Here is a 57046-nt window from a genome sequence, read left to right as displayed (position 1 = left end):
TCGTTGATGTCGCGGATCAGGGCGTACTCGATGGACAGACGGCGCCCGGAGGTGTCCGCGTATCCCCAGCCCGCGTCGAGCACCTCGCGCACCTTCCACCGCGTGTTCACGGGGACGAGGGTGTCGCGCAGCTCGTCGTCGGGGGCATGCAGGGAGATCGCGAGCCGGCACTTGAAGCCCTCGTCGGCGAACCGGTTGATCGCGGGAACGAGACCGACCGTCGAGACGGTGATACCGCGCTGCGACAGCCCCAGCCCGTCCGGCTCGGGGTCGGTGAGGGCCCGGATCGCCCCGACGACGCGCTTGTAGTTGGCGAGCGGCTCGCCCATCCCCATGAAGACGATGTTGCTCAGCCGCGCCGGCCCCCCCGGGATCTCGCCGTCACGCAGCGCCCGCATGCCGTCGACGATCTGGTGCACGATCTCGCCGGTCGACAGGTTCCGGTCGAGACCGGCCTGTCCGGTGGCGCAGAACGGGCAGTTCATCCCGCAGCCGGCCTGCGAGCTGATGCACATGGTCACCCGGTCCGGGTAGCGCATCAGGACGGACTCGACGAGCGTGCCGTCGAACAGCCGCCACAGGGTCTTGCGGGTGGTGTCCTGGTCGGTCGACAGATGCCGGACGACGGTCATCAGCTCGGGAAGCAGCGCTTCCTGGAGCTTGCCGCGCGAGGCGGCCGGGATGTCGGTCCACTCGGCGGGGTCGTGCGCGTACCGGGCGAAGTAGTGCTGCGAGAGCTGCTTGGCACGAAACGGCTTCTCACCGATCGCGGCAACCGCCTCTTTGCGCTCGGCGGGCGTGAGATCGGCAAGGTGCCGCGGCGGCTTCTTGGCTCCGCGCGGCGCGACAAAGGTGAGTTCTCCGGGCTTCGGCATAACCCTTCCAGTGTCGCAGATCATCTGCGGGGCCCCAGGCCAGAGAGGGGTGGGGGCGGTCACCCCTGGGCGGCCCCTGTCAGCTTCTGTCGACCTCGCACGGCCCAGGGACGGCCCAGGAATGATCTTGGACGGGGCCTCTGACCGGCCACGGGCGGGAGAAGGAGAGGAGTCGCGGGCGGTCGCCGGGCATCAACACCCACGACCACCCCCGCCTCCACCGACGATCAACGATTGATCGGAATCTCGTAGACGATCTCGCAGTGAGCGACGGGCACCACGATGTCCGCCGTCTCGACGGGCCGTCCGTCGTCGCTGTAGTACGTCCGCCGGATGTGAGTGACCAGCGCGGCCTTCTGGATGCCGAGCAGTGACGCCTCCTCAGCGGTCGCCGTCCGAGGCTCCGGCTGCTCCACGGCGTGGCTGATGGTGACACCGATCGCGGCCATGCGCTTCACGACACCGGCCCCGGCATGCGGGCCTCCCTCGGGGAGGACGACGAGCGTGCCCGCGGTGAGGTCGTACGGCTCCCAGCTCGTCGAGAGCTGCACCGGCTTGCCGTCCGCCAGGAACTCGTACGTGGTCCGGACGCACAGCTCACCCTCGGCGATCCCGAGCCGCGCGGCGACGTCTGCGGGCGCCGGCACCTTGGCGTCGGTCCGGCTCTCCCAGTCTCCCGCCCTGCCGATGTCCCTCATGTCGGCTCGGAACGGTGACCCGTCGCGCCGCTCCCGCGCCGCCGACCGGACCACCCGCACCCGCTGCCGGGGCTCGGCGACATACGTACCCGATCCGGCGCGCCCCTCCAACAACCCCTGGGAGATCAGCAGCTCCTGCGCCCGGCGCACCACGTTCTCGCCCACGCCGCACTCCTGGCCGATCTGGGCGCGGGAGGGCAGACGGTCACCCGGCTCCCATACGTGCTCCGCGATCCGGCGCCGGAGTTCGTCGGCGATGCGGAGATAGGGCGGCTGCTCAGGCATATGGAAAATCTAGTCCACTAGCCCTAATCTAGTTAACTAGCTTCACTGAAAGTGATCGCTGGTGACGGAGGCTGTCCTGTGCCCGCTTCGGGAGTTAGCGCGGCGGCCATCGCCGCCCGGCTGTCCGCCCTCGGGCTTCCCACGCGAGTGGAGGAACACCGTCGTCACTCGTCGGTCGAGGCGGAGGTGCCGGACGGGCTCTCCGCCGCGTCATGGCGGGAGGTCCTGGACGTGGTGGCCGAGGCCGATCGGTTCGGGCTCCTCGCCACCAGCTTGAACGGCCGCACCCTCTGGGCGGTCGTACGCAGAACGGTCCCCGCGACGGGCGATGTCCGGGGACCGGGCCATCAGCGATAGGAGCTGACCAGCGTGCTCAACCGCATCCGCCGCGCCGCATCCCTCACCAGGGCGCGTCACTCCGCAAAGGGCAGGCACCGCCGCCCCTTACCGGCCGTCCAAGCACCGGCCGCTTTTACTGCCCCCGTTGAAGCATTGACGGCCATCGAGGGCCGGAGCTCCAACGACGGGGACCACCGCCACCTGCTCGCGGCTGAAGACGCCGCACTCGTCTGCCCGTACGTGCTGGCCTGGGAGAAGCGCGCTCGCACGCGCACGGTGGTCGTCGCTCCCCACCTGCCGATCCATGCATGGCCGGCTCTCGCGGGGGTCCACTGATGCCCTCGATGTCCTCAAGGCCGTCTCGCCGACATCTCCACATCGCGGACGCTCCGGCCGTTCCCTACCGCTCGACCGCCTGCCGCATCGGCACGCACCCCGCCTGCGCGGAGTTCTCCCCGGCTTCGACCCCGGCCGACCTTCCCGTGATCTACGAAGTGTGCGACTGCCCATGCCACCCGGCAGCCGACCGAACACCTCTCTCGGAGGTGGAGCGATGAGCGCATGGGCTCCCGGCAGCGCACTGGTCGGCAGTGTCGAGGTCACCGCGGCCACCGTGCAGCGCGGCGACGTCATCCAACTCAGTGGTCGTGCCAGCCGGGTGAGAGACCTCTTCCATCTCCCCCAAGGTGCCAAGCAACTGGTCTTCGAGTCGGGCGAGCTGCTGACCATCCACGCACGCACCCGGCTCCTCGCCGTGCGGTCGCTGAGAAGGCGGTGACCAGGTCCGTGCCCCCTCGCCCTCACGACATCGCCGACAACCTCCGGCAACAGATCACGACCGGCCGCATGAAGCCTGGTGAACGCCTCCCGTCCGAAGCCGACTTGGCCGACCGGTACAAGGTCAGCACCCTGACCCTGCGGAGCGCCCTCGCCGCACTCCAGGGGGAAGGCCTCGTCGAGAAGATCCACGGCAAGGGCAACTTCGTCCGCCGCCCCCTTCGCAAGATCATGTACGTCGGCGGCTGGGGAACCCTGGACCCGTGGACCGCTGCCGAAGCAGCCCTGCGTGTCACCGTTCGCACCACCACAGTTCAAGCACACGGACATCTCACAGCCTTGCTCAACGTGCCCATGGGCAGTCCCGTCGTCGAGGTCTCATGCCTCAGCTTCGAGGAATCGTCACCGCACGGGCTGGCCCGCATCTACATCCCGCGCGACCTGGTGCCGGCCGGAGCGCTCGACGACGAATCCGCGCACGGAGAAGAGGTCAAGAGATTCGCCGTTCTCGGTCCTGCGCCGACCGCCATCCGGGAGACGGTGTGCGCCCGTCCAGCGACACCGGACGAGGCATCGGCCCTTCGGATCGGCTCCACCGGGCCAGTCCTCGCCATCACACGCACCGCGACCGACTCCGCTGGACGTGTTGTCGAGGCCGCGCTGCTGGCCTTCCCAGGTGACCGCATCGACGCGGTCTTCACCACCCACCACGTCCTCGACGAGAGGCAGACGCAAGGATGACGGCACAAGACGAACTGCGGCTCCTCCCGTGGTCGGGCCCCGGCGGAAACCCCTGCTACCTGAGCACCGACGACCGGGACGGCTTCATGTCCCGCCTGGCGGACAACATCGAATCGGTCCAACTCGGCACGGCCGCCGAGCTGCTGGAGCGAGCCTCCGAAACGCTCGACGACCAGGACGTGGTCTCGGAAGACCTGCAACGGCTGGTTCAGGAACTGAACCGTTCCTTGCGCGATGTACTCCGCGTTGCGATCAGTCGCGGTCTCCTCTTGGCGGCGAGCGAACCACACCAAGCCTGAAGAAGCGCGCTGAAACAGCGCCTACCGATAACAGCCTTTCGTCCTACGGCGGGGAGGGGAACCCTGACACCAACCCGGGTTCCCCTCCCCGCCGTACCTTGCCTGCTCTGCCTCACCCGACGCCGGGGCCGGCGTCCTCCCATGCGCTTTCGCAATGGGCCGTGGCGGGGACCTACTCCAGGCCTTGATGCCGTCGCTCTGCCTCCTGGTCCTCCCGCCGGGCGTCAGCTTCGTACGACTCCGCAAGCCCTTTGAGCAACTTCCTGGTTCGCGGCCACTCGCGTGCGCGTTCGGCCTGCTCGCGGAAGGACCGGGCCAGCTCCGACTCTTGAACTCCGCCATCAAGGAGTCCCCGGCTGGTCACACCTCGTCTGTTGTAGATACCAATACTGAGACCCCGTTCGAGATCGCCGCTATTGATCTCTTCAAGTAGGTCTCGGACAGCTTCCGGAATCTGCAAGTCGTCCTGATCTCGCGGGGCGAAAGCAAGTACCTGACCGATCTGCACATCACCTACCCTGGCACGATCCCTGGCAGCCAGTTCTGTCCGTGCCGTCATGACCCAAGTGCGCAGCGCAACTGGGTCGAGGGTCCCGTCGGCCGTAAGCCCTGGACACGTACGCAAAGTGTGAAGGGCTCTGTAGGCGTGGTTCGCGATATTGCGTCCGTTCTCCTGCTCGACGGCATCTGCCGTGTCCTCCTCGACAGTGGCGCTGGGGCGGAAGGACCACGTCACCAAATCCGCGAACGCCTCAGGGTCCTCAACCAGCGTCTTGTGGAGGGTTGGAGCCTTCGCGTCGAACCCGAGCGCAGGCAAGAGTTGCCACTCCAGACTGAGGATGCGTTGACGCCCGACCTGCTCGTGATGCCGGGCCAGCAGCGCAAATAGCTCCTGGAAACGTGAACCGAGTCGCCCGATCTCAGGATCGCTCAACCTACCTGCGATGAGGTCTTCAATCCCGGTGACGACGACCTCGGCGGCCTCCGCACTGTCCCCTTCCCTGTCGTACAGGAGGATCAGGTCCAGCGCCGCTGCGGGACGACCTGCACCCAACAGCGATCGGGCCGCATCAAGCGCTCGCGGGAAATTGGAGCCGAGCCCGAAGTAGGAGAAATCACGCCAATAGTGTCCTGCTACTTCCGGACTGAGTTCAGCGAGCTTTGACCACGCGGTGGCTGGATCTGGGGTGAGCCGCAGGATCACTGCCTGAACATGCGGAGCCTCTGTGAGAGAAAGAAGCCTGTCGCGGAGATCATTCCCCTGGGCCCACATACGCCGACGCAGGTACCCAGCCGCGACCTCCTTGGCTGGTGAGGCGCCCTCCTCAAGCCAGGACAGCAGCTCTTGGTCATGGTCCTCGGAGTGCTCTGCCAGAGCGATGCCCACCAGGTCGGCGAACTCGGTTGCGGAGGCTAGCTCGACGAGAGCCTCCAGCGCTCCGTTCGCGACTGTCTCCCCGACCGCTGCGGCCCGCCGGGCGAGGAGTTCCGCGTCATAGGCAGCGAAGTTGTCACGGCGCCTGATGTCGCCAAGCGTGATCCAGCCGGATTGGAACAACCACGCGTACCGCTTCACCGGATTCCGAGGCTCCAGCGCTTCGCACGCGGCTTGGAGGGGGCGAAGCTCGTCCGCGGGAAGGGCCCACGCGGCGTCCGCATACTCCTGGTGCCGGGAAACCTGATCGCGCAGTGCGCGGTGGAGAACCGCACGCTGATCGTCATCTTCCAGATCGTCGGCCAGTTCGGTCAGCCGATGCGCGACCTCAGCGCGGTGTTTGGGAGGGAGAACGTCGATTTTGCCGATCAGGTCGGCATACAGCTCGGGGGCAGCGTTGAGTTCATCCAGGAGCAGGTCGACTACGGCAGTGGTAACACTCCATCGATCATGCGGGATAACGACGGTGTCCCTCTTCCAGTCACGGAAACGCGGACCAGGATGGCTCATCTGAATTGCGTGGCTGCCAGGAATGAGCTGGAGGAGCAACTTGCGGCCGAGTGCCGGCTGCCTCCGCACCTGGCGTCGGATCACTCTGATGCGGTCCTCGGCGTGGGCGGTCGTGTTGGGAGCCCACGCGCTGAGAATCCCCACCAGACTCGCGAGGGGACGATTCGAGAGCCGGCCGCCCGGGTCCACAACAGCCAGCGCGGTCAATACGTCGACTGCGTCATCAAGGTGCTCCGGAGACCATGCCAGGATCTCCAAAGACCACAGAAACTCTGTATGAGGAGAGCTGGATCCAAGTCCCAAGTTGTCAGACTGGTTGTCGGTGAACATGGCAACGTGCAGAGGCCTGGTGCCACTAAGGCCCTCATACATCGCCTCTATGAACTCCTCCGGAGCGGCCTCAGCCAGCAAGGTGAGCACATCGCCCAGGGAACGCCACAAGCTATACGTGTCATCAGCGTTGGCCTGCTTCAAGAGATCACGAACCAGCAGCCGTGCCCATCGATCCCCCGTGACACCTTCGGGGCCTCGTAGATCCGCGCCGAGGGTGCCCAGGAGGGCGAGCGACTGGGTGAGCCCTGTGCGAAGGGTGTGTGAGAAGCACCGTCTCACGCCCATCACCCCGGCCCTCCACCGCTCGTCAGGGTCTAGGTCGAGAGTCGGGTTCGTCTCAGTCAGTACCTCCAAGACTGCCGTTCGGAAGAATTGGAGATCGTCGCTGGTGAGGGATGCACCAAGCAAGGTCCAGGCATCCTCGGCAGCAAGCACGTGCCAGATCCCGTCCTGGTGGCCGAGGAAAGGGATGTCGGACGCGGCAGCGAGCTCCCGGGCCCGCTCCTGCAACTCTTCGTATTCAAGTCCCGAGCACCGTCCAACCACACGGCGGTCTTCCCGATTGTCCCCGTTCCAGGCATTCAGCAGGAGCAGCCGTCGGCGAACCACATCGAGCGTCGAGGCCCGTTCCGGTGTGAATGGCTCCGGGTGGTGAGCCAGGGCTCGCCGCAACGCAAGCAGGCTACGGCGACCGAGCGCGCCGAGCCGAGCCGCACGCTCGCTCGGCGTGCCGTTGGAAAGCAGCAGGGACTCAATGACTTGGCTGTGGAGCCTGGGCACCTTCACGTTGCACGGGGCGCCAGGCATCGCCGCCCACACGAGTTGGTGAGGATGCTGCTGTGGAATGTCCCGTGCAAGCGCCGGGTCTGCGAGGACCAAGATCAAGGGCTGGCGCTGCGTGACCAGTTGCTCGATACCGTTCTTGTCGGAAAGGAATAGGACCCGCGCCCCCATCTGAGTGGCCCCCAGGATGCCTTCCTGCTCTAGGGCAGCGGCTACGAAAGCGCAGACTTCGTCGGGGCGCAGATCGCCGCCTAGCGTGATCACCGACCGCCCGGTAGCGAGTAGGGCGATGAAGTCGGCGGCTGCCTTCTCTCTTCCTGCCAGCACTACGGTCCGGTCCAGTGGGATGCGCGTCGACCGAAGCCAACTGTCAGTCCACCACGATTCCAGAGACCGCACACCCGGCTGTGCTTTCCCCAGTTGGGCCGCAAGCCATGCCGTGGTGGCGGGCGCTTCTTCCAGCCAGAGGTCGATCCCGTCTAGGTTGTACCCACGTACCTCCCGCCACCGACCGTCCTCGGTGTGGCGCGCGGCCCAGGTCCGAGCATCTCTCCATGCGTCGAGGACGACTTCCACGTAGGTGACGTCTTGGGTCGCGAGCCCGTTCGGCCCCGTGACCCTCTTCTCATAGTCCCCCTCGGCCTTGCTGTTGCCGCCGCCAACAGACAATTCCCACACCGAGGTTCCCTCGGGCACGAACTTCGACGGTCCCGACGCCGTGACGATGCCGTCGAAACCTCCGACCGCGGTGCCGGAGCCTCCCGGCATGTCCAAGGACTCCAACCCGCTTGCGGTTTCGGCTATCAAGCGCCTGATCAGCAGCGGGAGCACGGTATCGAAGCCCGCGTCACCACGTGCCTTGCGAAGATCGTCACGATCAATTGGCGGCCATGCAGTCATATCCCGACAGTACTGCCACCCACTGACACTCCCTTCGGGTTCAATTCCGTGGACGCCACCATCGTCCGCCTCGCGCACATCTAGCGGTTCGATCCACACCCGCTTCGGACGCTGCCGGCCACTGATGCCACGGCCGGACAGGGTTACTGTTGTACGCCTCCGTCTGGCGTCGTTGATGTCAGCCGTGGATGTTAGAAGCCTTCCCCAACTCCCATTCGATACGTCGTCGACGCCGCCCGTTGGCTGGTCCATCCGATGGTCTACGAACTGATGGGCAGCTCTCGTGCTCGCTCGCGGGCTTGGGCCCTCATCTCCTTCAGGCGACCGTGAAACGCGTTGTGGCGGTTCTGGTCGAGGTTCAGCGGGAGATCGAGTCGGGAGATGAGCTGCGACTTAAGGTCCCACGGTTCGCTGTGCTCGATCCAGCACACTCGCGCGTTGTCCGCCATCCACGGGCTGAGGGTGGCTTCGCCGACCTTGCCGAAGGTCATCCGCTTGCCGCTGCCCACGCGGCGCAGCTCGAGTCCGAGCAGGCAGCCGAGGGTGAGCCGCAGGGTCGATCCGGCCGCGTTGCCCCGGTAGTGGTAACGCACCCGTTTTCGCAGGTTCTGAGTGCTGATCCGGTTCGCCATGTACAGCGGGGCTATCCCGACGTAGAGCAGGCGTTCAGCGTCCAGGGCCGAGTGAGGCGGCTACTTGAAGTGCCACCCGTAGACCCCTGCCACTGCTGGGACAGGGCTCGGACGCACCAGGGCCTCCTGTGCCGACCACAACCGATCAGGACTGACGAGAGCGGTAGCTTCCACGAACCCTCCAATCTTGCCGTGGGTGATCACGCACGCTACTGGGCGACGCTGACAGTACGAGCCCTTCAGCTCATGCTTGCGCTTCCCCTCGCTCCGTCTTCCTGTAGACCGCGCCGCACCGGAAGCAGAGACCAACTTCCTCGGTCTTGTCCGCGGCGGTGGTCACCCACATGATCATGTGCTCGCTTCCACAGTCGGGACAGTCCACAGCGCCAAGGGATTCGTCCTGGCCGAGAACATCCATCCAGTAGAGGATGACGGCGTCCACTGGCTCCAGGAACGCCAGACAGAAATGGCAGGTCACGAGATCCCCACCGCCGATGACCAGCGCCCATTGCCTACACTGGGGGCAGATCACGGTGCGGTCTTCACGGCCGCTGAGTATGCCTGTCAGCTCCTGCATCCGGTTCTTCACGAGAGCTTCGATGTCCCGAAGTTTCTCCCGGACGGCCTCCATAGTCTCCTCGACCAACTGTGCTTCGGAGGACAGGACCGGGTGCAGGTGAAGAGGGACGAAGTCAAGGAGGAAGCTCAGAACTCGGGCGGCACGAGCCTCGACTGCGTACGCGTTCGCCGTGTGGCCGTAGTGGGTCAGTGCGTTCCTGGTCTCGGCAAGGTCCTTGATTGCCTCACGTTGGTCCGAGGTGATCGGCACGCCGGCGATGCTGACGAGGCGGTCCAAGGCGGCGTCCATGGTGCAGCTGTCGAACTTGCCCTGTTCGAAGGCCGCGCGCGTGGCGTTGCCGGGGTTCTTGAAAACGAGACTCCAGTGTTCGCGTACGAGCCGTGCTTTGAGGAGGACCTCGGCGGCCGCTTGAAGGTGGAGCACAGCGTACTTGAGATCTCGATCGCTGAGAGGACGGTCAGGTGCGAGCAGCTCGGACACCTTCGTCGTCGGTGGCGGTGTCAGGCCGAACGCGTCGAACAGCACGCTAGCCCTGCCACTCAGGTACAGGACAGCACTGCTGAGGTAGTCCATTCCGTTGCGGACCGGCGTGAAGTCCATATCGGGACGCCGGTTGCGCCTCTGCGATCTCTGCTCATTCGATTGGTCGCCCACTGATTCCCCCTGGGTTGCCGTTCTCAGGCTCGCTAAGAGTACGGACACAAATTGGAAAGTTCCCCGACTGGCTCACTACCGGTCGAGCGGCTGGAGTCGCCGTCCTCATGGCCCAGTCGCTGCACCAGAGATCTGGCACGCCAACCCTCGACGACCTGGCGCACGACACGTTGGGCGCCCTCGTCTTGTCACGTTCGCCAATCGCCTCATGGACCGCCGCGAACGGCTATCCCGCATGTGAGGCGCGGGTCCGGTCCACCACCCGCTCGATCTTCGCGAGATGGGCTGCAACGATTGGCATTGCCTTCTCGTATCACTGGGGTCCACGGTCCTGGGCTCAGCCGATCAACACCGACCGATCGGGTCAAGGCCAACAGCAAGCCATCAGTTTGGGAAGCGCAGGGCGTCCAGGGCTTGATACGGTCCTGACCTGCGGCAGCGCGACGCAGACGCATGGGCACGCGTCATTCGTCGTCGCACCGCTCCACGACCAGGCCTACGGAGCCATCTTCGAGCCCGTTGTTCTCCTCCAGATGGAGATGAGCGCCGTCCGGTACGCCGTCCTGGGCGAGCGTGAAGAGGTGGCCAGCCAGGGTCTTCGACCCGGCAGCGTTTGCCTCGATGACGATCTCGCTGCCCAGGTTGCGGACCTCGATGCGCGAGCCTTCCTCCCACGTGAAAACTCTGGTGGTTCCGTCGGTCACCGCACTCAGGTGAGTGGTCATCGATGGAGCAGCGCTGGGTTCAGGGGCCATACCCCAAGCATCGCGTACCCCGGGCCGGCCGCGACGGCGAGAACGTTACAGCGCGGCATGCGTGATGACCTCTTCGTCCCGAACTATCGGCGGAGGGGTCATTGAGGTCCGGTGGGCTGGCCAGTGGGCCATCGGCGGTTGTTGGCAGTCGGCTGCGGTCGTGGTGGTTGCTGTACTTCGCTGCTGTACTGCACCAGCTCCGCTGGCCTTGTGCACGTTCGTTCGCGGAAGCGCCCAGCCGGAGGTAGCCACCCCTCAGAGATGGTCCTACAGACGGGCCATGGGCACGAGCACGCCCGACCTAAGTGTTAGAAGGGTGACTTGCGCTCAATGAACGGCTCCCTTCGTTGGCGACGCAGGGTCTCCAACATCTTCCGTTCCCGGAGCCGCGACCACCTCGGCTCAGTGGCAATGAAATCGACGCGCGCAGCGAGCGCTGGCGTGAGTGTGCTGACAAGGTCGATGTCCAATGCTTGGGTGCCTTGACTACGGAGCACAGTGAGCTGGGCATCCGCGTTCGTCGGGCTCACGAGGACGCGGGTCTCCCACAAGCACCCGACCCCCTTTGCCTGGAAGGTGTCGTGCAAAAGTGCTGGCCCTCCAAGGGCCCACTGGACAGTTGCCATGCACCAGACGTGTTCCCCGATGCGGTAGGCCTTCAACTCGATCACGCGGTTGAGGGCAGCAGTCGGGGCTTCGACCCAGCCCAGTGCCCGCACAGGCTCCGTCGTCACCAACGTGCCCTCGTCCTCGACAAAGAAGCCCATGGTGCCCTCGAAGGTGGGGCCATGGAACCCACTCTGCGGTAGTCCCAGTCGACGTCCGGCCTCAGCTTCGATCGCGCCGAGGCTTTCCGGGTCCGAAAGAACCGAACGCACCGCATCCTTGTCAACATCGTCTGTGCGCTGCGTGAACTTTTCCATGACCTCGTACCAGTTCGTGAGGAGCACGAACCGGTCTTCCAAGCCTGCGAGGTCCATGTTCATCGGGTACGGAAACGCAGTTCCGTCGCCGAAGTCCTTCGTGTTCTCGCTGACGAAGTACACCATTTCGTCAGGGTGCTCCCGCGCGTACTCCACGGCGGTGAGCCAGATCGCGGCGTCCCGACCGCCGATCTTCTGTCCGTTGTCGTCCATCCGCTTGCACGGGGGCAGGACGTTCGCCTCCCGGACCAAGGCCTTCTTGAGCACGGCCTCGCTCGTCGGGATCACATTCACGACATCGAGGTACTTCTGGCGCCAGTGATCTTGGATACGAGCCAGGTCCATCGGCGGCAGCGCCGGAATGGGCCAGGGGGTGTCAGCCTTGAGGCTCTGCAAGACCTGTTCGGCCTTCTCGTACTTCTCACGGTGCGGCTGTGCCCGCTGAGCGGTCAACTCCTCCAGCACGACCCACGGTACGGCCACTTGGTCGACGCCGGACGTCCTGATGACTTTGAGGAGGTCCGCGGTGACCGTCTCGGTCCCCTTCCACAGGATGTTCGTGTCCAGAATGATCAAGGGGGAGGGCTCCATCTCCTCGGTGCTGCGCAATAGAGCAAGGGTTCCAGGAAGCGGGCGTAGACGTGGAGGTTTTCGATCGACACTCGGCGCGGCGCAGAAGGAAACTGGACACCCCCACGGGGGTGGCTCCGCATGACCCTGATCGGTCGGAGCGACGAAGCCAGGGGTCGCCACCACGGCGGCAGCCGTCACTGTGCCCTCTCACGGTCGGGGACGCCTCTTGCAGGAGGAGCCGTTGCGCGCGATCGTCTCCGACAGCTGCTTTAGTAGAGAGGCCGCGAAAGAGGTCGGTTGACCTGGGGCTTCGCTACCTGGCTAGGCGGCTGGAAACTCGACGGTGGGGCAACCACGTTGACCGTGACTGCCCCCTGGATCTGGCACGGTAGTGGCACGAACCTCAGCCAGCGACAGTCAGCCACGACGGCGGGTGCGTCGACCGAGCACGCACGCGTATGCCTCGCTGCACCCTCACCGGCCTCAGCCACGCTATTGGGATTTGTCGTCTACCAGAGCAAGCGACCACTGCCAACCCGTGGCGGATAGCCCGAGCCCTCAACTTGCCCGATTTGCGCGTGATGTCAACCTGTGATCCATTTGTATGGAGGGGGTTAGGCCGAGGGGTGGTGGCAATGGCTCGGTGCGTTGCACTCGTGATAGGCGTCGGGGACGTAGAGGGATTCCGGGTCCTTCCAGATGCTCGAGAAGACGCTCGGAACTTCGCCAAGTGGGCCTCGTCACAAGGCTTCAGGGTGATCCGGAAGATCGACGATCACGCCGAAGTCACGATCCACGATCTACGCAACATCGCCAATGATCTGCACGAGGAAGCTACGACGACCCGTCAGATATACAAGCTCTTCTTCTACTTCGCGGGTCACGGCGTCTGTGATGGAGACAGCGACGTTCTTCTGCTGACGCGGGCGAAGTCCGACGGGCATGAAGCGATTAACTTGTCGAGGACCATGAACTGTTCCCGAGCGTGCAAGATCCCTCACGTAGGGTTCTTCATTGACGCTTGTCGGATCTTGCCCGATGTCTACGCGCACGGCCTCCCCCTCTTCCCTGGCCGCATGTCTCAGGACAAGGTGTACCTAGACGAGTTCTATGCTGCGTACCCGGGGAGGCCGGCACATGCCCTGCGACCTGACGAAGACCCAGCCTCTGCGGGCTATGGGGTCTATACGGACTGCCTCCTTGACGCGCTATGGGGTCGGGCGGTGGAGGCCATCCGGCCTACTCCAGGTGGAGAGCACCCCCGAGCTGTCGTCGCCGAAAGCCTTGAAGACTATCTGGGCAGGGAAGTGCAGCGACGGGCAGGGCAACATCACATCGTTCAGGTCCCTCAGACTGAGGCTCGATCTCGCTGGCAGCCGCACGTGATTTCCTGGATACCGGGGGACTCTGCCTCCGATGAACCTGCTGGCGAGGGCGATGCGGAGCGTAGTGACGATTCCGATCGACGTGAGAACGATGCATCTCATCACGAGCCACCAGAAATGACATCCGAGATTGCGGCTAACCGATCAGCCATTGCCGCTGCTGTGGACTCGATGGCCCATGGGATGACCATTTATCTTGACGGTGCCCAAGCTGAAAGCGCGGAGGTGAGTCGGGCTGGAATAGTCGACCAATTTCGTTCTGGTCAAAGTGGATGGCATATCCGTGCTGAGCACAGTAAGCCTGGACCCGTCATGCTTCACTTGGACAAGTCCTGGCAGAAGCGAAGCATGTGGCCGGCCCTCATGGTGCTTCCGGGATATTTCACACAAGTGCGAGTCGGGCTACGCGGGGTCGAGCAGCTCTCATTCCTTAAACTTGACTCAGATAACCAGGCCGACGTTCTGGCATGGGCCGTTGCCTATGCGCGTTGGGGTGGTCTCATATCCAAGAACCCGAGAGCTGTTGACATTCTGTACAAAACTTGCAACCCCACCTTGGCCGTGTTGATGGCGCACGCGTTCCACAGGCAAGGTGCAATCGACGAAATAGGGAGACTGCTCGGCCATCTACGAGAGAAGCGAATGCCCATTCCGTTCGATGTGGCATTGCTTGGCGAAGGCAGATTTCCCCATGAAAGAGATGTCTTCCCAAACTATCCTTGGACGGCTAGGGGATGGAATGTCCTTGCGGACACAAAGTATGGAGGGTTCGAAAAGGCGGTAAGGCCATACTTGGCTCCCGAATTTTGGACCACTCTTCTTGACCCACCTCGAAAGCTAGTAGAGCAAATGGTTCATCACGACTGCTGAGTGGGGGCACCTACCCGCGAGGACTAGGAGGACGTTGTGCGACTCGTTTTCGTACACGGACGCGCTCAAGGAAAGTCGAGTAGCGAGGAAATAAAGGAGAGCTGGCTACGGGCTCTGCGTCGCGGATGTCGACGTGCTGGCGTTAGTCTTCCTGACCCTCTCGACGTCTACGCTCCTTTCTATGCAAAAGAGTTGGACGAAGATACGGCGGCTGGTCCCCAGCAGGCCGTCGTACGTGGAAGCGAAGCCGCTCCCGATCCTTTCGAAAGGGAACTCGTTCTAGATATTGCGCGGAGAGCAGGAATCACTAATGCCGAGATTACCGTCGAGCTTAATGCGCCGGTAGTCACACGTGCTCCGGAGAACTGGCAGTGGGTGCAAGCGGCGGGTCGTTTGATCTGCCGCAGGGTTCCGTTCATAACAGCCTCTTTCATTCGCCAGTTCACTGCGGATGTGCATGCGTATCTAATGTTCCCGGATACGCGCGAAATGGTAAATTCTCTGGTCTCCGAAGCGCTTGGCGACGGCCCGACGGTAGTCGTGAGTCATTCACTAGGCACCATCGTCGCTTACTGTATCCTTCTGGAGAGTGAGTGCAACGTGCCTCTATTTGTTACATTGGGCTCGCCGCTGGGCATCCCAACGGTCAAGGATGCACTCCCCCAGTTGACCAAACCCCCAAGCGTCGATCAATGGTTTAATGCGTCGGACCGTCGTGACCCGATTGCGCTTTTTCAGCGACTGGATCGGGATAGTTTTCCAGCCAAGATTGAAAATATCGACGATGTCAAGAATCCCAAGAGTAATCCACATGGGATTCTTGGATATCTCAGGGATCAGTTTGTAAGTGAGAAGGTGGCAAACTCGCTGACCATTTGAGGGGGCGTACGCTCGCGGCTTAGATGTAATCGTGGAGCCGCCTTTCACTTGAGATGTACCCCTCTCTGGCTTCGGCGGCTGATGGCTCTGGGCGCGGTACGGACGTCGGGCGGGCTGGAGCGGGGCGGAGACAGGAGCGCAGGCCCGGCCGGGGGCCGGGCCGCGCGCGGGGAGCGGAGCGAGCCGCCTTGATGAAGTAGAGAAAGTTCTATCCCGCGGGGATGAGGCGCTTCCCGGCGTGGCTCCGCACCTGGGGTCCATTGCCGTTCAACGCGTCCAAGACTCCGATCGCGAAGACCTCGGACATGCGCTCTTGGACCTCGTCGAGCGTGAGTGATGCAACGGCGGTGGACTCGCTGGAAGTGCGCTCGGTACCGCCGATGCTCGCGGCAGAAGACCAGGTTCGCAACTCGCAGCGTCATGTTCTCGTAGACACCGGTGAGTTCACCGACAACCCAGATTCCGGGGTCTCCTCGAAGACCTCGCGCGCGCTACGCCTGCCGGGAGTGGAAGCCCGCCCTTGCGACGGCCGGCCTCATCCCGACTCCCGAATCCGGGGAGCCGCACGTCTCCGCCCGACAGCACGGGATGCATGCCCTTCGCCACTTCTACGCCTCGGTCCTCCTGGACGCGGGCGAGAGCATCAAGGCCGTGAGCGAGTACCTCGGGCACGCGGACGCGGCAATGACGCTGCGGGTCTATGCCCACCTGATGCCCAGCAGCAGCGAGCGAGCCCGCCGGGCCCTGGACGACGTCTTCGGCACGGCCCAGGAGCCCTGACGGCCCATGGACGGCCCACCGGGTACAAGACAGCCCCCGCTGGCGACAACATCGCTGGTGGGGGCTTCTTCGCGGCCGGATCACATCAGTTCTCCGGGCTTAGGCGTGGCGTTACCAGTCGCAGATCATTTGGCACCCCCTAGGTCCGCTGGCCTAAGTCTTGTCCCGTAAATGATCTACGGTGCGCTGTCTGACCTGCTCGTCTTCTGGATCACCCGGCGAGGGCGAGGTTGTGCAGGCGGGCAATGCCGAGCATGGCATGGTGGACGCCGTCGCCTTTGAGGCGGCAGTCGCGCAGGATCTTCCAAACCTTCATGCGGGCGAAGGCGTGTTCGACGCGGGCGCGGACTTTGCGGTGAGAGGCGTTGTGTTCCTCTTTCCAGACCGGTAGTTCGCTCTGGCCTTTCTCCCGGCGGTGTGGGATGACCAGGCCGGTGCCCCGGTAGCCGCCGTCCGCGATGACGATGGTCGTACCGACGGCGGCTTTCGCCCCGGACAGTTCCCATGCCTTGCAGTCGTTGCGGTTGCCGGGCAGGGGCCGGCCGACAGCGACGACCAGGCGGTTATCAGCGTCGATGACCACCTGGTGGTTGGTGGGGTACCGGTAGTTTTTCGACTGCTCGGCGATGCTGTGGTCACGCGTGGGCACCAGGGTTCCGTCCACGATCAGCACGGTGTCCTTGCGGAACCGCTTGCGCTGTTGGAGCGTGAGCAACGGCCCGAGATGGTCGATGATGCGGTCCGCCGCCGACTTGATACCCCGAACTGCGGTGCCAGCTGACGCAGCGTGAGGTTGGTGCGCCAGTATGCGGCGACCAGCAGGACCCGGTCCTCCAGCGGCAGGCACCACGGCCGGCCCTTGCGCGCCGGATCCGCACCCTCACGCCGCAGGGCGGTGATCAGCTTGCTGAGCTGACGAGGGCTTATCCCGGAGAACGGGGTTGTCCAGGAGGGCTCTGACGCCGTGACCACACCAGCCACATGAAGATCATCTCATCCATGGTCTACAGGCCGGAGAAGGTTTTCACCTGCGCCCAGTGCCCAAGAGCGCCTGGCTCTCCGAGCGGATCCAGCACTGCTCGGCCAACATCTCGTCCGCGTCACCGCGGGCGAGAAAGGCCGCCCATAACTCGGTGCCTTGCCTCCCAAGGCGTTCTATGCGCGCGGCCTCGCGGGACTGAAGGGCGTCCAGCGCCTCGATCACAGCTGCAGGCTGTTCCCCGTAAGCGGCACAGAGCGTATGAAGGCGGCCCTGCAGGGTGCTGGAGCCGGTGACCGATGCTCGTCGCTGCTGTTCCACGGGCCGCAGTGGGACGGCGTACCAGGCGAGTTGGGCCAAGTCGTCAATGGCATGCCCCGGTGCTGCGAAGTCCCAGTCGATGAAGCCTATGAGCTGGCCACCGTCCCAGATCGAGTTCCACGGTCCGAGGTCTCCGTGTCGGATCACCATGCCTGGCCGCCACTCTTCTTCCTGGCCCTGCCAGTGGGCATCGGCTGGCGGCCGGAAGGTCCGGACGGCATCGTGGTATTCCCGCAGCCAGCGGCCCAGCTCAGCAACACCGCGTGAGGAGCGCAAAGCCTCCGGCCAGGGTGTGAACGCGGGCTCGCCAAAGAGCATCGACAGCACCTCGTCGGTGCCGTCAGTGCCCAACGCACGGGGAGCCCGGCTGAATCCCACCGCTTCCAGATGCCTCAGGAGGGCATGTACGGCAGGTGTCCACGCGCCTGTCGGCCTTCGGATCGTCGCGCCGATCCGTCGCACTGTCGTGACACTGCCGCAGTCCGTGGAACCGTCCTCAATCACTCGGCCAGCGTAGTCCGGCTACCGCAGCAGGCGCCTTGAATATCAGCGCGCCGGACCCGCGCCCCACGTCCGGCTGACAACAGGTGCGGTCGTGACACCAGTTACGGGACAGCTCTTAGGCAACCCGTCACCCTCCGCCATCCCCGTCCCCCTTGGTCACCCATGCAGGCCCCGGAGACGCCCCGGCGACCACCGTGCGCGCCCTGCGCCCTGCGCCCTCAAAGATCGATGCGCACCCTCACCACTTCATCAGCAGCCTCTCCATAGCGCAGCACGACGTGCGCCGGCCGAAACGGGAGCGCACGCAGGTCGGGCTCCATGACCCGGTACAAGGCCTCCGCGTCAGGCCCGTAGGCGAAGATCACGACCTCCCCGCCACCGAACTCGTTGCCGTCGACGTCACCGACACCCGCGGCTCGGACCGCGTCCGCCATCGTCCGCTCGGCCTCACGGACCACCGCCCGCTGGTCAGCATCGCCGAACCCACCACCACCCAGGCGAAACCGAGCGATCACGGAGTGCTCCGGAGGTGTCGCCGGCGCATCACTCACCATTCACGCCACTCATCTGTGATCTCGGCACGCGCGATACCGCGCCGCGCCGCCAGAGCCGCCACGTCGACGCCGTGCTCGGTCAGCGTCTCGTCGATGTACTCGCACAGCTGCTCGCGCTCACCGGTGTCGTACCCGGCGCCGCCGGAGTGACTGCCGTCATCGATCGCGTTGAGACGCAGGACGACATGCTTGATGGTGTCGAAGACCTGGTCGTCGGACGGCTCCGCCAGAGCGCCCAAGTCCGTCTCGAAAGCCTGAAGGGCTTCGTCGGTGGCCCGCAGAAGCGACTCCGGGTAGACCTCCGCCATGCCGGCGCACTCCGGGTCCAATGTTCCGGCCGCCAGCTCACGGGCCTCCTCGGCCAAGCCGGCACGCCAATTCTCAGGTGGTCTGATCGCCATGCCGGGACTTTATCCACGACCACTGACAGGACCTCAGGGCATGACGTCCGGCTGTGGTGGGGGTCCTGGGAGCCCTGGCGAGGGGCCGAGAGCCGAGACGAACAGCGGGCTGGGTGGTTGCGAGGCAGGCCGACGTACGACCAGGGCCTGGCCCGTGCGCTGTTCACTTTCGCGGTCGAGGACGGGGACACGCCCCCGGCATGACACTCGTGGTCAGCACTGACCAGCCGCATCCCAGCAACTGGATCGGTCGCGAGGCGTGCACTGCCGTCCGGTGTCGCCGCGACTCTTCGGCTCGCCCTGCGCGAGGGTTGGAATCCGACGCGACGGCCTGGCCGGGTGAGCCGGCGTGGCCGTACAACCATTTCCCCAGGTGGGGGGTCTTGTGCTCGCCCGGGCTCCGAGCGTGCAGCTCCGGTCCACTTGTCCCCTCTGGAGAACCATGCACATCCGTACGGCCGCGGCCGCCACCGCGGGCAGCCTGGTGCTGCTCGCCCTCCTCGCGCCCACCGCGCAGGCCGACACCCACAAGGGCGACCTCGCCTTCACGTCGGTGTCCTTCAGCAAGACCACCGTCAACGTCGGCGTCAGCGAGGTCCAGAAGCTGACGGCCTCCGCCACGCTCAAGGACAACTCCGGTATCAGGACCGTCATGGGCTTCAAGCTGGTGAGCCCCGACAACCGGATCCAGTACGCGAAGTCCTCGACGTGCACACGTCCCACGTCGACGACCATGAAGTGCACCTGGTCGTACGGCCTGGACCCGCACACCGACGACTACTTCGACCTCCGCAACAGCTCGGCCGGCACCTGGCACCTCGACATGGAGGCCGGCGCCTACGACGGTGACTTCTACACGCTCGACAGCAGCGTCACGATGAAGGTCAAGCGGTTCGCCAAGCTGGCGACGACCCAGGCGACGCCCGAACCGGTCGCCAAGGGCAAGACGCTGACGGTGACCGGCGCGCTGACCCGGGCCGACTGGAACACCAACACCTACGTCGGCTTCGCCGGCCAGAAGGTCGCCCTCCAGTTCAAGAAGTCCGGTTCCTCGACGTACATCACCGTCAAGACGGTGACCACCGACAGCACCGGCAAGCTGAAGACGACGACCACCGCGAACGCCGCCGGAACCTGGCGCTGGCACTTCGCCGGAACGGGCACGACCAGCTCCGCGACGGCCGCGGGCGACGGCGTCGCACTGAAGTAGACCTCGAGCAGGGCGCGCTGCTCGGCGATCCGGCCGCCGTCCGCTTCCGGGACACCGGCGGCGGAGGGCGGCCTGCGGGCAGTATGGCCTTATGACAAAACTGTCCGCACGGCCTGTCCCTCACGCCTCCTCCGGATCCGTGCTGTCGCTGTGGTCGCAGGACTCGGTGTTGTCGATCGGTTCGGTGGGGTCGGTGCTGTCCGTCGGCTCCGTCGGCTCCGCCCTGTCCATCGGCTCGATCGGGAGCGCCCTGTCCGTGGGCTCGATCGGGTCCGCCCTGTCGCTGATCTCGACCGGGTCCTGGCTGAGTACGGGATCGCTGTTCTCCGCGCAGTCCCGGTGGTCGGTGCTGTCCTGGCGTTCCTCCCACGCCCTCATGGCCGCGGGAGCGGCAGGCGCCGCGACCGGAGGCGTCCTGTTGCTGACCCGGCTGCTCCGCACGGTCGAGACCGGCACCGACTAGCCCGCCGATGGCCCTCCGCCGCGGTCGTGCCGGAGGGCCATCGGCGGTCGGTCGCGTCACCCGCCGATCCCGTAGCGGTCGGCCCTCGCTACGCGCCCGGCGGGCGGAACGACACCTCTCGTCGGGCGGCCTCGTCGATCTCGGCGAGGGTGAGGAGAGGCGTGGCCCGGGTGTGCAGGGCGCCGCTGGCCTTGACACTGAGACTGACGGCGGCCATGGAGACCGTGTCGGGGAAGTCGAGGATGCACACGAAGTCGTCCTCCCCGAAAGAGAAGTACATGGCCTCGACGGTGCCGCCCAGGCCGGCGACGACCTGCTCGACGGCGGCACCGCGGCCGCTGGCCCCCTCCTTGAGCACACCCCGCGCACCCTCGGGCGTATAGCTGGCCTGGATGAGGAACTTCGCCATGGGGACTCCCTGCCCGTGGTGTGTCCGGTACGTTCCGGCACGCGTACACGTACGCGCAAGGCCTTCCCGCCGTCGCGCCGGGCACCGACCGACAAGCCTCCGGATTCACCCGTACGGCGAAGAGCCCTGCACCCGCGACGCCGGGTGTCCCAGGTCAACCCCCGGATGCCTCCAGGCGCCCCGCGGCGGCGAAGAGCCGCCCGGGGCGGGGGCAAGGTCCCGTCCCGGGCGGCGTCGCTCTCGTGTCAGGCGAACTGACCCGGCCGGTAGTCGCCGGCCGGCTGCTGGATCATGACGTTGCCGCGGTTGAAGGCGTTGATGAGCGCGATGCAGCAGACCAGGGCGGCGAGCTGCTCCTCGTCGTAGTACTTGGCGGCGTTCGCCCAGCACTCGTCCGTGACCCCGCCCGCCGCGTCGGCGATGCGGGTGCCCTGCTCGGTCAGCTCCAGGGCGGCCCGCTCGGCGTCGGTGAACACGGTCGCCTCCCTCCAGGCCGCGACCAGATTGAGACGTACGGAGGTCTCGCCCGCGGCTTCCGCGTCCTTGCTGTGCATGTCGGTGCAGAATCCACAGCCGTTGATCTGGCTGGCGCGGAGCTTCACCAGTTCCTGCGTCGCGAGCGGCAGCGTCGACTCCGCGAGCGGCCTGCCCGCGGCGACGATGTGCTTCATGAACTTGGCCGCGACCGGGCTGGAGTAGAGGTTCAGACGGGCTTCCATGGCGTGCTCCCTGTGTCGTCCTTCGTGGTTACACCTGGTTGACGGAGCGGCTCGGCGCGATGTGACCGGTCTGAATGTGACCTGCGTCTCCCTCGGGCGCCGGATGCGGACCGGTGTGGACCGGGTGCTGTCATGACCCGGCCCCAAGGGCCTAGAATCGAATATCTGTACGAATAAGTGCCGGCTCGCCCGCTCGCAGGCCTTCCGGACGATCACCGAAGACGGCGTCACGGCCTGCCCGTACCGCCGACCCGACACGGATCTGGGTGTCCTGTGAACCACGAGCACATACCGCCGAAGGACGAGCACCAGCGGGAGCGGGGACAGGGCGGCGACGCGCCCGTCCTCGTCGGCCGCCCCGCGGCCACCGGCGGGCGCCGCGTGACGATCCACGGCCGGAGCGCCGGCATCGCCCACAGCGACGCCGACGTCGTCGAGTTCCTGCGCCGCGCGGGCCTGCCCGACGCCTGGGAGCTCCTGGACGACCCCCGCTGGGTGGGCTGGCAGGGCGGCCGGCCCCGTACATACGACACCACCCCTCCGGGTCACGGCGATCACGGCGAGGTGATCGGATGACCGAAGGGGTGGTGTCGTCGAGGTGCGTCGCGCTGACGTTCGTACGTCGTCGGCGCGTGCGGAAAAACGATCAGCCGGATCCGACGAAGAGGACGAGCAGCAGCCAGACGACCGGAGCCGTCGGGAGCAGCGAGTCCAGCCGGTCCATGATGCCGCCGTGTCCCGGGAGCAAGGTGCCCATGTCCTTGATGCCGAGGTCCCGCTTGATCATCGACTCGCCGAGGTCGCCCAGCGTGGCACTGGCCGCGACCGCGAGGCCGAGGATCAGACCCTGCCACCAGGTGCCGTCGTCGATCAGGTACTGCATGCACAGCGCGCCCGCCGCCATCGCGAACGTGACCGCTCCGAACAGGCCTTCGCGGGTCTTTCCGGGGCTGATCCGCGGAGCCAGCTTGTGCTTGCCGAAGCGCCAGCCGATGGCGTACGCACCGGTGTCGCTGACGACCGTGAGGAGCAGGAACGTCAGCACGCGGCGCGGGCCGTCGTCGGCCGTGAGCATCATGGCCACGAAGGTCGCCAGGAACGGCACGTAGAAGGCCGCGAAGACCCCCGCCGTGACGTCCTTGAGGTATCCCTCGGGCGGTTCCGTCATCCGCCAGACCAGGACGGCCAGCGCGGTGAGGGCCATGGCCACCCAGGCACCCTCGGCACCACGCACATAGCCGGAGACGACCATGGCGGCGCCGCCGAGCGCGAGCGGGACAAGGGGCGCCTTGATGCCCTTCTGCTCCTGCAGCCGTGAGGTGAGCTCCCAGAGCCCGACCACCACGGCGACCGCCACCACGCCGACGAAGACGGCCTTGACGACGAACAACGACGCGACGATGACCGCGCCGAGCCCGACGCCCACTCCTATGGCCGCGCCCAGGTCGCGTCCCGCACTCTTCTTCTGCGGTGCGGCGGCGGGCTCGGGTGCGGTGCTGGGCATGGGCTCCTGCGGGCTCTGCGGGTCGTGCGACGGATCCCCGAAGGGCGCCGCCGACTGCGTGTCGTTGCGGACCGAGGGGCCGCTCAGCCGAGCGGCCCCCCTGTCGTCATCCTGGTCTCCGCCATGAGCGGGTACGTCGGGCGCGGTGGGCATGGGCCGAGTGTGCTGCGCGTCATGCGCATCGTACGTGGGACCCGCCGGGGCCGCCCCCTGGACAGGCCCCTGCTCGGACGGCCCCCAGTACCCGGCTTGTGGCGGCGCCCCCCAGGAAGAGTCGTTCATCAGACTTCGAGAAGTTCCGCTTCCTTGTGCTTCAGGAGCTCGTCCACCTGGGCGACGTACTTCGCCGTGGTGTCGTCGAGTTCCTTCTCCGCACGGCGGACCTCGTCCTCGCCGGACTCCTTGTCCTTGACGAGCTTGTCGAGAGCGTCCTTGGCCTTGCGGCGCACGGCGCGGATCGAGACCTTGGCGTCCTCGCCCTTGGTCCGCGCGACCTTGATGTAGTCCTTACGACGCTCTTCCGTCAGCTCGGGGAACGTCACCCGGATGATGTTGCCGTCGTTGCTGGGGTTGACGCCCAGGTCGGAGTCGCGGATCGCCTGCTCGATGTTGCGCAGCGCGCTCTTGTCGAACGGGGTCACCACGGCCATGCGCGGCTCCGGAACGGAGAACGAGGCCAGCTGGTTGATCGGCGTCAGCGCGCCGTAGTAGTCGGCCACGATCTTGTTGAACATCGCCGGGTGCGCACGGCCGGTGCGGATCGCGGCGAAGTCCTCCTTGGCGACAACGACGGCCTTCTCCATCTTCTCCTCGGCCTCGAGGAGGGTCTCTTCGATCACCACTTGCTCCTGCGTGTCTTGAAGTAGGCCCGGCTGCTGTTTCCTCGTCGGTTCGGCGGCCGGCTGCGTCGCGTCTTGTTCCTGCACGGTTCCGGACCGGCAGGACATTGTCCATCCCCCGGTCGGGGTCCGTCCGGGACCGGAAGGCGGATCCGGTCCCGATCGTTCCCTGTCAGGCTCGGCCGCTCTGGTCGCCCACGAGTGTGCCGATCTTCTCACCCTTGACGGCCCGCGCGATATTGCCCTCCGCCAGGAGTTCGAAGACCAGGATCGGCAGCTTGTTGTCCCGGCACAGCGTGATGGCGGTCATGTCGGCGACCTTGAGGTCCCGGGTGATGACCTCGCCGTAGCTGAGCGCATCGAACTTGACGGCCTCGGGGTTGGTCTTCGGGTCGGAGTCGTAGACACCGTCCACGCCGTTCTTGCCCATGAGGAGCGCCTCGGCGTCGATCTCCAGGGCGCGCTGGGCGGCGGTGGTGTCGGTCGAGAAGTACGGCATGCCCATACCGGCGCCGAAGATGACCACGCGGCCCTTCTCCAGGTGGCGCACACCGCGCAGCGGGATGTACGGCTCCGCGACCTGGCCCATGGTGATGGCGGTCTGGACGCGGCTGTCGATGCCCTCCTTCTCCAGGAAGTCCTGGAGGGCGAGGCAGTTCATGACGGTGCCGAGCATGCCCATGTAGTCGGAGCGCGCCCGGTCCATGCCGCGCTGCTGGAGTTCGGCCCCGCGGAAGAAGTTGCCGCCGCCGATGACGACGGCGATCTGGGCACCGCCGCGCACGACGGCCGCGATCTCGCGGGCGATCTTGTGCACCACGTCGGGGTCGACGCCCAGTCCCCCGCCACCGGCGAACGCCTCGCCGGAAAGCTTCAGCAGGAAGCGGCCCGCGCCCTTGCCGTCGTCGCTCTTCTCGCCGTTTCCGGCCTGGGTGGTGGTCATGGAGATCTCCTCATGGTGCACATACGAAGAAGGCCATTGCCGGTGGGGTGTGTTTGCATCCCATGCTCGGCAATGGCCTCCTCGTCAGATCTGCTGTCGTCCGGCACACACGCGTGAGTGCCGGCGTACGCGGACGACTGCTGTCGACCCTATCGGGGTCGCGCGTCGATCGCTGTACGGACTCAGATGCCGACCTTGATGCGCGAGAAGCGCTTCAGGGTGACACCGGCCTCGTCCAGAACCTTCTGGACGGACTTCTTGTTGTCGAGCGCGTACGGCTGACCGAGGAGGGTGGCCTCCTTGAAGAAGCCGTTGACGCGACCCTCGACGATCTTGGGGAGGGCGGCCTCGGGCTTGCCCTCGGCGCGGGTGGTCTCCTCGGCGACGCGACGCTCGGTCTCGACGACCTCGGCCGGAACGTCCTCACGGGAGAGGTACTTCGGCGCGAAGGCGGCGATGTGCTGCGCGATGCCCTTGGCGAGGTCGGCGTCGGCCTTGTCCAGCTCGACCAGAACACCGATCTGCGGGGGCAGGTCGGGCATGGTGCGGTGCATGTACGAGGACACGAACGCGCCGGAGAACTGGGCGAAGCGGTCGAGGACGATCTTCTCGCCCAGGTTGGCGTTGGCCTCGTCGACGAACGCCTGAACCGTCTTGCCGGGCTCGATCTCGGAGCCGAGCAGCGCCTCGATGTCGGCCGGCGACGTCTTGACGACGTGCTGGGCGATCTCGTTGGCGACGGCCTGGAACTTCTCACCCTTGGCGACGAAGTCCGTCTCGCACTTCAGCTCGACCAGGACACCGGAGGTGTTGTCGTCGGCGATGATGGAGACCACGGCGCCGTTCTCGGCGGAGCGGCCCTCGCGCTTGGCGACGCCCTTCTGGCCCTTGATCCGCAGCGCCTCGACGGCCTTGTCGACGTTGCCGTCGGCCTCGTCCAGCGCCTTCTTGCAGTCCATCATGCCGGCGCCGGTGAGCTCGCGGAGCTTCTTGACGTCAGCGGCGGTGTAGTTCGCCATGATTCCTGGAGTCTCTCTCGAAGTCTGAAGATCTACGGGCGGAACGGCGGGGGCTTCGTGCGCCCCCGCCGTTCACAGACCCGAAGGGGTGAGGGGTCAGGCCTGCTCGGCGTCCGCGGCGGGGGCCTCGGCCGGAGCCTCGGCGGCGGCCTCGGCCGGAGCCTCGGCCTGCTCGGCGTCGGCGACCTTCTCCGTCTCGGCGGAGGTCTGGACCTCGGCGTCGTCGGCCTTCTTCTCGCCCTCGAGCAGGTCGCGCTCCCACGCGGCGAGCGGCTCGCCCGCGGCCTTGTCGCCCGCGGCCTTGCCGGCGCCGGAGCGGGCGATGAGGCCCTCGGCGACGGCGTCGGCGATCACGCGGGTGAGCAGGGTGACGGAGCGGATCGCGTCGTCGTTGCCCGGGATCTTGTAGTCGACCTCGTCGGGGTCACAGTTGGTGTCGAGGATGGCGACGACCGGGATGTTGAGCTTCCGGGCCTCGCCGACCGCGATGTGCTCCTTCTTGGTGTCCACGATCCAGACGGCGCTGGGCACCTTCTGCATCTCGCGGATACCACCGAGGGTCTTCTCCAGCTTGGCCTTCTCGCGCGAGAGCACGAGAAGCTCCTTCTTGGTGAGACCCGAGGCCGCGACGTCCTCGAAGTCGATCTGCTCGAGCTCCTTGAGGCGCTGCAGACGCTTGTAGACGGTGGAGAAGTTGGTGAGCATGCCGCCCAGCCAGCGCTGGTTGACGTAGGGCATGCCGACGCGGGTGGCCTGCTCGGCGATGGCCTCCTGCGCCTGCTTCTTCGTGCCGACGAACATGACCGTGCCGCCGTGGGCGACGGTCTCCTTGACGAACTCGTAGGCGCGGTCGATGTACGACAGCGACTGGAGCAGGTCGATGATGTAGATGCCGTTGCGCTCGGTGAAGATGAAGCGCTTCATCTTCGGGTTCCAGCGACGGGTCTGGTGACCGAAGTGGACGCCGCTTTCCAGCAGCTCCCGCATCGTGACGACGGCCATGGCCGTTCTCCTCGGTTTTCTCGGTTGTGCCGCGTGTGCCGGACGGCACTCGCGCCTGACGCCCGCGACGCGCCTTGCCACAGAGGACCGAGAGGCGCTGACACCGGTGGTGACCAGATGTCGGGGCGTGCGAAGTCGACCCGATGACCCGGGTCGCCATCAGAAGTGTACGGGACCCTGGAGGGACCGGGTGACGCCGCTGTCCACAACCGGCCGGTACTCCACAGATCCCGGCCATGATCCGCTCGATGCGGGACGGTTCCCGCATGCGAGTGAATCGATGTGCGCGCAAGTGGCGGGGATTCCTGCTGAGCCTGGTCCTGACCGTGCTCGGCGTCGGAGCCATGGCCCCGACGGCTCCGGCCCACGGGACCGGTCCGCCCCGGCCGGCACCGGCGCCCGGGCACGGCTCGGCGCGGTCCGCGGCGGCTGACGAGGCCGGCAAGGCGTCGGGCGGTGCGGGCTCACCGCCTGTCGCCGACCCTTCCGTGCCTGCGGTCGCGACCGCCTGGCCGTTCGGGGGCCGGCCGTTCGTCCTGCGGGGCTGGGAGCCGCCGGCGACCGCCTACTCCCGCGGGCATCGGGGCGTCGACCTCGCGGCGGCGCCGGGCACACCGGTCCTGGCGGTCGCGCCCGGCCGGGTGTCCTTCGCGGGCCGGGTCGGGGGCCGCGGGGTCGTCTCGGTGGAGCTGGCGGACACGGGGACGCCTCCGCTGCGGACGACGTACGGCCCGGTGCGGGCCTCTGTGCACAAGGGCGACGAGGTCGCCGCGGGCGAGACCGTCGGCACCCTGGAGGCGGGAGGCGTGCACTGCGGGCCGGCGGCCTGTCTGAGTGGGGTGGGGGTGGGCGCGGGGGGAGGAGAGAGGGAAGCGCAGAACCCGGGAGGGGTGGTTCGGGAGGGCGGTGGGGTCAGCCCGTGGGGTCAGCCCCGGACGCCTCGCAGGGCCATCGTCACGGCCGCCTCCGTGATCGCGGAGGGGTCCTCGGCGGCGCCCAGCTCGATGCGGCGCACGGCGGCGTCGACCACGCCCTGGAGGAGCATCGCGGCCAGCCGCGGCTCGGCGTGACCCATCGCTGCGAGCGCCTCACCGATCATCGTGACCAGCCCGCCGTGCGCGGCCCTGATCTTCTCCCGGGCTCCCGCGTCGAGTTCGCCGGCGGAGATGGCGACGACCGCCCGGTGTCTCCGGTCCCCGACCAGGGCGAGCTGACTGCGCACATAGGCCTCGACCGTGGCCTCGGGGCCGTCCGCCGCGGCCATCGCGTCCGAGACCTCGGCCGCCCAGACGGGGAAGTCGACCTCGCACAGTTCCTCGACGACGGCCGCTCTGGACCGGAAGTACTCGTAGACGGAGGAACGCGCGAGCCCCGTGCGCTCGGCCAGCGCGGGGAAGGTCAGCGCGTCCGTGCCGCCCTCGGACAACAGGGACCGCGCCGCGTCCAGCAGGGCGGCTCGCTGCATCGACCGGTGCTCGGCCACGGAGGCCGCTCGAATCCTTGGCACGTCAACCACTGTACGGACGCGGCGCCGCGGACGGGAACCACTCCGGAGAGCCGGCCACCGTGGCGTCCACCGCACCGGCACCCGCCGGTGTCCGGCGCAGCGCTCCCCCACCAGGCCGGCCCGGTCGCCCGCCCACGGCCAGGACCTGCGACGGCAAGGCGGGGACACCCCCGGCATCGGCGCACCGGGCTGCCGCAGCCGCGCACGCGCGTCTCAGCGGCCGAAACTGGCCAGCTTGGCGCGCAGCTGGAGCACCGACTTGGTGTGGATCTGGCTCACCCGGCTCTCGGTCACCCCGAGCACATTGCCGATCTCCGCGAGGGTGAGGCCTTCGTAGTAGTACAGCGTGACCACGGTCTTCTCCCGGTCGGGCAGCGTGTTGATCGCCCGGGCCAGCAGTCTGCGCAGCTCACGGTCCTCGGCCACCTCGACCGGGTTGTCGGCGGCCGTGTCCTCCAGCGTGTCCAGCAGGCTCAGGTCGCCGCCCTCGCCGCCGACGTGCAGCAGCTCCTCCAGCGCGACCACGTTGGCCAGCGACAACTGGCTGAACACCGCGTGCAGTTCGTCCACGCCGATGCCCATCTCGGCAGCCACCTCGCCCTCCGAGGGGGTCCGCCGCAGCCGCGCCTCCAGCGTCGCGTAGGCGCGCTCGACATTGCGCGCCTTCTGCCGCACCGACCGCGGGATCCAGTCCAGCGCCCGCAGTTCGTCGATCATCGCGCCGCGGATGCGGGTGATCGCGTACGTCTCGAACTTGATCTCGCGTTCGATGTCGAACTTCTCGATCGCGTCGATCAGTCCGAACACCCCGGACGAGACGAAGTCGGCCTGCTCGACGTTGGCGGGCAGACCCACGCTGACGCGGCCCGCGACGTACTTCACCAGCGGTGAGTAGTGCAGGATCAGCTGCTCCCGCAGCCGCTCGTCACCGGTCGACTTGTACGACCGCCACAGCTCGTCGAGCGTCGAGGGCGCGGGCGGGCGCACGCTGCCGCCGTCGCGGGCGGCTGGCGGGATCGCCGTCCGGTCGGTCCCGGAGGTGTGCTGGGGCATTCGTCGCCTTGTGCCGTTCTGCCGTGAACTGGGATTACCTGGGCGTCCTGTCGGCGTCGTGCCGAGATCGCGTGCGTGCTTCGGATTCCTGCGAGCGTAGCGTGACTAGGCTGTCGCAGTGCGCGAAGGACGGGGCTGTCACCCGCAAGCGAACCCTTCCCCCGGGACGTCTCCCGGAGTCACGACGATCGCCCTGCGTGACCGCCGGGGTCGCCAACTGCGGGGATTACCAGGCGTGTCGGCGTTCCCCCGGACGGCCGAACACGCTCGGTCAGCACCGACCGCGATCAGCTCGGACGGGGGCCGTCTCCTGGCGTGTCAACTTCCAGCCATCGCCGTGTCGTTCGACGAATCCAAGTGCTCGGAGTTCGTACAGTCTCCCGACCGCGTCGTCCGTGCTGGTCCCCGCCCGCCGGGCGATCTGCTCGGTTCCGGCCGGATCCCGCGCCGGGAGGGCGGCCAGGACCCGTCCCGCGTCCGGTTCGAGCAGATCGCGCGGCAGGACCGGGCCACGCCGGTCCGGGGCCAGCTCCCCCATCTCGCCCACCAGTTCGGCCACTTCCGCGGCGTCGGACACGAGGACGGCCTCCCCGCGCAGCAGTTCGTGCACCCCCGCCGACAGCGCGCTGGTCGCCGGTCCCGGCACTCCCATGGTGAACCGGCCCAGCCGCTGGGCCGCGCGGGCGGTGACGAGCGCTCCGCTGCGGTACGCCGCCTCGACGACCACCGTGCCCCGGGTGAGCGCCGCGATGACCCGGTTGCGGAGGATGAATCTGCTCGGTGTCGGGTGTTCGCCCGGGGGCAACTCGCCGACCACGAGTCCCTGCTCCGCGATCCTGGTGATCAGCGCGGTGTGCCCGCGCGGATAGGGCCGGTCGACGCCGCAGGCCAGCACGGCGACGGTGGCGCCGCCGGCCCCGAGGGCGCCGCGGTGCGCGGCGCCGTCGATGCCGTAGGCGCCGCCGGACACCACCACCCAGCCCCGCTCCGCGAGTCCGGCGCCGAGAGTGGCGGCCATGTGGGCGCCGTACTCCGTGCAGGCGCGGGCGCCCACGACGGCGACCGACCGCAGCGCCCACAGCCGCAGGCCGGGCCGCCCCCGCACCCACAGTCCGACCGGCCGGGCGTCCCCGAGGTCGTCGAGCTGGGCGGGCCAGTCGGGTTCGCCGGGACAGACGAACCCCACCCCGGCGCTCCGCGCGAGCTCCAGGTCGCGCTCGGGGTCGGCGCGGGCCGCCCTGGCCCGCAGCCCGGCCCACCTCCTGTCGGTCATCCCCCGCGGCCGCTCCCGCTCCCCGTACAGCCACCGGACCGCTTCCGGGGCGCCCACCTCGCCGATCCAGCGCCCGCAGACCTCGTCCCCCGGCTCGACGACCCGGGACAGCGTGACCCTGGCCCCGCGTTCCAGGGCTGTCATGCCGGCGAGCCGATCGCCATCGGCACCCCTCGCGGGACGCCGGTGCGGAGCTGGAGGGCCAGGGCGACGTCCCCGGCGTCGGGCCGGTCGTGCCCCGCGAGGTCCGCGACCGTCCACGCGACGCGGAGCACCCGGTCCAGTCCACGGGCCGTCAGCAGCCCGCGCTCCAGACCCCGCTCGGCCTCGTCCATCGCTCCCGCCAGTGCCTGGAACCGGCCGCGCAGCTCGCGTCCCGGCACCTCGCTGTTGGTGTGCCAGGGCGTGCCCTTCAGCCGCTCGGCGGCCCGCTCCCGGCCGGCGCGCACCCGGTCCGCGACCGTCCTCGTCGACTCTCCCCGGGCACCGATCGCGGTCAGTTCGGCCCGGGTGACGGGCTCGACGTCCACCCGCAGATCGACCCGGTCGAGCAGCGGGCCCGAGAGCCTCGACTGATAGCGGCGGATGGCGGAGGGCGGGCACTCGCACTGGTCGTGGCTCGTGCTGAAGCGCCCGCAGGGGCAGGGGTTGGCGGCCAGCACCATCAGGAACTTGGCGGGGAACCGCACGACACCGGCGCTGCGCGCGATCACGACGTGTCCCGCCTCCAGCGGCTGGCGCAGGGCGTCCAGCGCGAAGCCGCTGAACTCCGGAGCCTCGTCCAGGAAGAGCACCCCTCGGTGCGACAGGGACACCGCGCCGGGCCGGGCGAGCCCCTTCCCGCCGCCGACGAGCGCCTGCATCGTCGCGGAGTGGTGGGGCGCGCAGTACGGAGCGACGTCCACCAGGGGTTTGCCGGGCGGCAGCAGGCCCGCGACGGAGTGGATCGCGGTCACCTCCAGGGATTCCTGCCGGGTGAGGCCCGGCATGATCAACGGCATCCGTTCGGCCAGCATCGTCTTGCCCGCGCCGGGCGGTCCCTGGAGGAAGACGTGGTGGCCGCCGGCCGCGGCGACCTCCATCGCGGTGCGTGCCGACAGCTGGCCGACGACGTCGCCGAGGTCGTGGCCCTGGTCGTGTTCCGGCACGGCGATGCCGCACAGCCCCGTGGCCTCGCCCGTGCCGGGCAGGCGCAGGCCGGCCGCCAGCGGATCCGGGCGGCCCCGCTCGTCCGGGTCCTCCTCGGGCACCGGTTCGTCCGCCAGCACCGCGATCAGCTGGCGCAGGCTGCGGACCCCGAGCACCGAGATCCCCGGCACGAGGGCGGCCTCGGCCGCGGCGCACTCCGGCACCACCACCTGTTCGTAGCCGGCGTCCGCCGCGGCGATGACGGCCGGGAGGATGCCCCGCACGGGCCGGACCCTGCCGTCGAGGCCCAGTTCCCCGATCATCACGATGTCGGCGAGCACCCGCGGGTCGATGCGCTCGGCCGCGCCGAGGACCGCCGAGGCGACGGCGAGGTCGAACCCGGAGCCGCCCTTGGGCACGGAGGCCGGACTCAGCCCCACGGTCAGCTTCTTCTGCGGCCAGGCCGCGCCGGAGTTGACCACCGCGGCCCTGACCCGGTCCTTGCTCTCGGTCAGGCTCTTGTCGGGGAGCCCGACCAGGGTGAAGGCGGCGATGCCCGGCTCGAGGTCGGCCTGGACCTCGACGACGACGCCCTCCACGCCCACCAGGGCCACCGAACACGTACGCGCGAATCCCATCAGGCCACCCCCCGCGCGTGCTCGACCACGGGCGCGCCCCGTTCGGGGACGGTCACGCCGACCAGGTCGATGCGGACACCGCCGGGCGGGGCTCCGCCGTGTTCCTGGAGCCAGCGTTCGGCCAGGCCGCGCAGCCGGTGGGCCTTGGCCGGCGTGACGGCCCCCATCGGATGTTGGAACGCGCCCGCCCCGCGGGTCTTGACCTCGCAGACGACCAGCGCGTCCCCGTCCCGGGCCACGATGTCGATCTCGCCGGTCCTGCCGGCGCGCCAGTTGCGCGCCAGGACCGTCATACCGGCCCCGGTCAGCCGTCGGACGGCCAGTTCCTCGCCGTAGGCGCCCAGTGCGTTGCGTGCCTCGGATGTCTTCATGTCGGCACCACCTCCGGCACCGACACTGAGGCCATGTCACCCAGCTGTTGGATCTTGGTGGACGAACGGGTGACTGGGGAAAACCCCGTCACCCGTTCGAGTCACGCCCCGACGGCCGACTGACGGCCGCTCACCGTGACCACCGCTCGTCCCCCCATCGGCGGACCGCCCGTCCCTCAGCCGTCGGACGGGCCGCCCGCGTCTCAGCCGCCCGGCAGCTCCAGGTCGCTCTTGTTGAGCTCCTCGATGTTCACGTCCTTGAATGTCAGGACGCGCACCTGCTTCACGAAGCGAGCGGGCCGGTACATGTCCCAGACCCAGGCATCCGCCATGGACACCTCGAAAAACACCTCGCCCTGGACCGAGTGCACCTGCATCTCGTAGTCGTTGGTGAGGTAGAAGCGCCGCTCGGTCTCGATCACATATTTGAACAGACCGACGACGTCGCGGTACTCGCGATAGAGCTTCAGCTCCATCTCGGTCTCGTACTTCTCGAGGTCCTCGGCGCTCATGGCATGTTCCCCTTCAGCCGTGCGTCCCCCTATTGTGCGCCAGCCCCGGGCGCCCCTAGACGATTTCCGTGTCGAGGACCTCGGGCGTGGCCGGGGGACCCTCGTCGAGCAGCCTGCGCAGCAGCCCGGCGAGCTTGGTCGGATACACCGTCTCATGCGCCTCGGTCAGTTCCCCGCACGTCCACCAGCGCGATCCGGCGACGCTGCGCCGCTCCAGCTCCGTCAGCGCCGTGGCGGCCGTGGCGGTCTGCGCCGTACGGGCCAGGAAGTACCACTCGTCCTGGTCCCAGCGCCGGCCCGCGAACGGGAACGAACAGCTCCGCCGCCACAGCACGGGGCCCAGTTCGACCTCCGTGATGCCGGTCTCCTCCACGAGTTCCCGCAGGGCCGCCTGCTCATGGGTCTCGTCGCCCTCCAGACCGCCGCCGGGGGTGAACCACCAGTGTTCGGAGGGATCGTCCGGCTCGTGGCCGTGCAGCAGCAGGACGCGGTCCTGCGGATCGAGCAGCACGACCCGGGCGACCTTGCGCACCTCGCGCCGGCCCGGGTCCTGGTCCGCCGCCTCAGCGGGCACCGGCGGACTCCTTGCGGGCACGGGACCGCCCGGCCAGCTTGGCGACCGGACCGTACGCCGCTCCGCCGAGCACCAGCACGGCGCCGGCGATCACCAGGGCGATCATCGTGGGCAGCGGACCCGGCTGGGACAGGGCGCCGAGCGTCTTGAAGCCGTCGGGGCGGGCGAGCATGCCGTTGAGGGGCCAGGCGACGGCTTCGACCCGGGCCTTGACGGCCCCGCGGGCCACCGTGCCCTGCGCCGCGTCCGTGATGTGCGCCGTGGAGTCCAGGGAGCCCCGCCGCTCGTCGCCCAGCAGGAACAGCCGGCCCGCGGGGACCTTGACGGTCGGGAAGCCCGTGAGCTCGGCGAGGCTGCCCTTGGGCAGATACGATTCGTCGATCTGCTTGCCGTTGACGGTCAGCTTGCCGTCGGTGCAGCAGGCGACGGTGTCGCCGCCGATCGCGACCACGCGCTTGACCACGGACGAGCCCGTGACCCACGTCTTGTCGTCGAACACGACGACGTCACCGCGGCGGACCTCGCTCCCGTCGACGCGCTGCGCCAGCACCCGGTCACCGATCTTGATCGTCGGTGCCATCGAACTCGTGGGCACGGTGTACGGCCGGTAGACCAGCGCCGCCCAGACGAATCCGCCCAGGAACAGCAGCAGGCCCAGTCCGACGGCCAGCCCGGACAGCCGCTGTCCCGTTTTGCTCCCCGCCGGGGCCTTGCCGGTGCCGCCGCTGCGCGGGGCCGTACGTGTTGCGCTCTCGCCACCCATGGGCCCGCACCTTACCCGGGGGTACGGTCCTCGGTCAGCCCCCTCCTGATCACGATCGCCGGAGCGGGCCGGATCCTCACCGCCCGTACATGACCCTCACGGGGACGAGCGGGGCCGCGCGGAAACGAACGGGGCCGGCCTCCCCGGAAACGTCCGGGAAGACCGGCCCCGAAGGCCGTGCGGTGTCTCAGTCGTCCTTGGACGCCTTGCGCCTGCGGCGCACCAGCACGAGCGGCACCGTGCCCAGCAGGGCCAGGGAGCCCGGCGAGGTGACCGCCGCGGCCGCCTGGTCGCTCAGGCCGGGCTGGTCGAAGGTGTCCGGCACCGGCAGCGTGCCCCAGCGGCTGATGGGCCAGGCCTTGACGATGGCGCGGCCGACGACGTCGTTCACCGGGACCATGCCGTGGTGCTTGTCCGTCTGGTTGTAGCGCGAGTCCCGCGAGTTCTGGCGGTGGTCGCCCATGACCCAGATCATGCCCTTGGGGACGGTGACCTTGAACTGGCCGCCGTCCTCGTCCTGGCTGCACGGGGTGTTGCCGGCGTACACGTACGAGGATTCGTTCAGCGCCTTGCCGTTGACCTTCAGCGGACCGGTGCCCTTGCACTCGATGGTGTCGCCGCCGACCCCGATGACCCGCTTGATCAGGTCCTTCTCCTCGGCGGACGGCATCAGGCCGATCCAGCTGAGGACCGTTTGCAGGGCGTTCGGGTTGGCCGTGGGCTCGCCCGCCAGCCAGTTGTCCGGGTCGTGGAAGACGACGACCTCGCCCCGCTCCGGCTCGGAGCCGAACCACGGGGTCAGCTTGTCGACCAGGACGCGGTCACCCTGCTGGAGGGTGTTCTGCATCGAGTCCGAGGGGATCGAGAACGCCTGCACCAGGAAGGTCTTGATGATCAGCGCGAGGACCAGGGCGATGCCGATCAGGATCGGCAGTTCCTTCCAGAAGGAGCGCTGCTTGTTGGGCTTGGGGTCCCGGCCGGAACGCCCGGTCGAGGCGTCACCGTCCTCGGAGCCGCTCCCGGAGTCCGACCCGGGCTCTACGGCCGGGGCAGCCGCATCCTCGGGCCTCTCCGGCTGGCCCTCGGGACCTTCGTGCCCAGAACGCGCGCCGACCGCCACATCCCCCACATCCACTCCTCACTCCGTGCCGCCGCCCGCGCCGTATTCGGTGCAGGCCCACCACTCCCATAACGAGCGGGAGTTCCGCAGGGCTCGGGAGCGGGATCAATCCGTCTGGATCCGCAGAGGCCACCCTATGCGACGGAGCTGAGGCGGAAGCCGACCCTCCAGGCGCGTCGGCCACCGTCGAGAAGGTGTTCGGCTCCTCCAGCCGGGTCCAGTGACCGATGGGCCAGCCGATGACCATCGCCCGGCCGACCACGGAGTCCTCCGAGACGGTTCCGCTGAACTTGTCGCTGCGGTGGTACCGGGAGTCCGCGGAGTTGCCGCGGTGGTCGCCCAGGACGAACAGACGGCCCGCGGGCACCTTCACCTCGAAGGAGAAGTCCGACGGCTTGTCCCCGGCGTAGATGTACGGCTCGGTCAGCGGGGTGCCGTTGACCGTCACCCGGCCCTGGGTGTCACAGCACTTGACCGTGTCCCCGCCGAGCCCCACGACCCGCTTGATCAGGTCCTTCTCGTTGTCGGAGGGCAGCAGGCCGATGAAGGTCAGCCCCTCCTTGAACTGCTTGACGACCACGGGGTCGTGCTTCTTCTGGGTGTCCTCGGCGGTGAGCCAGCCACCGGGGTCCTTGAAGACGACGACGTCTCCGCGCTTGGGCTGGGAGCCGAACCAGGGCGTGAACTTGTCCACGAGGACGCGGTCGCCGATCTGGATCGTGTTCTCCATGGAGCCCGACGGGATCACGAAGGCCTGGACGAGGAAGGTCTTGAGGACCAGCGCTATCAGCACGGCGACACCGACGAGGAGGGGGATCTCCTTGACGGCCGAGCGGCGTCGGCGCCGCTTGATCTTGCGCGCGAGCTTGCGGCGCTCGACCCGGCTGGGCCGGGCGGCGCCTCCCGCCGCGCGCCGGGAGCCGGTGGGCAGCAGGTTGTCGGCAGCGGCGGCGGAGACTCCGCGCGCCCGTCCACGGTTACCCACGGGCACCTCCGGCGGCCGGAACACCCGCGTAGGCGCCGGGACGTGTCAGACGGGTCCAGTGGCCCGGGGGCCAGGCGATCCAGTCGGCCCTGCCGATGACGTCGCCCACGGGGACCATGCCGCCGCCGGGCGAGCCCAGATGATCACGTGAGTCGCTGGAGCGGCTGCGGTGATCCCCCAGGAGGAACAGGGACCGCTCGGGCACGACGATGTCGAAGGGCGCCTCGGACGGGCTGTCGCCCCGATAGAGAAATGTCGACTCGTCGACCGATCGGCCGTTCACTTCGAGTCTCCCCTCCTTGTCGCAGCAGACCACGTGGTCTCCCTCTACCCCGACGACGCGTTTGACGTAGTCCGCGTTCCCGAAATAACCGGTGCCGTCGAACACGACGACATCGCCCCGCTGCGGCTCGGAACCGAAACGGTACGCCAACTTGTTTACGAGAACGCGGTCCCCGATCCTCAATCCGGACTCCATCGAGCCGCTGGGAATTTCGAAGGGCTGCATCACGAAGCGGCTGACCAGCAGGAGGAATACCAGACAGACCAGCACGGTCAGGGTGATCCGGCCCCCGGGAAGCCACTCGGCGGCCTTCTCCACGAACGCAAAACGCGACCCCTCCTCCGGCCCCGCTGTGTCCGAGATCTCCTCGGAAGCGGAAGGGCGGGAGGAGCGGTCGCGCTCCACGGGCTGTGCTTCGGTGTCCATCGGGGCCAGATGCTATCCGGCCTGTCTGAGACACCTTCTTACCGGCTCGGTCACCCTAGGGTCACCGCGGCGGAAGAGCTCAGTTGTCGCGCTTCTCCTTGATCTTCGCGGCCTTGCCGCGCAGCTCACGGAGGTAGTACAGCTTGGCGCGACGCACGTCACCGCGGGTGACGAGCTCGATCTTCTCGACGATCGGGGTGTGCACCGGGAAGGTGCGCTCGACGCCGACGGAGAAGGAGACCTTGCGGACCGTGAAGGTCTCGCGGACACCCGAGCCCTGACGGCGGATGACGACGCCCTTGAACTGCTGCACACGGGAGCGGTTGCCCTCGATGACGCGGACGTGGACGTTGACGGTGTCACCCGGGCGGAAGGCCGGGATGTCGGTGCGCAGCGAGGCGCCGTCGACGGAGTCGAGCAGGTGCGACATGGTTTCTGCTTTCTTCGCTGATGCCACAGGTCATCAACGGGAGAGAGGTTCGAAGAGGATGCTGTCTCGTCGGGACGAGCGTCGTGTCCCCCTGTGGCAGGGGCGCACGCCGGACGACGGAGAGCAGCGGCTTATTCTTCCACGGCCTCGGGCCTGCGCCAAAATCGGCCGTCGGGGTCCGGCCGCCAGCCCATGATCGAGAGCATCTCGCGGTCCTTCTTGTCGAAGGAGGAGGCGTCGCAGCGCTCGATGAGGTCGGGCCGGTTCGCCGCGGTGCGGCGCAGGGCCTCGTCGCGGCGCCAGCGGGCGATCTTCCCGTGGTGGCCGCTGACCAGCACGTCGGGGATCTCACGGCCGCGCCACTGCGGGGGCTTGGTGTAGACGGGGCCCTCCAGGAGGTTGGCCATGGGCCCGGGGGCGAAGGAGTCGTCCCGGTGGGACTCGGCGTTGCCGAGCACGCCGGGCAGCAGCCGCGCCACGGCCTCGGTGACCACGAGGACGGCCGCCTCGCCGCCGGCGAGGACGTAGTCGCCGATGGAGACCTCGTAGACGGGCATCCGGGTCGCGTACTCGTCGATGACGCGGCGGTCGATGCCCTCGTAGCGCGCGGGCGTGAAGACCAGCCAGGGGCGCTCGGAGAGCTCGACGGCGAGCTGCTGGGTGAACGGGCGCCCGCTGGGGGTGGGGACGACGAGGGCGGGGCCGTGGGCGCCCGTCTCGTATCCGTCCGCCAGCGCGGAGTCCAGGGCCTCGCCCCAGGGCTCGGTCTTCATGACCATGCCGGGGCCGCCGCCGTAGGGGGTGTCGTCGACCGTGTTGTGGCGGTCGTAGGTCCAGTCCCTCAGATCGTGCACGTGCACGTTCAGCTGTCCGCGGGCGCGGGCCTTGCCGACGAGCGAGACGTTCAGGGGTTCCAGGTACTCGGGGAAGATCGTGACGACGTCGAGCCGCATCAGGCGCCGGCCCCCGTGGTCTCGTCGTCCGCCCCGGCGGAGCCGCTCTTCGCGTCGCCGGCGGAGGCGCTCTCCTCGTCCCTGGTGGAGACGACCTCGGCCCGGTCGTCGATCAGGCCGGGCGGCGGGTCGATGACGGCCCGCTGCTCCTCCAGGTCGATCTCGACGACGATCTCCTCCACGAACGGGATCATCACCTCGGTGCCGTCCGGGCGCTCCACCACGAAGAGGTCCTGCGAGGGCAGGTGCGAGATCTCCGTGATGCGTCCGACCTCGGCGCCGTCCGTGGTGACCACGTCGAGGTCCATCAGCTGGTGGTCGTAGTACTCGTCCGGGTCCTCGGGCGTCTCGTCGGGGTCGACCTCGGAGATCAGCAGGGTGTTGCGCAGGGCCTCGGCGCCGTTGCGGTCCCGTACGCCCGCGAAGCGCAGCAGGAGACGGCCGCTGTGGACGCGCCCCGTCTCGATGGTCAGTGGTCCGGCGGAGGCCGGATCGGTGAGCAGGACGGCACCGGGGCCGAGCCTGAGCTCCGGCTCGTCGGTGCGGACCTCCACGGTGACCTCGCCCTTGATGCCGTGGGCACGGCCGACGCGAGCGACTACCAGCTGCACTGTGCTTGATCTCCTGTCGTGTGCCGGCTGCCGTGTGCCGACGGCCATGCTTCCTGAACGACCGCGCGAACCGCGGACGACCGCGGGGTGCGGACGACCACGGGCCGAGGCGGTCCCGGGCCGGGGACGACTACGGGCCGGGGACGGCTCGTAAGCCCTCCCCGGCCCGAGCCGGTGCTGCCTGTTACGTCAGCGGACGTGATCCACGTCGACGAGGTCGACGCGGACACCACGGCCGCCGATGGCGCCCACGACGGTGCGCAGAGCGCGCGCGGTGCGGCCGTTGCGGCCGATCACCTTGCCGAGGTCGTCCGGGTGGACCCGGACTTCCAGGACGCGCCCGCGGCGCAGGTTGCGGGAAGCGACCTGCACGTCGTCGGGGTTGTCGACGATGCCCTTCACGAGGTGCTCGAGAGCCTCCTCGAGCATGCTCAGGCCTCGGTCGACTCGGACTCGGCCGAAGCCTCGTCCTTCTTCTCAGCCTTCTTCTTCTGGGTGATGGCCTCACCCTTGCCCGTGTCCTCGCCGCCCAGGGCGTCGAAGGACGGACGCGTGGCCTTCGGCTCGGCGACGAGCAGCGGAGCCGGGGCCGGCAGGCCCTTGAACTTCTGCCAGTCACCGGTCAGCTTCAGGATGGCGAGCACGGGCTCGGTCGGCTGCGCGCCGACACCCAGCCAGTACTGCGCGCGGTCCGAGTCGACCTCGATGCGCGAGGGGTTCTGCACCGGGTGGTACAGACCGATCTCCTCGATGGCCCGGCCGTCACGGCGGGTACGGGAGTCGGCGACGACGATGCGGTAGTGAGGCGAACGGATCTTGCCCAGACGCTTCAGCTTGATCTTGACTGCCACGGAAGTGGTGTCTCCTGGTCTTGACGTGGTTGGGCACGCAGAGATGGCCGCGTGGGGTTGCGGTACCCGAGTGCCCGATGGACGCGTCAGCCGGAGGAGAGAGGGGTCCTATGCGGCTGTCGAGTACAGCTAGCCATTCTGCCACATCCGCCGGTCCGCCCCGACCGGGGGATGCCGGAGCGGTTCCCGGAAGCGCGCATGCCTGATGGGCACCCGGCGTTCCGGGTGCCCATCGGGCAGGTGAGGGCGTGGACCGGCCGCCGAGGCGACGGAGAGGTGTCGCCCGCGCGCACTCGTGCCTCCTGAATTCCCCCACCCGCCCGGGGCGGATGGGGGAGGCACGACTGCTCACGGGCCGCGCGACTGCTCCGGCACCCACGAGACGCCGGTGGAGTACGCGCCTCAGCCGGCGGCTGCCCCGACCACCTCCGGAATGCGGAAGGGCTTGCCGCACCCTCCGCACACGATCGGCGCCTGCGCGAGCACGGACGGCACCACGCGCACGTTGCGCCCGCAGTCGCAGACGGCCTTGACGCGGACACCTCCCCCGGAGGAGCCGTGACGTGCGGCCGGGCCGCGGAACGAACGGGCGGTGTCCGCGGACGTGGCGGCCGTGTGGGCCTTCAGCGCGCGCTGGAGCCGCTCGATGGTCGGGCGGTAGCGGCGCTTCGCCTCGGGATTGAGCGTGACCAGCGAGAAGCCGCTGCTGGGATGCGGCTCCTCGGGGTGGTCGAGGCCCAGTTCCTCGGCGATCGCCAGGAATCTGCGGTTGTGGTACCGGCCGGCGCGCGAGGTGTCGCGGACCCCCCGGGCGGCGGCGATGCCATGGACTGCTTCGTGAAGCAGTCGCTCGAAGGAGAGTTCGTGCCCGCAGGCGGACGACGATTCTCCGATCAGGGACTCTGGCGCGGCAAGATCGGGCAGTTCGGGGTGGTGCCGCTGAATGTCGGCCCACGCCCCTGCCAGCTCTGCGGCGAGAACAGGTGGTGTCGTGCTCACGTAATGACAACGAGCGGGAGTGCCTCGGTGTTCCTATTACGGGGCATCCCAAATAATTTGCACGTACCCGTCAGTTGTCACTGATGCGTCGCGACGAGGGCGGGTGCGCTGATCTGCGGAGAAGCCGCACAGCTCGTACCAAGGCGGTACGTAGGCACACGTACGCCCCCGCGCGTAGACGGTCTCCGCACGCCGGGACCCCTGTGGCCGGCGGATGCGCAAGGGGTGTTTCGGCCGCCCTGCGACCGCCCTCAGTAGGCGCGGGCGACGACGGCGACGTTACCGGGTGCGTCGTCGGCGTCGGGCACCGACCCGTCCTCGGCGAGCAGACAGCGTACGGTCACCGCGTGCTCGGCGAGCCTGGCCTCGCCCTCTTCGCCGAGGTCGGCCCAGGGGATGCGGGCCCAGCCGCCGGCCAGCGCCGCCTCCACGGCCGCCCCGACCGTCGACACGTCGGACGTACGGGACACCCGGCGCTCGCGGGACTGCGCCAGGAGCAGCGCCTGGTCCTCCTCCAGGATCGCGGGCAGCAGCGCCGCCAGCGCGTCGAGGCCCACCGGCTCCTTGCCGCCGGGGATGCGGCGGACCAGCATCGCGGTGCCGTTCTCCAGGTCACGGGGGCCGACCTCGACGCGTACGGGGACGCCCTTGAGCTCCCAGTCGACGGCGCGGCGCCCGAACGGGGTGTCCGTGCGGTCGTCGACCTCGACCCGCACGCCCGCCGCCGTCAGCCGGTCGCCGATCTCGCGGACCTTGGCCAGAACCGCCTCGTCCCCCTTGATCGCGAGGACGACGGCCTGTACGGGGGCGAGCCGGGGCGGCACCCGCAACCCGCTGTCATCGCCGTGCGACATGATCAGGCCACCCACCATGCGGGTCGAGGCGCCCCAGGAGGTCTGCCAGACGAGCTCCTGCTGTCCGTCCCTCGACAGGTACCGGGTGTTGAACGCCCTCGCGAAGTTCTGCCCGAGCTCGTGGCTGGTGCCCATCTGGAGCGCCTTGCCGTCGCCCATCATCCCTTCGAGGGTCAGGGTGTTGACGGCTCCCGCGAACCGCTCGCTCGCCGTCTTCCGGCCAAGGACGACATCGATGCCGAGGACGTTCACCATGAAGTCGGCGTACACCTCCTTGTGGATGTGCGCCGCGTAGTCCCGGGCGTCCTCGTAGGTGGCGTGCGCGGTGTGGCCCTCCTGCCAGAGGAATTCGGTCGTCCTCAGGAAGACCCGCGGGCGCATCTCCCAACGGACCACGTTCGCCCACTGGTTGATCAACAGCGGCAGGTCGCGGTAGCTCTGCACCCACTTGGAGAAGTACTCGTTGACGATCGTCTCGGAGGTGGGGCGGACGACGACGGGCTCCTCCAGCTCCTTGCCGCCGCCGTGCGTCACGACCGCGAGCTCCGGGGCGAAGCCCTCCACGTGCTCGGCCTCCCGCGTGAGGTACGACTGCGGGATGAACAGCGGGAAGTACGCGTTCCGCGCGCCCGCCTCCTTGATGCGGGCGTCCAGCTCCTGCTGCATCCGCTCCCACAGCCCGTACCCGTACGGCCGGATGACCATCGTGCCGCGCACCGGTCCGTTGTCGGCGAGCTCGGCCTTGTTGATCAAGTCCTGGTACCAGCGCGGGAAGTCGTCCGACCGGGGCGTGAGAACGGGTGCCTTTGCCATGCGGGCGATGCTACGGGCCCACGTTGCCGGTATGTGAATTCTTGGGCCTTTCGCTCCCTGGGTACAAACAGGCCCCCGCAACCCCTGGACGGCACGTCGAGCGCGGAGTTACCTGACATACGGGGGGAGAGCGGGCCTCACGCGCGGGGGCGGGGACAAGGGGCCCGGCGGCAACTCTCGGCGGATTGGGGCACTTTCGATGACACCTACGCTCGTGCGGCAGCACCTTCCTCATGCGGGTCCTTCGCCCCGCTCGGACGGGGGTGCACGCGCGCGTGACTGGGCCGAGATCCAGGAGCGGATGCTGGTCCCGCTCTACGAGGCCGTCTTCGACCGGCTCGAAGTGGGCGGCGGGACCAGGCTGCTCGGGCTCGGCTGCGGGTCGGGGCTCGCCCTGCTGATGGCGGCCTCCCGCGGCGCCGCGGTCACGGGTGTCGACTCCTCGTCACCCGAACGGCTGGCTCTCGCGCGGGAACGTCTGCTGTCCGGGGGACCGGGTGCGGGTGCCGGGGAACCGGGCGCGAGTCCTGGGGACCGGGCTCGGATCGTCGCCGGGTCCCCGCGGGACACGGTGGACCAGGGGGTCCCGGCGTACGACCTGGTGACCGCGTTCGAGCCGATCGGCTGTGTCGCCGGGGACTCCGCGGGGCTCGTCACGCTGCTGGGCGAGGCGGCTCCGCTCGCCCGGCGGGGAGCGGCCGTCGTGCTGGTCGGCTGGGGGCCGCCTGAGCGGTGCGCCACCTCGGCCGTGCTGCGGGTGGCCACCAAGCTGGCGGATCCGCTGCGTGGTGCGGCCTGCTGGCGTGCGGCCTGCCGTGACGACCTGGAGGAGGTCGCCGAGCGGGCCGGGCTGCGGCCGGACGGCTCGGGGCGGGTGGCTTGCCCGTTCGGGTACGCGGATGTGGACAGCGCCGTGCGTGGGCTGCTCTCCACGGGGCTCTTCGACGCCGCGATCGCCGCCACCGACCAGGCACAGGTCGACAAGGAGGTGGCCGAGGCGCTGCATCCCCATCTGCGGCGGGACGGGACCGTGTGGATGCCGAACGTTTTCCGGTATCTCATTGCCCGTCGGGGCCGTGCCGGTGCATCAGCCCGTCGCCGTCGGACGGAGATGTGGACGTTAGTGGCGACGGGCATCGATGTACCGGCACGGCCCCTCACGCCGGATCCCGGCTGCGGGAGTGTCGTGGTAGCCCACTACCGCCGGGTCCTGGCTGCGGGAGTGTCGTGGTAGCCCACTACCGCCGCGTCCGCGTCGCGGCTGCGGGAGTGCCGTGGTAGCCCCGGTCCCGGCTGTGGCGTTGGTGGGTTGGGGGCGGCGGTTCGGGTGGCGGGGTCAGAGTTCCTTGGTGGTTCGGGGTACGCCGGCGATTCGGTAGGCCTCGGCCTCCTCCAGCGTTTCGTTCGCCAGGAGCGCCTCGGCCAGCGCGTCGAGCTGGTCCCGGTGGTCCCGGAGTTTCTGGCAGGCCTCCTCGTAGCACTCGTCGACGATGCGGCGCATCTCGTGGTCGATCGAGTCGAGGGTCGCGGGGGCCGCCGCCAGGCCGTAGGCCTGCTGGGCGTCGTTGGGCAGGGCGGACAGCCTGCCTACGCGCTCGCTCATGCCCCAGCGGGCGACCATGCCGCGGGCGAGGTTCGTGACCTGTTCCAGGTCGTTCTCCGAGCCCGTGGTGATGACGTCGTAGACGACGTGCTCGGCGGCCATGCCGCCGAGGGCGCCGATGATCCGGCCGCGCAGATACGCCTCGGTGTACGCGTACCGGTCCGCGTCCGGCGTCGAGAGGGTGACGCCGAGGGCCCGGCCGCGCGGCACGATGGTGATCTTGCGGACGGGGTCGGCCCCGGGGCGCAGCATGCCCAGGAGCGCATGGCCGCTCTCGTGGTACGCGGTGCGGCGGCGCTCCTCGTAGGGCATGACCAGGGAGCGTTCGGCGCCGAGCTGGACCTTTTCCAGGGCTTCGGAGAGGTCGCCCTGGGTCACCGTGGACTGCTTGCGCTTGACGGCGAGGAGGGCGGCCTCGTTGGCGAGGTTGGCGAGGTCTGCGCCCGTCATGCCCGGGGTCGTCCGGGCCACCTGGGTCAGGTCCACGTCGGGGGCGAGCGGGATCTCGCGGGTGTGGATCTCCAGGATCGCCTCGCGGCCGCCGCGGTCGGGGGGCGAGACGTTGACGACCCGGTCGAAGCGGCCGGGCCGCGTCAGGGCGGGGTCCAGGATGTCGGCGCGGTTCGTGGCGGCGATGACGATGACGCCCTCCGAGCCGGAGAAGCCGTCCATCTCCGTGAGGATCTGGTTGAGCGTCTGCTCGCGCTCGTCGTGGCCGCCCATCGCGGAGCCGCCCGAGCGTGACCGTCCGATGGTGTCGATCTCGTCGATGAAGATGATCGACGGGGCCACCTTGCGGGCCTCGGCGAACAGTTCGCGCACGCGCGAGGCGCCGACGCCCACGATCATCTCGATGAACTCGGAGGCGGATGCCGAGAAGAACGGGACGCCCGCCTCGCCCGCGACCGCCCGGGCGAGCAGGGTCTTTCCGGTGCCGGGCGGGCCCGCGAGCAGCACGCCGCGGGGCATCTTCGCGCCCATCCTGCGGTACGCGTCGGGGTTCTTGAGGAAGTCCACGACGTCGTCGACCTCGCCGGCCACCTCGTCGATACCGGCCACGTCCGCGAACGTGGTGCGCTTGCCTCCGGGCACGAGTTCGACCGGCTTCGGGGGCGTCTTGCGGCCGAGCATGCCGCCCGCGCCGCCCATGCCGGAGCCCATCCGCCGGGCGATGAAGATCCACAGGACGACCAGCAGGATCATCGGGGCGAGCGAGATCAGCAGGTTGAACAGGAAGCTGCGTTCCTGGACCACCGGCGAGGCGGTCACCGTGACGTCGTGCTTCTGGAGGTTGTCCCAGAGCTTGTCGTCCGCGAAGACCGGGCGCTGGGTCTTGAACTTGGTGTACTTCCCGTCGCCGTCGGGTTTCTCCTGGGAGTTCTTGAGCTGTCCCTGGATCGCGTCGCCCTTGGCGTAGATCTTGGTGACGTTGCCGTCGTCGACCTGCCGGCTGAACTCCGTGTACGAGATCGTCGGCTCGTTGCCCTGGTTGTAGAACGACAGCACCAGGTTGGCGATCAGGAACACGATGAGCGCGGCCAGGGCCAGGCTCCACCAGCCGCCGGGCAGCTTCCGCCGGCCGCCCGAGGGCGGCGACGGCTCGGGCGGGGTGCCCTCGGTGCGCCAGGGCTGGTCCGGTGCCTTGCGGGGCGGCACGGGATTGCTCATAAAGGGACGTTACGACACATGGCGGACAGCGGCACCCGCGGTCACGCCGCTGGGGGCGCCCCTCGCGATGAGGGGCGCCCCCAGCGGGCGTCACGACGGCGCTCCCGTACGGGACGGGAGGCCGCTCCCGGGCGTCAGCCCATGAACTTCTTGAACTCGTCCGGCAGCTCGAAGTCGTCCTGCGCGTTCTGCTGCGGGAGGCCGAAGGCGTTGCCGCCCTGCGCGCCCGCCTCGCGGCGCGCGGCCTCCTCTTCCTCCTGCTGCCTGCGCTTCATCGGGTTTCCGGAACGCTGCTTGCCCTTGGCCTGCTTCGGCTTCTTCTTGGTGCGGCCGGGGCCGCCGCCCATGCCCGGCATCCCCGGCATGCCCGGCATCCCGCCGCCCTGGGCCATGCGGGACATCATCTTGCGGGCCTCGAAGAAGCGCTCGACCAGGCCCTTGACCGCGCTGACCTCGACGCCGGAACCCTTGGCGATACGGGCGCGGCGCGAACCGTTGATGATCGTCGGGTCCTGGCGCTCGCCCGGGGTCATCGACTTGATGATCGCGCCGACGCGGTCGACGTCCCGCTCGTCCAGGTTGTTGATCTGGTCCTTGATCTGGCCCATGCCCGGGAGCATGCCGAGCAGCTTGCTGATGCTGCCCATCTTCCGGACCTGCTCCATCTGGGCCAGGAAGTCGTCCAGGGTGAAGTCCTGGCCCTTCTTGGACGCCAGCTTGGAGGCCATCTTCTCGGCCTCTTCCTGGCTGAACGTCTTCTCCGCCTGCTCGATCAGGGTGAGGAGGTCACCCATGTCGAGGATGCGGGAAGCCATCCGGTCCGGGTGGAAGGCGTCGAAATCGTCGAGCTTCTCGCCGTTCGAGGCGAACATGATCGGCTTGCCGGTGATCTGCCGGATCGACAGGGCGGCACCACCGCGGGCGTCACCGTCGAGCTTGGAGAGCACCACGCCGTCGAAGCCGACGCCGTCGCGGAAGGCCTCCGCCGTGTTGACGGCGTCCTGGCCGATCATCGCGTCGACGACGAAGAGGATCTCGTCCGGGCTGACGGCGTCGCGGATGTCCGCGGCCTGCTGCATCAGCTCCTGGTCGATGCCGAGGCGGCCGGCGGTGTCCACGATCACGATGTCGTGGACCTTGGCCTTGGCGAACTCGATGGAGTCCTGGGCGACCTTGACCGGGTCGCCCACGCCGTTGCCCGGCTCGGGGGCGTAGACGGCGACGCCCGCGCGCTCGGCGACGACGCTGAGCTGGTTCACCGCGTTGGGGCGCTGGAGGTCGGCGGCGACGAGGATCGGGGAGTGACCCTGGTCCTTGAGCCACTTGGCGAGCTTTCCGGCGAGCGTGGTCTTGCCCGCGCCCTGGAGGCCCGCGAGCATGATCACGGTGGGCGGGTTCTTGGCGAACCGCAGCCGGCGGGTCTCGCCGCCGAGGATCGTGACGAGCTCGTCGTTGACGATCTTCAGGACCTGCTGGGCGGGGTTGAGGGCCCGGGAGACCTCGCTCCCCATCGCCCGCTCCTTGACGTTCTTGATGAACGTGCGGACGACCGGCAGGGCGACGTCGGCTTCGAGGAGCGCGATGCGGATTTCGCGGGCCGTGGCGTCGATGTCCGCCTCACTGAGGCGCCCCTTGCCGCGGAGGTTTTTGAACGTCGCGCTGAGGCGGTCGGAGAGGGTATCGAACACGGTGGCTTCGGTCCTCGGAGTCGGGGTCGTTTCGGGCTGCCCTCCAGGGTATCCGGCCCCGCAAGCGATTCGTCCCCGCACACCGCATTCGGTGCGCGTGGACAGGCCCTCGACGACGGGGAACGGGTCCGTGGCGCCTCCCGGAGGGCCCTCCGGAGACCGCACGGCCCTCGGGGTTACCGAGATCACATCCGGTGTGCGCCGGGTGTGGGGCCGAGGGACGCCAGGGCAGAGGGGGCGGGCGGCGGGCGAAGGACGGCAGGCAGCTGACGGCGGGCGGCTGGTGGCGGGCGGCTGGTGGCGGGCGGCTGGTGGCGGGCGGCTGGTGGCGGGCCGTGGTCAGGACCTGAGTGCCTCCTCCAGGGCGCGGGCCACCGACGCCGCCTCCTCCCCCGGCAGGGGTTCGCCCTTCGTGCCCGTCACATAGAAGGCGTCGACGGCGTTCGCGCCGAGGGTCGAGACGTGCATGCTCCGCACCCGCACCCGTGCCGTCTCCAGGGCCCGTCCGATGCGGTGCAGCAGGCCCGGGGCGTCGTGGGCGCGGACCTCGATGACCGTGGCCAGGCGGGACGCGGCGGGCGCGACGGTCACCCGCGGAGGGGGTGCGACGACGCCTCGCCGGCGCGGGTAGGCCGCGTCGCGCTCGGCGAGGCGCGCGGCGATGTCGAGGGAGCCGTCGAGGGCGCGGACGAGGTCGGCGCGCAGCCGGGCGGCCTGCGGCAGCGAGCCGTACTCGGCGGCGACGCGCCAGTTGAGGAGCAGGACGGAGCCCTCGACGCCGTGGGGCAGGTCCAGGGCGCGCAGTTCGGCGGTGCGGACGGTGAGCCGGTGCATGGCGAGGACGCCCGCCACGGAGGGGAGCACCCCGGGCTGGTCGGGGACGGCGATGAGGAGTTCCACGCCGAGCGGCTCCGGGTCGTCCGGGTCGGTGTCGGACGCGTTCTCGGTGTCGGTGTCGGTGGTGACGGGCTCCGTCTGCGCGCGCAGGGCGAGGACGGGCCCGCCGGTGCGGAACGCCTCGATCGCGAGGCGTTCCATCTCGGCGGTGGGCGCGGCGGGCTCGGGTTCCTCGGGCGCGTCCCCGGAAAGGACGGCGGCGACGCGTTTGACCAGGTCGGCGACGAGGGAGCCGCGCCAGGAGGACCAGGCGGCGGGCCCGGTGGCGAGCGCGTCCGCCTCGGTGAGGGCGTGCAGGAGTTCCAGGGTTCCCTGGGAGCCGACGGCCTCGGCGACGGAGCGGACGGTGGCCGGGTCCTCCAGGTCGCGCCGGGTGGCGGTGTCGACGAGCAGCAGGTGGTGGCGTACGAGGGTGGCGAGCACGGCGACGTCGACGCGGTCGAAGCCGATGCGGGCGGCCACGTCACGGGCGATGATCTCGCCGGCCACGGAGTGGTCGCCTGGCCAGCCCTTGCCGATGTCGTGCAGCAGGGCGGCGACGAGCAGGAGGTCGGGGCGGCCGACGCGGCGGGTCAGTTCGGAGGCGCGGACGGCCGTCTCGATGAGATGCCGGTCGACGGTCCAGATGTGGACGGCGTTGCGCTGGGGCCGGCAGCGCACCCGCTCCCAGTCGGGCAGCAGCCGGGTGATCAGTCCCTCGGCCTCCAGGGCCTCCCAGACCTCGACGGTCGGGCGGCCGGAGCCGAGGAGCGTGACGAGCTGTTCGCGGGCCTCGGCCGGCCAGGGGGTGGGCAGGGGGCGCGCGGCGGCGGCCATGCGCCGTACGGCGTGCAGGGAGAGCGGGAGGTCCGCCTGCGCGGCGGCGGCTGCGGCGCGCAGCGGGAGCACGGGGTCGCGTTCGGGCCGGGCGGCGCGGGCGAGCACGACCTCGCCGTCCTGTTCGACGACGCCCTCGGCGAGCGGGGAGCGCTCGGCGACGGGTTTGCCGCCGCCCAGCATGGCGCGCAGCCGCGGGCGGACCGCGCGCGAGCGCAGGACGCGTCCGACCTCGCGCCAGGTGACGTCGGAGGCGTAGGACACGACGCGCGCGGCCTCGTAGACCTGGCGCAGCAGGGTGTCGGCGTCCAGCAGGCCGAGTCCGGCGGCGACCTGGTCCTGTTCCTGGAGGGCGAGGCGGTCGGTGGCGCGGCCGGTGGCCAGGTGCAGGGCGTCACGGACGTCGAGGAGCCGGCGGCGGGCGTCGGCGAGGCCTTCGCGGGGTGCGTCGGCGAGCCAGGAGGCGGCGACGGCACGCAGTGCGGTGGCGTCGCGCAGTCCCCCGCGCGCCTCCTTCAGGTCGGGTTCGAGGAGGTACTGGAGTTCGCCCTGGCGTTCGGCGCGTTCCGCGCACAGCTCCTGGAGTTCGGGCAGCCGCTTGGGGGCCTGGTTGCGCCAGTCGGCGAGGACGGCCGTGCGCAGTCCCGCGGTGAGGCCGAGGTCGCCGGCGATGTGGCGGGCGTCGAGCAGGCCGAGCTGGACCTTGAGGTCGTCGGCGGCGGTCTTGCGGGCCTCGGCCGGGGTGCGGACCGAGTGGTCGAGATCCAGGCCCAGGTCCCACACGGGGTACCAGACGCGGTCGGCGAGGGCGGCGACGGCGCCGGAGTCGGAGCCGTCGTGCAGGAGGAGCAGGTCGAGGTCGCTGCGGGGCGAGAGTTCGCCGCGGCCGTAGCCGCCGACTGCGACGAGGGAGACCCCGCGCAGACCCTGGGAGCCGGCGGTGAACAGGCCGGTCAGCCAGTCGTCCGTCAGCTCGGCGAGGGCGGAACGGCGCGGCGGCCCGGACCGCGCCCCCTCCTGGAGGAGGCGCAGCCGGGCCGCCGCGTAGCCGCTGGGTCCCGAGTCCTCTGCTTCCACTCGCGTGTCCGTGCTCGTCACCCAGCGACTCCTGTCTTTCCTGTTCGTACGGGCCGGTCCCGTCAGAGCGCGTCGGGGCCGCGCTCGCCGGTGCGGACCCGGACGGCCGTGTCGACCGGGACGGACCACACCTTGCCGTCACCGATCTTGCCGGTGCGGGCCGCCTTCACGACGACGTCGACCAGCTGCTCGGCGTCGTCGTCCTCGACCAGCACCTCGATGCGGATCTTGGGTACGAGGTCGACCGTGTACTCGGCGCCGCGGTACACCTCGGTGTGTCCCCGCTGCCGACCGTAGCCGCTCGCCTCGGTGACCGTCAGTCCGTGGACCCCGAAGGCCTGCAGTGCCTCTTTGATCTCGTCGAGCCGGTGGGGCTTCACGACGGCGGTGATGAGCTTCATGCGTCCACCTTCTTGGCGTCCGTGTCGGCCGGGGCGGGCACGGCGGTCCGGGCGGCGCCACCACCGGCACCGCTGAAGTCGTATGCGGTCTCGGCGTGCTCGGCCTGGTCGATGCCGGCGATCTCCTCGTCCTCGGTGACCCGCATGCCGAGGGTCTTGTCGATGACGAAGGCGAGGATCGCGGAGACGACCAGGGAGTAGCCGAGGACGGCGAAGACTCCGGCGCACTGCTTCCAGAACTGGGTCAGGCCGCCGCCGTAGAAGAGGCCCTCGACCGTCGACTGGCCGTGGCCGCTGGCGAAGAGGCCGATCAGCAGGGAGCCGATGACACCGCCGACGAGGTGGACGCCGACCACGTCGAGCGAGTCGTCGTAGTTGAACTTGTACTTCAGGCCGACGGCCATGGCGCACAGGACACCGGCGATGGCACCGACCGCGATGGCGCCGAGCGGGGAGACCGCGCCGCCGGAGGGGGTGATGGCGACCAGACCGGCGACCGCGCCGGAGGCGGCGCCCAGCGTGGTGAACGCGCCGTGGCGGATCTTCTCGTAGAGGAGCCAGGCCAGCATGGCGGCCGCGGTGGCGACCTGCGTGTTGACGAACATCAGCGCGCCGACGCCGTCGTCGTTGCCGAGCCAGGAGCCGGCGTTGAACCCGAACCAGCCGAACCACAGCAGACCGGAGCCGAGCATCACCAGCGGGAGGCTGTGCGGGCGCATCGGGTCCTTCTTGAAGCCGACGCGCTTGCCGATGACCAGGATCACGCCGAGCGCCGCGGCACCCGCGTTGATGTGGACCGCCGTACCACCGGCGAAGTCGATCACACCGAGCTCGAAGGCCCAGCCGCCGGCGCCCCAGACCCAGTGGGCGACGGGGAAGTAGACGAGCGTGGCCCACAGCGTGATGAACAGCGACCACGCCGTGAACTTCACGCGGTCCGCGAGGGCACCGCTTATCAGCGCGGGCGTGATGATCGCGAACATGAGCTGGAAGACCATGAAGACGAACACCGGGATGGTGTAGCCGGGCCAGAGTTCGGTCAGGCCGATGTTGCTGAGGCCGACCCAGTCCGAGGTCCAGCCGATGAAGGATCCCTTGTCCGTGCCGAAGGCGAGGGAGAAGCCGTACAGCACCCACAGGATGGTGATGATCCCCATGCTGATGAAGCTCATCATCAGCATGTTGAGCGTGCTCTTGACGCGGACCATGCCTCCGTAGAAGAAGGCGAGGCCCGGCGTCATGATGAGCACGAGGGCGGAACAGATGAGCATGAACCCTGTGTTGGCGGCAGACAGCTTGGGTGCCTCTGCGGCAAGGGTGATGGCTGGTGCCATCGGCGTCTCCTCGTCGTTGGTACGGCCCCGTGCGGGCGAAGCCTGGATGGTCGTGAGGGGTGGGCCGGTTATGCGCCATGAGATTGACGCAGCGCCGTTTCCGTGGACGCCCCTCGATGTTTCGCACCCGTGACGAAGACACTCCGTGTGTTACACGTTCATGAACTGCCCCATTCCGGCCGAAGCGATCGTTATCGTGACGCAATCTCCCGCGGGACGCTCACGGCGTCCGGGGCGGGGCCGGCCAGGGTTGCCGCACGGGACCTCCCCGCGGTGGCCGGCCTCCCCTTCGGGAGCGGCGCGGGCCGGGGCCGCACACAGCGGAACCGGCCACGGCGGGCCGTCCGATGACCTGGCATGGGGGAGCCGAGTCGGGCAGTTCTGGACGGCCGGCCGCAGCCGGGGTTCGGGACGGGGCCGCGCCGGCGGCCCGGGTTCAGACCGCCTCTGCGGTCTCGGGCAGGTCGATGGCGAGCTGGTCGGTGAGGTCGATGACCTCGGCGAGGTCCCCGAAGTCGCGGACGGCGGTGTCGACCGTCTTTCGGATACGAGTGTTGACGCGTTCGGAGCGCACTTTCTTGCCGATCCTCAGCGCTTCCCTGGCCAGGACCGCACCCTGCTCGGGCTCGCGCTGCAGCAGGTGCACGGTGGCCATGCCGATCAGGTTCAGCGCGTACGAGCGCTGGTGCTCGGAGTCCTTGCCGAAACGGTCGACCGCCTGCTGCATCAGCGGCTCGGCCATGGAGGCGTACGTGGGGCTGCGCCCGGCGACGTAGGCCAGGTCGCGATAGGAGTGCGAGTTCTCGCCGTACAGCTCGGCCCGGGAGAAGAAGCGGATCCAGTCGGGGTCCGGCTCGTCCCACTCGTCCACGTCGGCGAAGGTGTCCTCGGCCATGCGGACGGCCCGCTTGCACTTCCCTGGCTGGCCCATGTTGGCGTAGGCGCGGGCCTCCATCGCATACAGCATCGACTGGGTGCGCGGACCGGCGCAGTCGCGGCTGCCGTACTGGGCGAGGTGGATGAGCTCCAGCGCGTCCTCGGGCCGCCCGAGGTGGATCATCTGGCGGCTCATGCTGGAGAGAATGTACGAGCCGAGCGGCTTGTCGCCCGCCTCCTTCGAGGCGTGCAGCGCGAGCACGAAGTACTTCTGCGCGGTGGGCTGGAGGCCCACGTCGTAGCTCATCCAGCCCGCCAGTTCGGCCAGTTCGGCGGCGACCTTGAACAACCGCCGCTCGGTGGCGGCGGGCTGGGGTTCCTGGAGGAGGTCGGTCACCTCGTGCAGCTGCCCGACCACGGCCTTGCGGCGCAGTCCGCCGCCGCACTGGGCGTCCCACTGGCGGAACATCACCGTGGTCGACTCCAGGAGGTCCAGCTCCGGCTGGGAGAGCCGGCCGCCGCGCCGTGTGGAGGCCGGCGGTTCGGCGGCCTCGTAGGGCGCCGGGGGCGTGGGGACGAGCCAGCGCTGCATGGGCTCGACGAGGGCCGGGCCCGCGGCGAGCCCGAGCGAGCTGCCGAGGAAGCCGCGGCGCGCCAGCATCAGGTCGCTGCGCGAGTACTCGCTGATCAGCGCGACGGTCTGGGGGCCGGTCCACGGCAGGTCGACACCGGACACGGAGGGTGCCTGGTGGGCGGCGCGCAGACCGAGGTCCTCCACGGCGACGACACAGCCGAACCGCTCCGAGAACAGCTCCGAGAGGATGCGCGGGATCGGCTCGCGCGGGTTCTCCCCGTCCAGCCAGCGGCGCACCCGCGAGGTGTCCGTCGAGATGTGGTTGGCCCCCAACTGGCGGGCCCTGCGGTTCACCTGGCGCGCCAGCTCGCCCTTCGACCAGCCACTGCGCACGAACCACGAGCCGAGAAGCTCGTTGGGGCGCTTGTCAGCGTTCGTCCCGCCTCCGCCGTTGCCGCCCACTGGAACGCCCCCACTCCCCGAGAACACTTGTCGCCGCTCTGCGCCAAGCCCTATCAGAATGCCCGTAAACGCGGCCGCGCGTCCGGTAGTTGCCACCCTTCGAACGGGAACCCGGCTTGCCGTTGGCATACCCACGAGTAAACAAAGCCCCAGGACTCGTGCACTCAAAGTAATCCTACGATCACGCGTCCAACCATGGCGATCCGTGAAACGCCACCATTCGCCACCCCTTCGAATGAACTCCACTTGCCCCGCCCGCGCTTCACTTGACACGGAACGGCCGGGGGAGGGCGGAGAAGCGCACTCCGGGGCGCACCGAGCCGGGCACACCACCCCCTGTACGACAACGCGCCGTCTGAAACGCGAGATACCGGGCAGGCAGGAACAGAGGGTGACAATCCGGTTCCGTCACGTAACCACGGGCGCACCAGACCGTTGGAGGGGGCATGGGCTTCACGATCGGCAGTAGTCGGGCGATGCGCGACATCCGGACCGGTGCTCGTCGCCGCGGCCGTTCGTCGGAGGGCACCGCCGTCGCCACGTTCACCGGACTCTGGGGATGGGACGTGGTCCCGGGTGCCCGAGCCGCCGCGGGGGCGTGCTCGTGCGGCCGGGCCGACTGCCCGGCGCCGGGCGCGCACCCCCTGGACTTCGCCCCGACGATCCCGGCCGGCACCACGCTGGACGAGGCGACGGGCAGCTGGGCCGGCTTCCCGGGCGCCGCGGTGATGCTGCCGGTGGGCCGGGCCTTCGACGTCATCGAGGTGGCCGAGTCCGCGGGGCGCCGCGCGCTGGTCCGGCTGGAGCGCATGGGCCTGCCGCTCGGTCCCGTCACGGCCACGGCGGACGGCCGCGCCCACTTCTTCGTCTCCCCCGGCTCCGCCGCCGAGGTTCCCGAGCTGCTCTACCGGATGGGCTGGGACGACGCCTCCCTCGACCTGCACGGTCTGGGCCCGGGCACGTACATCACCGCCCCGCCCTCGGACCGCGGGGGGCTCGGCCCGGTCCGCTGGCTCCGCTCCCCCGTCCTGGACTCCGCCACCAAGCCGCCGCCGGCCAGGCTGCTGCTGGGCACCCTCGCGTATGTGGCGCACCGCTCGCGGGCCTGAGGCTCCCGGCGGACCGTACGACGACGAAGCGCCCGCTCCCCCGGCAGCAGTGCCGTGGGGGCGGGCGCTTTCGTCGCACCTGCGCGTTCGCGCGGGTGGTTCAGTCTCCGATCAGGGCGTCGACGAACGCCTCCGGCTCGAACGGCGCCAGGTCGTCCGCGCCCTCTCCGAGGCCCACCAGCTTGACCGGGACGCCCAGCTCTCGCTGCACCGCGACGACGATGCCGCCCTTCGCCGTGCCGTCGAGCTTCGTCAGGACGATGCCGGTGATCTCCACGACCTCGGCGAAGACCCGCGCCTGCACCAGACCGTTCTGCCCGGTGGTCGCGTCGAGGACGAGCAGCACCTCGTCGAGCGGGGCGTGCTTCTCCACGACACGCTTGACCTTGCCGAGCTCGTCCATGAGGCCGGTCTTGGTGTGGAGTCGACCCGCGGTGTCGATGAGGACGACGTCCGCGCCCTCCTCGATGCCCTCCTTGACCGCGTCGAAGGCGATCGAGGCGGGGTCGCCGCCCTCGGGGCCGCGGACGGTACGGGCGCCCACCCGCTCGCCCCAGGTCTGGAGCTGGTCGGCGGCGGCGGCGCGGAAGGTGTCGGCGGCACCGAGAACAACGTTTTTGCCGTCGGCGACGAGGACGCGCGCGAGCTTGCCGGTGGTGGTGGTCTTGCCGGTGCCGTTGACGCCGACGACCATCACGATGCCCGGGGTGTCGAGGGGCGAGTCGGTCTTGACCGCACGGTCGAACTCCGGCACGAGCAGCTGGATCAGCTCCTCGCGCAGCAGGCCGCGCAGCTCGTCCGGCGTCCGGGTGCCGAGCACCTTCACGCGCTCGCGCAGCCGCTCGACCAGTTCCTGGGTGGGCTGCACACCGACGTCGGCGACGAGCAGCGTGTCCTCGATCTCCTCCCAGGTCTCGTCGTCGAGGTGCTCGCGCGAGAGCAGCGTGAGCAGCCCCTTGCCGAGCGCGTTCTGCGAGCGCGAGAGCCGGGTGCGCAGGCGCACCAGGCGGCCGGCGGTCGGCTCCGGGATCTCGATCTGGGGAGCGGCCGGAGGTTCCTCGACGACGACCGACGGGGCGGCCGAGCCGTCGGGGAGATCCACCTCCTCTATCGTGCGGCGCGGCTCTTCGCGCGGCGTCTCGGCCTCGTCGCCGACGTGAGGTTCGGCCGGAGGCGCGGTGATGTCGGGGGCGGCGGGGGGCGGCGGGGGCAGCTGCTTCCGCTTGCGACTGCCGACGACGAGCCCACCGAGCGCGCCGATCACCACCACGGCGATGACTACAGCAAGGATGATGGTTTCCATAACGGGTCCAGTATGCGCGACCCCGCGCCCGGCCAGCCGTTGTCCGCGCGGGCTGCGCGCCCCGCGCCCCGCACCGGCCCGTGCCCGGTCCCCGCACCGACGGAAGGCCCGTGATTCCGGGCCCCCGCCGCCCCGGGAGCCCGGCCGGCGGGACCCCCGCGGCGGCGGCCGCCCACCTGCCGCCACCCGCCGTCGCCTGCCCGCCGCCACCTGCTGTCGCC

General features: G+C 68.9%; 52 protein-coding genes and 6 pseudogenes (1 of these 58 running past the window's edge). 14 read left to right on the top strand and 44 right to left on the bottom strand.

Going from position 1 to position 57046, the window contains the following annotated elements; genetic code table 11:
* Positions 1–875, bottom strand: the 5' portion of a protein-coding gene (gene rlmN, locus IO36_RS32525) for a dual-specificity RNA methyltransferase RlmN (protein ID WP_037625163.1). 232 nt of this gene lie to the left of the window's left edge; the window shows 875 of its 1107 coding nt (coding positions 1–875); it begins with the start codon at positions 873–875; its stop codon lies off the left edge, out of view.
* Between the two features lie 227 nt (positions 876–1102).
* Entirely contained in the window at positions 1103–1858 is a 756-nt protein-coding gene (locus IO36_RS32520; RefSeq protein WP_037625161.1) for a GntR family transcriptional regulator, read from the bottom strand.
* A 78-nt stretch (positions 1859–1936) separates the two neighbouring features.
* On the opposite strand from IO36_RS32520, the gene IO36_RS32515 reads away from it, so the two are divergent.
* From IO36_RS32515 to IO36_RS32495, 5 genes are all read left to right on the top strand, one after another.
* Positions 1937–2215: a hypothetical protein gene (locus IO36_RS32515; RefSeq protein WP_037625159.1), complete on the top strand. Its 279-nt coding sequence runs from the start codon at positions 1937–1939 to the stop codon at positions 2213–2215.
* Positions 2216–2350: 135 nt separating this feature from the next.
* The gene (locus tag IO36_RS48550; RefSeq protein ID WP_245173563.1) at positions 2351–2533 is read left to right on the top strand and encodes a hypothetical protein; all 183 of its coding nucleotides are present in this window, start codon (positions 2351–2353) and stop codon (positions 2531–2533) included.
* A gap of 217 nt (positions 2534–2750) precedes the next feature.
* Complete coding sequence (locus tag IO36_RS46345) at positions 2751–2975, top strand: hypothetical protein (protein WP_037625155.1); 225 nt, start codon at positions 2751–2753, stop codon at positions 2973–2975.
* Positions 2972–3715 carry a GntR family transcriptional regulator gene (locus tag IO36_RS32500; protein WP_037625153.1) on the top strand — a complete coding sequence of 248 codons (744 nt, stop codon included), beginning with the start codon at positions 2972–2974 and terminating at the stop codon, positions 3713–3715. The genes IO36_RS46345 and IO36_RS32500 overlap by 4 nt, the downstream gene beginning before the upstream one ends.
* Complete coding sequence (locus IO36_RS32495; RefSeq protein ID WP_037625151.1) at positions 3712–4014, top strand: hypothetical protein; 303 nt, start codon at positions 3712–3714, stop codon at positions 4012–4014. Before IO36_RS32500 ends, IO36_RS32495 begins: the two co-directional genes overlap by 4 nt.
* 172 nt (positions 4015–4186) lie before the next feature.
* Here the strand turns inward: IO36_RS32495 and IO36_RS32490 are convergent, their stop codons facing one another.
* The 5 genes from IO36_RS32490 to IO36_RS32470 form a co-directional block, all read right to left on the bottom strand.
* Positions 4187–7975 (bottom strand): magnesium transporter CorA family protein, encoded by a 3789-nt coding sequence (locus tag IO36_RS32490; RefSeq protein WP_158997617.1) that lies wholly within the window; start codon positions 7973–7975, stop codon positions 4187–4189.
* A 260-nt stretch (positions 7976–8235) separates the two neighbouring features.
* The gene (locus IO36_RS32485) at positions 8236–8607 is read right to left on the bottom strand and encodes a GIY-YIG nuclease family protein (protein WP_245173562.1); all 372 of its coding nucleotides are present in this window, start codon (positions 8605–8607) and stop codon (positions 8236–8238) included.
* A 244-nt stretch (positions 8608–8851) separates the two neighbouring features.
* Positions 8852–9787: a hypothetical protein gene (locus IO36_RS32480; RefSeq protein WP_051901104.1), complete on the bottom strand. Its 936-nt coding sequence runs from the start codon at positions 9785–9787 to the stop codon at positions 8852–8854.
* A 518-nt stretch (positions 9788–10305) separates the two neighbouring features.
* Positions 10306–10566, bottom strand: coding sequence for an Imm32 family immunity protein (locus IO36_RS32475; RefSeq protein ID WP_245173561.1), 261 nt, complete (start codon positions 10564–10566; stop codon positions 10306–10308).
* Positions 10567–10904: 338 nt separating this feature from the next.
* Positions 10905–12128 carry a PIN domain-containing protein gene (locus IO36_RS32470; RefSeq protein ID WP_051901103.1) on the bottom strand — a complete coding sequence of 408 codons (1224 nt, stop codon included), beginning with the start codon at positions 12126–12128 and terminating at the stop codon, positions 10905–10907.
* Between the two features lie 422 nt (positions 12129–12550).
* Between IO36_RS32470 and IO36_RS49450 the strand changes: the two genes are divergently transcribed.
* Both IO36_RS49450 and IO36_RS47145 read left to right on the top strand, forming a co-directional pair.
* Complete coding sequence (locus IO36_RS49450) at positions 12551–14347, top strand: caspase family protein (RefSeq protein WP_078943576.1); 1797 nt, start codon at positions 12551–12553, stop codon at positions 14345–14347.
* Between the two features lie 192 nt (positions 14348–14539).
* The gene (locus tag IO36_RS47145; RefSeq protein WP_158997613.1) at positions 14540–15226 is read left to right on the top strand and encodes an alpha/beta hydrolase; all 687 of its coding nucleotides are present in this window, start codon (positions 14540–14542) and stop codon (positions 15224–15226) included.
* A 208-nt stretch (positions 15227–15434) separates the two neighbouring features.
* Here the strand turns inward: IO36_RS47145 and IO36_RS48540 are convergent.
* Positions 15435–15734: pseudogene (locus IO36_RS48540) on the bottom strand (NUDIX hydrolase); the annotation flags it as partial.
* Here IO36_RS48540 and IO36_RS45110 point away from each other — a divergent pair.
* A pseudogene (locus IO36_RS45110) lies at positions 15734–15997 on the top strand (tyrosine-type recombinase/integrase); the annotation flags it as partial. The pseudogenes IO36_RS48540 and IO36_RS45110 sit on opposite strands and share 1 nt — an antisense overlap.
* 220 nt (positions 15998–16217) lie before the next feature.
* Here IO36_RS45110 and IO36_RS32455 read toward each other — a convergent pair.
* The 4 genes and pseudogenes from IO36_RS32455 to IO36_RS32440 form a co-directional block, all read right to left on the bottom strand.
* Positions 16218–16987, bottom strand: a pseudogene (locus IO36_RS32455) (transposase).
* Between the two features lie 43 nt (positions 16988–17030).
* A complete protein-coding gene (locus tag IO36_RS32450) occupies positions 17031–17810 on the bottom strand; it encodes a phosphotransferase (RefSeq protein ID WP_037625146.1) in 780 nt (259 codons plus the stop codon).
* Positions 17811–18028: 218 nt separating this feature from the next.
* Complete coding sequence (locus IO36_RS32445; RefSeq protein WP_037625143.1) at positions 18029–18364, bottom strand: hypothetical protein; 336 nt, start codon at positions 18362–18364, stop codon at positions 18029–18031.
* Entirely contained in the window at positions 18358–18765 is a 408-nt protein-coding gene (locus IO36_RS32440) for a hypothetical protein (RefSeq protein ID WP_037625141.1), read from the bottom strand. The genes IO36_RS32445 and IO36_RS32440 overlap by 7 nt, the downstream gene beginning before the upstream one ends.
* Before the next feature lie 442 nt (positions 18766–19207).
* On the opposite strand from IO36_RS32440, the gene IO36_RS32435 reads away from it, so the two are divergent.
* On the top strand, positions 19208–19975 hold the full coding sequence (locus IO36_RS32435; RefSeq protein ID WP_037625138.1) for a hypothetical protein: 768 nt from the start codon (positions 19208–19210) through the stop codon (positions 19973–19975).
* 91 nt (positions 19976–20066) lie between these two features.
* The gene (locus IO36_RS32430; RefSeq protein ID WP_037625136.1) at positions 20067–20438 is read left to right on the top strand and encodes a hypothetical protein; all 372 of its coding nucleotides are present in this window, start codon (positions 20067–20069) and stop codon (positions 20436–20438) included.
* 88 nt (positions 20439–20526) lie between these two features.
* Here the strand turns inward: IO36_RS32430 and IO36_RS32425 are convergent, their stop codons facing one another.
* Together IO36_RS32425 and IO36_RS32420 are read right to left on the bottom strand one after the other, a co-directional pair.
* Positions 20527–20847 (bottom strand): GYD domain-containing protein, encoded by a 321-nt coding sequence (locus tag IO36_RS32425; RefSeq protein ID WP_037625135.1) that lies wholly within the window; start codon positions 20845–20847, stop codon positions 20527–20529.
* Positions 20848–21092: 245 nt separating this feature from the next.
* Complete coding sequence (locus IO36_RS32420) at positions 21093–21566, bottom strand: carboxymuconolactone decarboxylase family protein (RefSeq protein ID WP_037625133.1); 474 nt, start codon at positions 21564–21566, stop codon at positions 21093–21095.
* Positions 21567–21947: 381 nt separating this feature from the next.
* On the opposite strand from IO36_RS32420, the gene IO36_RS32415 reads away from it, so the two are divergent.
* Positions 21948–22142, top strand: a complete 195-nt coding sequence (locus tag IO36_RS32415) for a hypothetical protein (RefSeq protein ID WP_425535563.1) — start codon at positions 21948–21950, stop codon at positions 22140–22142.
* Positions 22143–22212: 70 nt separating this feature from the next.
* Here IO36_RS32415 and IO36_RS32410 read toward each other — a convergent pair whose 3' ends face one another.
* From IO36_RS32410 to rpsB, 5 genes are all read right to left on the bottom strand, one after another.
* On the bottom strand, positions 22213–23352 hold the full coding sequence (locus IO36_RS32410; protein ID WP_078943574.1) for a phosphatidate cytidylyltransferase: 1140 nt from the start codon (positions 23350–23352) through the stop codon (positions 22213–22215).
* On the bottom strand, positions 23352–23909 hold the full coding sequence (frr, locus tag IO36_RS32405) for a ribosome recycling factor (RefSeq protein WP_037625129.1): 558 nt from the start codon (positions 23907–23909) through the stop codon (positions 23352–23354). The genes IO36_RS32410 and frr overlap by 1 nt, the downstream gene beginning before the upstream one ends.
* Positions 23910–24081: 172 nt before the next feature.
* Positions 24082–24852 carry a UMP kinase gene (pyrH, locus tag IO36_RS32400; protein ID WP_037625128.1) on the bottom strand — a complete coding sequence of 257 codons (771 nt, stop codon included), beginning with the start codon at positions 24850–24852 and terminating at the stop codon, positions 24082–24084.
* A 182-nt stretch (positions 24853–25034) separates the two neighbouring features.
* A complete protein-coding gene (tsf, locus tag IO36_RS32395; RefSeq protein ID WP_037625126.1) occupies positions 25035–25871 on the bottom strand; it encodes a translation elongation factor Ts in 837 nt (278 codons plus the stop codon).
* A gap of 96 nt (positions 25872–25967) precedes the next feature.
* Positions 25968–26873: a 30S ribosomal protein S2 gene (gene rpsB, locus IO36_RS32390; RefSeq protein WP_037625124.1), complete on the bottom strand. Its 906-nt coding sequence runs from the start codon at positions 26871–26873 to the stop codon at positions 25968–25970.
* A gap of 344 nt (positions 26874–27217) precedes the next feature.
* Between rpsB and IO36_RS45100 the strand changes: the two are divergent.
* Positions 27218–27706: pseudogene (locus IO36_RS45100) on the top strand (peptidoglycan DD-metalloendopeptidase family protein); the annotation flags it as partial.
* 92 nt (positions 27707–27798) lie between these two features.
* Here IO36_RS45100 and IO36_RS32385 read toward each other — a convergent pair.
* The 18 genes and pseudogenes from IO36_RS32385 to proS form a co-directional block, all read right to left on the bottom strand.
* Positions 27799–28356: a TetR/AcrR family transcriptional regulator gene (locus IO36_RS32385; protein ID WP_037625122.1), complete on the bottom strand. Its 558-nt coding sequence runs from the start codon at positions 28354–28356 to the stop codon at positions 27799–27801.
* A 237-nt stretch (positions 28357–28593) separates the two neighbouring features.
* Positions 28594–29433, bottom strand: a complete 840-nt coding sequence (whiG, locus tag IO36_RS32380; RefSeq protein ID WP_037625120.1) for an RNA polymerase sigma factor WhiG — start codon at positions 29431–29433, stop codon at positions 28594–28596.
* Positions 29434–29704: 271 nt separating this feature from the next.
* Positions 29705–30850, bottom strand: coding sequence for a DNA-processing protein DprA (dprA, locus tag IO36_RS32375; protein WP_037625118.1), 1146 nt, complete (start codon positions 30848–30850; stop codon positions 29705–29707).
* On the bottom strand, positions 30847–32472 hold the full coding sequence (locus IO36_RS32370; RefSeq protein ID WP_037625116.1) for a YifB family Mg chelatase-like AAA ATPase: 1626 nt from the start codon (positions 32470–32472) through the stop codon (positions 30847–30849). Before IO36_RS32370 ends, dprA begins: the two co-directional genes overlap by 4 nt.
* Complete coding sequence (locus IO36_RS32365) at positions 32472–32843, bottom strand: YraN family protein (RefSeq protein ID WP_037625113.1); 372 nt, start codon at positions 32841–32843, stop codon at positions 32472–32474. Before IO36_RS32365 ends, IO36_RS32370 begins: the two co-directional genes overlap by 1 nt.
* 203 nt (positions 32844–33046) lie before the next feature.
* On the bottom strand, positions 33047–33355 hold the full coding sequence (locus tag IO36_RS32360) for a DUF2469 domain-containing protein (protein ID WP_003965949.1): 309 nt from the start codon (positions 33353–33355) through the stop codon (positions 33047–33049).
* Between the two features lie 55 nt (positions 33356–33410).
* Positions 33411–33929, bottom strand: a complete 519-nt coding sequence (locus tag IO36_RS32355) for an NUDIX hydrolase (RefSeq protein ID WP_037625110.1) — start codon at positions 33927–33929, stop codon at positions 33411–33413.
* Positions 33919–34692, bottom strand: coding sequence for a signal peptidase I (gene lepB / locus IO36_RS32350; RefSeq protein ID WP_037625108.1), 774 nt, complete (start codon positions 34690–34692; stop codon positions 33919–33921). Before lepB (IO36_RS32350) ends, IO36_RS32355 begins: the two co-directional genes overlap by 11 nt.
* Positions 34693–34879: 187 nt before the next feature.
* The gene (gene lepB, locus IO36_RS45095) at positions 34880–35821 is read right to left on the bottom strand and encodes a signal peptidase I (RefSeq protein ID WP_107065853.1); all 942 of its coding nucleotides are present in this window, start codon (positions 35819–35821) and stop codon (positions 34880–34882) included.
* Positions 35709–36797: pseudogene (lepB, locus tag IO36_RS32340) on the bottom strand (signal peptidase I); the annotation flags it as partial. The gene lepB (IO36_RS45095) and the pseudogene lepB (IO36_RS32340), both read right to left, overlap by 113 nt.
* Complete coding sequence (gene lepB, locus IO36_RS32335; protein WP_037625106.1) at positions 36790–37506, bottom strand: signal peptidase I; 717 nt, start codon at positions 37504–37506, stop codon at positions 36790–36792. The gene lepB (IO36_RS32335) and the pseudogene lepB (IO36_RS32340), both read right to left, overlap by 8 nt.
* Positions 37507–37585: 79 nt before the next feature.
* Positions 37586–37936 (bottom strand): 50S ribosomal protein L19, encoded by a 351-nt coding sequence (rplS, locus tag IO36_RS32330; protein ID WP_037625104.1) that lies wholly within the window; start codon positions 37934–37936, stop codon positions 37586–37588.
* Positions 37937–38067: 131 nt separating this feature from the next.
* On the bottom strand, positions 38068–38889 hold the full coding sequence (gene trmD, locus IO36_RS32325; protein ID WP_037625101.1) for a tRNA (guanosine(37)-N1)-methyltransferase TrmD: 822 nt from the start codon (positions 38887–38889) through the stop codon (positions 38068–38070).
* Entirely contained in the window at positions 38889–39500 is a 612-nt protein-coding gene (rimM, locus tag IO36_RS32320; RefSeq protein ID WP_037625099.1) for a ribosome maturation factor RimM, read from the bottom strand. Before rimM ends, trmD begins: the two co-directional genes overlap by 1 nt.
* A 189-nt stretch (positions 39501–39689) precedes the next feature.
* On the bottom strand, positions 39690–39929 hold the full coding sequence (locus IO36_RS32315) for an RNA-binding protein (protein ID WP_003973401.1): 240 nt from the start codon (positions 39927–39929) through the stop codon (positions 39690–39692).
* Between the two features lie 2 nt (positions 39930–39931).
* Positions 39932–40351, bottom strand: a complete 420-nt coding sequence (gene rpsP / locus IO36_RS32310; protein ID WP_037625095.1) for a 30S ribosomal protein S16 — start codon at positions 40349–40351, stop codon at positions 39932–39934.
* Between the two features lie 402 nt (positions 40352–40753).
* A complete protein-coding gene (locus tag IO36_RS32305) occupies positions 40754–41350 on the bottom strand; it encodes a hypothetical protein (protein ID WP_037625093.1) in 597 nt (198 codons plus the stop codon).
* A gap of 251 nt (positions 41351–41601) precedes the next feature.
* Positions 41602–43017, bottom strand: coding sequence for a proline--tRNA ligase (gene proS, locus IO36_RS32300; protein WP_037625091.1), 1416 nt, complete (start codon positions 43015–43017; stop codon positions 41602–41604).
* Positions 43018–43216: 199 nt separating this feature from the next.
* Between proS and IO36_RS32295 the strand changes: the two are divergent.
* Positions 43217–44086, top strand: a pseudogene (locus IO36_RS32295) (SAM-dependent methyltransferase); the annotation flags it as partial.
* Positions 44087–44353: 267 nt separating this feature from the next.
* Here the strand turns inward: IO36_RS32295 and ftsH are convergent.
* From ftsH to IO36_RS32265, 6 genes are all read right to left on the bottom strand, one after another.
* Positions 44354–46288, bottom strand: coding sequence for an ATP-dependent zinc metalloprotease FtsH (gene ftsH / locus IO36_RS32290; RefSeq protein WP_037625089.1), 1935 nt, complete (start codon positions 46286–46288; stop codon positions 44354–44356).
* Between the two features lie 134 nt (positions 46289–46422).
* Positions 46423–47976, bottom strand: a complete 1554-nt coding sequence (gene ffh / locus IO36_RS32285) for a signal recognition particle protein (protein ID WP_037625087.1) — start codon at positions 47974–47976, stop codon at positions 46423–46425.
* 339 nt (positions 47977–48315) lie between these two features.
* Positions 48316–50787 carry a [protein-PII] uridylyltransferase gene (locus IO36_RS32280; RefSeq protein WP_037625085.1) on the bottom strand — a complete coding sequence of 824 codons (2472 nt, stop codon included), beginning with the start codon at positions 50785–50787 and terminating at the stop codon, positions 48316–48318.
* A gap of 41 nt (positions 50788–50828) precedes the next feature.
* Positions 50829–51167 (bottom strand): P-II family nitrogen regulator, encoded by a 339-nt coding sequence (locus IO36_RS32275; RefSeq protein WP_037625082.1) that lies wholly within the window; start codon positions 51165–51167, stop codon positions 50829–50831.
* Positions 51164–52501, bottom strand: coding sequence for an ammonium transporter (locus IO36_RS32270; RefSeq protein ID WP_037625080.1), 1338 nt, complete (start codon positions 52499–52501; stop codon positions 51164–51166). Before IO36_RS32270 ends, IO36_RS32275 begins: the two co-directional genes overlap by 4 nt.
* A gap of 436 nt (positions 52502–52937) precedes the next feature.
* Positions 52938–54413 carry a transcriptional repressor NsdA gene (locus IO36_RS32265; RefSeq protein ID WP_037625078.1) on the bottom strand — a complete coding sequence of 492 codons (1476 nt, stop codon included), beginning with the start codon at positions 54411–54413 and terminating at the stop codon, positions 52938–52940.
* A 446-nt stretch (positions 54414–54859) separates the two neighbouring features.
* On the opposite strand from IO36_RS32265, the gene IO36_RS32260 reads away from it, so the two are divergent.
* On the top strand, positions 54860–55522 hold the full coding sequence (locus tag IO36_RS32260; protein WP_037625076.1) for a bifunctional DNA primase/polymerase: 663 nt from the start codon (positions 54860–54862) through the stop codon (positions 55520–55522).
* A 100-nt stretch (positions 55523–55622) separates the two neighbouring features.
* Here the strand turns inward: IO36_RS32260 and ftsY are convergent, their stop codons facing one another.
* A complete protein-coding gene (ftsY, locus tag IO36_RS32255; protein WP_037625074.1) occupies positions 55623–56825 on the bottom strand; it encodes a signal recognition particle-docking protein FtsY in 1203 nt (400 codons plus the stop codon).
* Between the last annotated feature and the right edge of the window lie 221 nt (positions 56826–57046).

It is taken from the genome of Streptomyces aureus, from assembly GCF_000725495.1.
Taxonomy (GTDB): domain Bacteria; phylum Actinomycetota; class Actinomycetes; order Streptomycetales; family Streptomycetaceae; genus Streptomyces; species Streptomyces aureus_B.
The sequence above is the reverse complement of the archived record's forward strand: the minus strand, read 5'-3'. Positions and strand labels throughout refer to the sequence as shown.

Bases quoted from the DNA above. Each gene is read 5' to 3' on its own strand.
- IO36_RS32520 (WP_037625161.1), bottom strand. From the start codon at position 1,858: ATGCCTGAGCAGCCGCCCTATCTCCGCATCGCCGACGAACTCCGGCGC.
- IO36_RS46345 (WP_037625155.1), top strand. From the start codon at position 2,751: ATGAGCGCATGGGCTCCCGGCAGCGCACTGGTCGGCAGTGTCGAGGTC.
- IO36_RS32495 (WP_037625151.1), top strand. From the start codon at position 3,712: ATGACGGCACAAGACGAACTGCGGCTCCTCCCGTGGTCGGGCCCCGGC.
- IO36_RS32490 (WP_158997617.1), bottom strand. From the start codon at position 7,975: ATGACTGCATGGCCGCCAATTGATCGTGACGATCTTCGCAAGGCACGT.
- IO36_RS32485 (WP_245173562.1), bottom strand. From the start codon at position 8,607: ATGGCGAACCGGATCAGCACTCAGAACCTGCGAAAACGGGTGCGTTAC.
- IO36_RS32480 (WP_051901104.1), bottom strand. From the start codon at position 9,787: ATGGACTTCACGCCGGTCCGCAACGGAATGGACTACCTCAGCAGTGCT.
- IO36_RS32475 (WP_245173561.1), bottom strand. From the start codon at position 10,566: ATGACCACTCACCTGAGTGCGGTGACCGACGGAACCACCAGAGTTTTC.
- IO36_RS49450 (WP_078943576.1), top strand. From the start codon at position 12,551: ATGCCTCGCTGCACCCTCACCGGCCTCAGCCACGCTATTGGGATTTGT.
- IO36_RS32445 (WP_037625143.1), bottom strand. From the start codon at position 18,364: ATGGTGAGTGATGCGCCGGCGACACCTCCGGAGCACTCCGTGATCGCT.
- IO36_RS32440 (WP_037625141.1), bottom strand. From the start codon at position 18,765: ATGGCGATCAGACCACCTGAGAATTGGCGTGCCGGCTTGGCCGAGGAG.
- IO36_RS32435 (WP_037625138.1), top strand. From the start codon at position 19,208: ATGCACATCCGTACGGCCGCGGCCGCCACCGCGGGCAGCCTGGTGCTG.
- IO36_RS32430 (WP_037625136.1), top strand. From the start codon at position 20,067: ATGACAAAACTGTCCGCACGGCCTGTCCCTCACGCCTCCTCCGGATCC.
- IO36_RS32425 (WP_037625135.1), bottom strand. From the start codon at position 20,847: ATGGCGAAGTTCCTCATCCAGGCCAGCTATACGCCCGAGGGTGCGCGG.
- IO36_RS32420 (WP_037625133.1), bottom strand. From the start codon at position 21,566: ATGGAAGCCCGTCTGAACCTCTACTCCAGCCCGGTCGCGGCCAAGTTC.
- IO36_RS32410 (WP_078943574.1), bottom strand. From the start codon at position 23,352: ATGAACGACTCTTCCTGGGGGGCGCCGCCACAAGCCGGGTACTGGGGG.
- pyrH (WP_037625128.1), bottom strand. From the start codon at position 24,852: ATGACCACCACCCAGGCCGGAAACGGCGAGAAGAGCGACGACGGCAAG.
- tsf (WP_037625126.1), bottom strand. From the start codon at position 25,871: ATGGCGAACTACACCGCCGCTGACGTCAAGAAGCTCCGCGAGCTCACC.
- rpsB (WP_037625124.1), bottom strand. From the start codon at position 26,873: ATGGCCGTCGTCACGATGCGGGAGCTGCTGGAAAGCGGCGTCCACTTC.
- whiG (WP_037625120.1), bottom strand. From the start codon at position 29,433: ATGCCCCAGCACACCTCCGGGACCGACCGGACGGCGATCCCGCCAGCC.
- dprA (WP_037625118.1), bottom strand. From the start codon at position 30,850: ATGACAGCCCTGGAACGCGGGGCCAGGGTCACGCTGTCCCGGGTCGTC.
- IO36_RS32370 (WP_037625116.1), bottom strand. From the start codon at position 32,472: ATGGGATTCGCGCGTACGTGTTCGGTGGCCCTGGTGGGCGTGGAGGGC.
- IO36_RS32365 (WP_037625113.1), bottom strand. From the start codon at position 32,843: ATGAAGACATCCGAGGCACGCAACGCACTGGGCGCCTACGGCGAGGAA.
- IO36_RS32360 (WP_003965949.1), bottom strand. From the start codon at position 33,355: ATGAGCGCCGAGGACCTCGAGAAGTACGAGACCGAGATGGAGCTGAAG.
- lepB (WP_037625108.1), bottom strand. From the start codon at position 34,692: ATGGGTGGCGAGAGCGCAACACGTACGGCCCCGCGCAGCGGCGGCACC.
- lepB (WP_037625106.1), bottom strand. From the start codon at position 37,506: ATGGACACCGAAGCACAGCCCGTGGAGCGCGACCGCTCCTCCCGCCCT.
- rplS (WP_037625104.1), bottom strand. From the start codon at position 37,936: ATGTCGCACCTGCTCGACTCCGTCGACGGCGCCTCGCTGCGCACCGAC.
- trmD (WP_037625101.1), bottom strand. From the start codon at position 38,889: ATGCGGCTCGACGTCGTCACGATCTTCCCCGAGTACCTGGAACCCCTG.
- IO36_RS32315 (WP_003973401.1), bottom strand. From the start codon at position 39,929: ATGCTCGAGGAGGCTCTCGAGCACCTCGTGAAGGGCATCGTCGACAAC.
- proS (WP_037625091.1), bottom strand. From the start codon at position 43,017: ATGGCAAAGGCACCCGTTCTCACGCCCCGGTCGGACGACTTCCCGCGC.
- ftsH (WP_037625089.1), bottom strand. From the start codon at position 46,288: ATGAGCAATCCCGTGCCGCCCCGCAAGGCACCGGACCAGCCCTGGCGC.
- IO36_RS32275 (WP_037625082.1), bottom strand. From the start codon at position 51,167: ATGAAGCTCATCACCGCCGTCGTGAAGCCCCACCGGCTCGACGAGATC.
- IO36_RS32270 (WP_037625080.1), bottom strand. From the start codon at position 52,501: ATGGCACCAGCCATCACCCTTGCCGCAGAGGCACCCAAGCTGTCTGCC.
- IO36_RS32260 (WP_037625076.1), top strand. From the start codon at position 54,860: ATGGGCTTCACGATCGGCAGTAGTCGGGCGATGCGCGACATCCGGACC.
- ftsY (WP_037625074.1), bottom strand. From the start codon at position 56,825: ATGGAAACCATCATCCTTGCTGTAGTCATCGCCGTGGTGGTGATCGGC.